Origin of the sequence: Actinomadura sp. RB99 (assembly GCF_014706005.1) — a bacterium.
Taxonomy (GTDB): Bacteria; Actinomycetota; Actinomycetes; order Streptosporangiales; family Streptosporangiaceae; genus Spirillospora.
Genome location: NZ_JABMCA010000002.1, coordinates 54396 through 107998, shown reverse-complemented (window position 1 = coordinate 107998; position 53603 = coordinate 54396). Strand labels below are relative to the sequence as shown.

Genomic DNA, 53603 nt, shown 5'->3' with positions numbered 1-53603 from the left:
TCCTCCGGGTGCGGTCGGGCACCGCCCGGCGGGCCGATCACCTCCGGCCGCCGCTAAACCTGAGAAATGTCGATCATGGGCGAGGCGTCCGTCATCGAAAGTTCACAAGTGATCGACCGCTGATTATCAAGGTCTTGCGGGGAGCGTGAAGGGAGGAGCAATACTAGTCGCCGGGTTCATTCCCGCCCCCCACGGGACTTCACCGCGAAGGGACGTGATACCGCAGGTCAGCCGGTTTCGATAAAGCCGTTTCAGCCATTGCTTCAATGCGTGTCCCCAGCATGCCCGAAGAAAGGGAGAAAACCGTGAACCGTCTCGTCGACCGGATTCTCGACCGGATCGCGCCCAAGGCGACCGCGTCCGCCTGCAGCGGCGGCTACTTCTGCAACGCCGCCGGCCACCCGGGCTACTGGTACCGCTTCTGCTGCCTGGACAGCGGCTGCCAGTGGACCAAGATCCGCAGCTCCTGCTGACCCGACCCAGGGACGGGTCCGGGCGGCGGCGGCGCGCACCGCGGGCCGCCGCCGCCCGGCGCCCGAGGCCCGCCGTCCGGCGCCCGGAAAGAAGGAGCGCGGGACGCGGGCGGGCTCCTGTCCACCCCCTTCGACGAGATCGATCGACCTGTTCGCGAGGAGTTCCCGATGCCCTACCTGGTGGCGGCCGTGGTGTTGCTCGGCGTGGCCTGCCTGCTGAACATGCTGCTCACGATGGGGATCCTGCGGCGGCTGCGGGCCGACGCCGGCCGCCCCGCCGCGGCGGACCTGCCGTTCGAGCTGGGGCCGGGCGCGTCCATCGGGGAGTTCGCCGCCGTGACGACGGACGGCGAGCCGGTGGATCACGACGTCCTCGGCGGCGTCGTCGCGTTCCTGTCCGCCGACTGCCCGGCCTGCCACGACCTGCTGCCCGAGCTCGTCGAGCGGGCCCGCCGGCTCGACCGCGACGACGTGCTGGTGGTGGTCGGCGGGGACGACCCGGAGACCGTGCGGACGCTGAACCCGGTGGCGCGGGTCGTCGCGGCCGAGGCCGACGGCGGGCCGGTGGCGCGGGCGTTCCGCAACACCTGGACCCCGGCGCTGTACCTGGTCGGCGACCGGCGGGTCCTCGCCACGGCGGGACGGGTCGGCGACCTGCCCGACCCGCCGGGGGCGCGGCGGCCGTCCGGGCAGGCCGCCGGCAGGCACTGAGCGGTGGGCGACTCCCCCGCCGGCGGCATGCGCGTCGGCGCCGCCGGCCTGTGGGCCGCCGCCGTGCGGGCCGTCGCGCTCATCCTGCGGTCGGCCAGGGTCGGCGCGCCGCTCTTCGTCGTCCTGACGCTCGCCGCGTCCGCGGCGCCGGTCGCGACCGCGTGGCTGACCAAGACGGTGATCGACCGGCTGACGACCCCGCACGGCGCGGTCGGCGGGCCGGCGCTCGGGCTGGCCGCGACCGGGCTCGCCGCGGCGGCCCTGCCGGTGGCCGTCCACTACCTGAGGGCGCAGATCGGCCGGTCCGCCGGCCTGGCCGGGACCGACCGGCTGTTCGCCGCGGCCGAGCGGCAGGTCGGGCTGCGCAACTTCGAGGACCCCGCCTACCAGGACCGGCTCAGGCTCGCCCAGGAGGGCGTCGGCCGGGTCCCCGAGATCGTGGACGGCATCGGCGGCGGCCTCGGCGGCGCGGCGTCCCTGCTCGGCTTCCTCGGCTCCCTGCTCCTGATCAGCCCGGCCATGACCGCCGTCGTCCTCATCGCCGCGGTCCCCGCGCTCGCCGCCGAGATCCTGCTCACCCGGCGCCGGTCGGCGATGGAGTGGAGCATCGAGCGGTACCACCGCCGCGAGTACTTCTACGGGCAGCTCCTCACCGGGACGGCCGCCGCCACCGAGATCCGCCTCTTCGGCATCGGCGCGTTCCTGCGCGGGCTGATGATGCGGGAGCGGCGGAGCGCCAACGCCGAGAGCCGGCGGATGGACCTGCGCGAGCTCCGGACGCAGGGCGGGCTCACGGTCATGAGCGCGGCGGCCGCCGGGGCCGGGCTGTGGTGGGCGGTCACGGCGGCGCGGCGCGGCGAGATCGGCATCGGGGACGTGTCCATGTTCCTCGCGGCGGTCGTCGGCGTGCAGGGGGCGCTCGGGACGCTCACCGCGGCGATCTCCGGAGGGCAGGCCCGGCTGCTGGCCTTCACCCACTTCATCGCCGTCACCGACGCCGAGCCCGACCTGCCGAAGGCGCTGGACGGGGAGGCGCCGCCGCTGCGAAAGGGCATCGAACTGCAGGACGTCTGGTTCCGCTACAGCGACGACCATCCGTGGGTGCTGCAAGGCGTCGACCTGACGATCCCGCAGGGAAGCGCCGTCGCGCTCGTCGGCCTCAACGGCGCCGGGAAGAGCACCCTCGTCAAGCTGCTCTGCCGGATGTACGACCCGACCAAGGGCCGGATCCTCTGGGACGGCGTCGACCTGCGCGACATCCCGCCCGCGCGGCTGCGCGAGCGCATCAGCGCGGTGTTCCAGGACCACATGAACTACGACATGACGGCCGGTGAGAACATCGCGCTCGGCGACCTCACCGCGCTCGGCGACCAGGACCGCCTCCGGCGGGCGGCCGTCCGGGCGGGCATCGACGGCACGCTCTCCTCGCTGTCGCGCGGCTACGACACCCCGCTCACCCGGATGTTCGTGCTCGGGGCGGACCAGGACGACCCGGTGACCGGCGTCGTGCTGTCCGGCGGGCAGTGGCAGCGGCTCGCGCTGGCCCGCGCGCTGGTGCGGGAGGGCCGGGACCTGATGATCCTCGACGAGCCCAGCTCGGGCCTCGACCCCGAGGCCGAGCAGGAGGTCCACGCCCGCATGCGGGAGCACCGCGAGGGCCGCACCAGCCTGCTGATCTCCCACCGGCTCAGCGCCGTCCGCGACGCCGACCGCATCGCGGTCCTGCGGGACGGGCGGATCGTCGAGCACGGGACGCACGACGCGCTGCTCGCGGCGGACGGCGGCTACGCCCGGCTCTTCCGCATGCAGGCCGCCGGCTACCAGCAGGAGGTGCCGTGACGCTCGCGCGCTCCGCCGCGGGAACGCTGATGGCCGCCGGGCTGCTGGCGCTGGCGGTCCGCCGCGTCCTCATCGTCACGACCGTGGACGGCGCGAGCATGGAACCGGGCCTGCGGTCCGGCGGCCGCGTGCTCGTCCGCAGGACGAGGCGCGCCCGCCGCGGCCAGGTGGTGCTCTTCTGGGCCGCGGACGGGCAGGACGGGACGGACGGGAACGGGCGTCCGGCCGCCCGGCGAGGGACCCTGCTCCTCAAGCGGGTCGTGGCCGTGCAGGGCGACACGCTCCCCGCCGACTGGGCCGACCCGGATGTGGAAGGGATCGCCGGAACCACCGTGCCGCGCGGCTCCCTGGTGGTCCTGGGCGACAACCGTCCGACGAGCTGGGACTCCCGGCACTACGGGTACGTCTCCAGCGACCGGCTCGTAGGCGTCGTGATCCGCGCACTGCCCGCTCCCACCGCCAGGTAGCGGTGGTTGCTCTGGCCGAACACGGCGTCGATGGCGAGCAGCCGCATCAGGCAGTGGCCGACGGGCGGCGGGCGCGGGCGGCCGCCGCCAGCAGCAGCAGGACCGCCCCCGTCCCGAAGACGGCGTTCCCGGTCAGAGCGGTCGCGACGGGGACGCCCATCTCCTCGGCGTGCGTGAAGCCCACCCACACATAGGTGAGCAGCGCGCCGCCCGCCAGCGCCAGACGATGGGACGGGCCCCAGCCGCGGCTCCGCGACCAGCGCGCGCACACCGCGACCGCCGCGCCGAGCACGACGAACCACGCCGCCACCGGCCACCAGACCGAGAGCCCCTCGGGCAGCCGGTCGCGCAGCCAGTAGAGGCTCGTGACGGCGAAGGCCGCGGCGCCGACCGTCCACGGGCTCGGCGCATCCGCGTCCACCTGCGGCTTGGCCGCCGGACGGCGTCCCAGGACGAATCCCGCGACGATCAGCCCGACGATCGCGATGCCCGCGACGGCGAACTGGCGCGGCGAGGCGACGAAGTGCTCCGACCGCGCCTGCGCGACGCCCAGCAGGACCGAAGCGGCCACGAAGAGCAGTCCGGCGGCGAGCAGCCCGGCCCGCCCGAGCCACGGCCGGCGCGGTTCGCGCGTGAACGCCTCGACGAGCGCGATCGGGACGCAGATGCTCCAGATCGTGTGCATCGACACGACGTCCTCCAGCATCTCGACGCTGGTGCCGAGCAGCGGGATGTGCGTGGCCGCGTAAGCCGAGCCCATGTCGAACCCGCCATAGTGCGGGTTCCACAGCATCTGGTCGACCGGGCCCTCCTCGATCAGCGCGTAGGCGACGGCAAGGACGATCATCGTCGGCCGGCCGTGCCCGGTCCGCCGCGCCGTCTCGCGCACCAGCAGCGCGCCGCCGCCGTACAGCGGGGCCAGCATGACCAGGCCGGACAGATCGGTGATCGGCTGGTTGCCGAGCAGGAACTCCCCCACCAGGGGCGCGAGCAGGAACAGCGCCAGGGCGGGCACGAACCTGCGGCGGCGCGCGGAACGGAACATGCTCGCGAGCCTAGGAACGGGCACCCGCACGCCGAATCGGCCAACGGTCGACGCCCGGATGGCCACCTGGCCGTGCCGCTCGCTACCTCGGTCCGCGCTCGTCCGGCTCGTCCGGCTCGTCCGCCGCTCCTCACGGGTCGCGGACACCGATCGCGGCCGCGAGCGCGAACGCGCCGAGGCCGATCAGGGCCGCGGTCGCGGCGACCGCGCCCAGGTCGAAGAGCCGGCCGATGAGCAGGTCGCCCGCGAAGGAGAACAGCCCGGCGGCGGACTGCAGGACGCCGTGCACAGCAGGCCGAGGCGCAGCACACAGGGACGTTCGCCGCGACGGCCGGCGGCCACGAAGGGCTGGGCGGCCGCCGCGACCGCGGCCAGGACGCAGAAGCACAGCGTCGCCGCCGCCGGAGTGAAGTCCAGGAGCGGGACGGCGGTGAGCATGCCGTTGGCCAGCAGCGTCGTCGGCGAGGCCGCCAGCGCGAAGAGGAGGAAGGAGCGGTCGCCGAACACCGTGCGCACGCCCGCGAAGAGCTCCCGACGGCGTCTCACCGCAGGTTGCGGGCTGCGGTGAGGCACGAGGAGGAACAACACGCCGCCGGTCGCCCACAGGGCGGCCGCCGTCGCGGCCAGAGGAGCGAAGCCTCGGCCGACGGAGAGGATCGCAAGGCCCATGACCGGGCCGAACACCGTCGCGACGTGCTGCATCGCGACATGGCCGGCGAACCCGCGCGCCCGGCGGCCGGGGCCGACCCCGGCCAGCAGGCACTGCGCGGCGGGGTTGTAGAGCGCGCCGCCGAGGGCGAGGACGGCGGCCGCGCACAGCAGCGGCCCGACGCCGTCGACCGTCCCGAGCAGGACGAACCCCAGCGCGCGCAGTCCAGAGAGACGGGCGATGCCCCAACACGGGAGGCCCCTCGTCTGTTGACCACCAGCGAACATACGCTTCCGGCTATCGATCGATGATCGATATCGGACTTGGACGCCGCCGGAACGGCCGTGCTGTCATGGCCGCCATGCCCAGCGCGCGACCCTCTTGCGAAGCCGAAGGCGGCCACCACCCGACGCCCTTCGAGCGGTCCGGACCGTCCAGGCGCGCCCTGCTGCTCGGCGCGGCGCTCCTGCCGCTTGCGGGATGCGACGACCAGCACCAGTCGAGCCCAAGGCCGTCAGCTTCGGAGCGCCGCACCACCGCTCCCCCGGACGATGCGCGCTTCGCCGCACTGGAGCGCAAGCACCGCGCCCGCCTTGGCGTCTACGCCGTGGCCACCGGCACCGGCGCCGCGGTGGCCTACCGCGCCGACGAGCGGTTCGCGTTCTGCTCCACTTTCAAAGCGCTCGCCGCGGCGGCGGTGCTGCACGGCAACCCGCTCGGCCATCTCGACAAGCGCGTCACCTATACCAAGGCCGACGTCGACTCCATCTCGCCGATCACCGAGAACCACATCGCGACAGGAATGACCATCGGGCAGCTGTGCGACGCGGCCATCCGGTACAGCGACGGCACCGCGGGCAACCTGCTGATGCGCGACCTCGGCGGCCCCGCCCGGCTGACCGCCTACCTGCGCGGCCTCGGCGACACCGTGGGCCGCATGGACGACTACGAGCCGGAGCTCAACAAGATCGGCCCGGGCGACCCCCGCGACACCACCACGCCCCGCGCCATCGCCGCCGACTACCGCGCGCTCGTCCTCGGGGACGCGCTGCCCGCGGACAAGCGCGCCCTGCTCAAGGGCTGGATGCTGCGCAGCATGACCGGCGCCACCCGCATCCGCGCCGGGCTGCCGAAAGGATGGACGGTCGCCGACAAGACCGGCAACGGCAACTGGGGCCGTGTCAACGACGTCGCCGTCGTGTGGCCGCCGCGGACACCCCCGCTGGTGGTGGCCGTCATGACCGACCGCCGCGGATACGGCGCGCCCTACAAGGACGCCCTGATCGCAGAAGCGGCCGCCCACGTCGCGACCCGGCTCACGACCTGACCGCTCCCGCCGGGGTGAGAGGCCGAGACCGCGAATGGTCGCCGGGGCTTGCCGGAAGGAGAACGGTGAACTGTACTGAAGCGGAGGCGGCCGAGGCCGATCGCCGCCGCCCGCTTCTCCGTTCCGCGTCAGGGATCCGCCGATGAACAGTTCACGGAAGGGCGCCGTCGGCCTGGCGGTCGTCGCGCTGGTCATCTGGGCGGTCTTCATCGTGTGGTGGGCCGAGACCGCCTCCTCGGCCGCGCATCACCTGAGCGCCACCGACTGGCAGGGCAACCACCGGACCAAGGTGCGCCTGCTGTTCAGCGCATGCGTGATCGGCGGGCTTCCTCCGCTGGGCGCCGCCCTCGGCTGGGTGGCGGGGCCGCTGGCGGCGCCTTCCAGACCGGTCGCCCTGGCCACCGCGTGGGGCTTTCTGTCCGGCACGCTGGGCCTGGGAGTGTGCGCCCTCATCGGGTTCGGCATCGCCCTGTCCCGCATCGAGTTCGTCTTCTAGCCCGGCCGGAGAAGCGGCCGCCACCCGGCCGAGCCAGAAGGCGAGGCGTCCGTCTGCGCCGCGTCGCGACCGGTACTGCGGGTGGGCCATGATCGGGACATGGCACTGTCGACGGCGTTCACGGACATGTTCGGAGTGCGGCACCCGATCGCCTTGGCCCCGATGGGCGGGTCGGCCGGCGGTGCGCTGACGGCGGCCGTCTCGCGCGGCGGCGGCCTCGGGCTGCTGGGCAGCGGGACCGGGGACCCGGACTGGCTGGCCCGCGAGCTGCCGGTCCTGGCCGAGGAGGTCGCCGGGAGGCCGTGGGGCATCGGCTTCCAGGCATGGGCGATCGACGACGGGACGATCGCGCGTGCGCTGGAGCACCGCCCGAGCGCGGTGATGCTGTCGTTCGGCGACCCCGGCCCGTTCGCGGAGCGCGTCCGCGGCGCGGGCACGGCGCTGATCCTCCAGGTGACCGACCTGGAGGAGGCCCGCCGGGCGGTCGATCTGGGCGCGGACGTGATCGTCGCGCAGGGCACCGAGGCCGGCGGGCACGGCGCCCGGCACGGGCGGTCCACGCTGCCGTTCGTGCCCGTCGTGGTGGACCTGGCGGCGCCGGTGCCCGTCCTGGCGGCCGGCGGGATCGCCGACGGCCGCGGCGTGGCGGCCGCCCTGGCGCTGGGGGCCGCCGGGGCGCTGCTCGGCACCCGCTTCCAGGCCACCGCCGAGGCCCTCGTCGACCCCGCGACCGCGAAGGCGCTCGTCGAAGCGCGCGCGGAGGACACCGAGCGCAACAGGGTGCTGGACATCGCCCGGGGCTCCCGTTGGCCGGAGCGGTACACCGCGCGCACCCTCGGCCACCCCTTCCTGGACGAATGGCGGGGCCGGGAGGACGAGCTCGCGGCCGACGCCCACGCCGGGCAGGCGTACCGGGACGCCGTGGCGCGAGGCGAGATCCCCGCCCTGCCGCGGTGGGCGGGCGAGGGCGTCGATCTCATCGAGGACCTGCCGTCCGCCGCCGATCTGGTCGGCTCCCTCGCCGCGCAGGCCGAGGAGGCCCTGGCCCGAGCCCTCGGGCGCTGACCGCGACGGCGGGGAAGCGGCGACCACGAATTTCCTACTAGATTAGTGAGAATAGGCATCGGGGCGCCGGGAGGAGCGGAGCATGGCGTTCAGCCATCTTTCCCATCTGGAGTGCGGTTGGTGCGGGACCGAGCGCGACGCCGGCGTCCTGCGGAACCTGTGCCCCGAATGCGGGAGGCCGCTGCTCGCCCGCTACGACCTGCCCGCGGTCCGCGCGGCGGTGCGCCCGGAGGACGTCGCGGGACGACCGCCCGACCTCTGGCGCTACCACGAGCTGCTGCCCGTCGGGAGCCCGGAGGCGGTGGTGAGCCTGGGCGAGGGGATGACGCCGCTGCTGCCGGTCCCCCGGTACGGCGAGCGCATCGGGCTGCCCGGGCTGCTGATGAAGGACGAGGGGCTGCTCCCGTCCGGCTCGTTCAAGGCGCGCGGGGCGGCCGTCGGGGTGTCGCGGGCGGCGGAGCTCGGCGTCGAGCGCCTCGCGATGCCCACCAACGGCAACGCCGGCGCCGCGTGGGCCCTCTACGGCGCCCGCGCCGGCCTGACCGCCACGATCGTGATGCCGGTCGACGCCCCGGAGATCACCCGGCGCGAGTGCGCGGCGGCCGGCGCCGACCTGCACCTGGTCGACGGCCTGATCAGCGACGCCGGTCGGGTCGTCGGCGCGCTGGTCGCGGCGTCCGGGGGCCGGGTCTTCGACGCCTCGACGCTCAAGGAGCCCTACCGCATCGAGGGCAAGAAGACGATGGGCCTGGAGATCGCCGAGCAGCTCGGCTGGACGCCGCCCGACGCGATCCTCTATCCGACGGGCGGCGGCGTGGGGCTGATCGGGATCCACAAGGCCCTGACCGAGCTGCGCGAGCTGGGCTGGATCTCCGGCCCGCTCCCGCGCCTGGTGGCCGTGCAGGCGGAGGGCTGCGCCCCGGTCGTCGAGGCGTTCGAGCGGGGCGAGCGGACGACGCGCCCCTGGGCGAAGGCGAGCACGGTGGCGTTCGGCATCAACGTCCCCAAGCCCTTGGGCGACTTCCTCATCCTCGACGCGCTGGCGGAGACGTCCGGCACGGCGGTCGCCGTGACCGACGACGAGCTGCTGGCCGAGCTGAGGGAGGTGACCGCGCTGGAGGGGGCGTTCGTCTGCCCCGAGGGCGCCGCCGCGTTCGCCGCCGCCCGGAAGCTGCGGGCGTCAGGTTGGCTGGGCGAGGACGAGCGCGTCGTCGTCCTCAACACCGGCGCCGGACTGAAATACCCCGGGACCGTGCCCGTCGCGGCGCCGGTCCTTCCGGCCGACGGCCGCCTCGCGTGAGCGCCGGGCCGGCGGCCGCGCCGTCCGAATGCCGCGAGCCCGCCGGGACGGCGCGCGGACGGGCCGCCGGGCGGCTCGCGGCGGCCGCCCTGCCGGTCGTGTTCGTGCCGATCTGGAGCAGCGGCTACCTCGCCGGGACGCTCGGGGCGCGCAGCGGAGCGTCGCTCGCCCTGGTCGCCTGGCGGTTCCTCGTCGCGTTCACCGTCCTCGGAGCGGTCTCCCTCGCCACCCGTGCGCCGTGGCCGAGGGAGCGGCGCACGTACGCGCACCTGCTCGTGACGGGCGTGCTGCTCCAGACGGTGCAGCTCGGCGGCGTGTTCTTCGGGCTGGCGCACGGCGTGCCGGCGGGGCTGTCGTCGCTGATCCTGAGCGCCTGCCCGCTGATCGTCGCGGCGGTCGCCGTCCCGATGTTCTCCGAGCGGCTGACCGGCCGGCAGTGGGCCGGTCTCGCGCTGGGACTGGCGGGCGTCGTCGTCTGCGTCAGCGGGAACCTGTCGGGCGGAGCGCGGACCGCCGGGTACGCCTACACGGGCCTGGCGCTGGCCGGCCTCGCCGCCGGGACGCTCTACCAGAAGCGGTTCGGAGGCTCGGTGGACCTGCGGACGGGGACCACCGTGCAGCTCCTCGGCGCGACACTCACCACGTTCCCGCTGGCGATGGCGCACGGCGGGCTGCGCATCCCGCTGACCGGGCAGGCGCTCGGCTCGCTGGCGTGGCTGGCGGTCGTCAACTCGATCGGCGCGCTCGTCCTGCTGTTCGTCCTGCTGCGGCGCGGCACGGGCGGCGCGGCGACCAGCCTGCTGTACCTGGTGCCGCCGGTGACGGCCGTGCTCGCGGTGCCGATCCTCGGGCAGGGCATCACCGCGAGCGTGATCGCCGGTATGGCGGTCTCGGGCGCGGGCGTCCTGCTGGTGCTGGCCCGGGCGCCCCGGTAGGCCGCCGGCGCCGGGCGGTCGCGCGGCCGGTGCCGGCTTCTGAGATCGTGTCCTTGACCGGTCCGGCGGCTCGCCGGTCCCCGGCCGACCGGCGCGCGCTCGCCGCGAAGGAGGAAGCCCGATGAGCACCTGCATCGTCGTCGGAGCCGGCCTCGCCGGCGCCGCGGCCGCCTGGCAGCTGGCCCGGCGCGGTCACGAGGTGACCGTGCTGGAACGCTCCACTCCGGCGAACGGCGAGGGCAGCTCGCACGGGTCCGCGCGCATCCTCCGGTACGCCTACCCCGACCCGTTCTACGCCCGGCTCGTCGTCGACGCGCGGCTCGAATGGGACGAGCTGGAGCGCCTCGCCGGGGAGCGCCTCGTCACCCCGACGGGCTCGGTGGACTTCGGGGCCGACCGTGACCCGGCGGCGCTGGCGGCCGTGTTCGAGGAGGTCGGCGTCGACCACGAGCTGCTCACCGTGGCCGAGGCGGCCGCGCGCTGGCCGCAGTTCGACTTCGGCGACAGCGGCGCGGACGTGCTGTGGCACCCGGACGCCGGGGTGATCGACGCGGAGTCCGCCGTCGCGGCCATGCTGCGGCTGGCGCGGGCCGACGGCGCCCGCGTCGAGACGGGGTGGCCGGTGGCCTCGGTCGAGCGCGCGGGCGCCGGCCTCCGGGTGGTCGGAGCGGACGGGCGCGCCGAGGAGGCCGAGAAGGCCGTCGTCACCGCCGGCGGATGGCTCCCCGACCTGCTCGGCGACCTGGCTCTGCCCGAGTCCTTCCTGGCGGCGTTCCCGCCGCTGCGGGTGATGCAGGAGAACGCCTACCACTTCCCCTACCGCGCCGGCTCGGACGGACCGTGGCCGACGTTCATCCACGGGATCCCGTCCATGCTGGTCTACGGGCTGCCGGGCGGGCGCGACGCCGCCCTCCCCGGCGGCCGGACCGGACTGAAGGTCGCCGAGTACAACGGCGGCCGGCCGATCCGCAGCGCGGCGGCGCAGAGCGGGGAGGTCGACCCCGCCAACCGCGCGCGGGTCGCGGCGTACGTCCGCCGGACCCTGCCCGGGCTCGTCCCCGAGCCGTACGCCGAGACGACCTGCCTCTTCACCAACACCCCCACCGAGGACTTCGTGATCGACGGCGTAGGCGGGGTCACCGTCGCCTCGCCCTGCTCGGGGCACGGCGCCAAGTTCGCGCCGCTGCTCGGCCGGATCATCGCCGACGCGGTGTCTGGTGAGCGCGCCGCACCGGCGAAATTTCTAGTTTCCCGACGGGAATAGTGGGTCTCCGGGGCGGGTTGCCGCCGACATGACGATCGGAGTAGCGCTTCATCCAGGCCCGTCCGGCAACGCGGTCGACGAGGCGGTGGCGGCGGCGAAAGAGGCCGAGGCGGCGGGGCTGGGCTCGGTCTGGCTCGGGCAGCGGTTCGACTACGACGCGGTGGGGCTCGCGGGCCTGGTCGGCCGGGAGGCCCCCGGGCTGGCCGTGGGGACGTCGGCCGTGCCGATCTTCGCGAGGCACCCGATCCTGGTCGCGAGCCAGGCGCAGACCTCGCAGGCCGCGACGCGCGGCCGGTTCCACCTGGGCCTCGCGCTCGGGGCCAAGGCGTTCGTCGAGCCCGTGTTCGGCGTGCCCTACGACCGGCCCGTCGCGCGGCTGGCCGAGTTCCTCACCGTGCTGCGCTCCCTGACCGAGACCGGCACCGCGGACTTCCGCGGCGAGACGCTGACCGCCGCGCCGCCGATGCCCGCCGCCGTGCCGGGCGCGGAGCCGGCGGTTCCGCTGCTGGTCGCCGCGATGGGCCCGCAGGCGCTGCGCGTCACCGGCGAGCTCGGCGACGGCACGCTCCCGTTCCTGGCCGGTCCGCGGACGCTGGGCGAGCACATCGTCCCGGCCATCACCGCGGCCGCCGCGCGCGCCGGTCGCCCCGCTCCCCGCGTCGTCGCCCTCGTCCCCGGAGTGGTGACCGGCGACGTCGACGCCGCGCGGACGGCCGCCGCCCAGCAGTTCGCCTTCTACGACCGCGTCCCCTCCTACCAGCGGGTCGTCGCTCTGGAAGGCGCATCGAAGGCGGCGGACCTGCTCGTCGCGGGCGACGAGGAGACCATCGCCGCCGCGGTCCGGCGCTACTTCGACGCCGGCGCGACCGAGGTCGTCCTCACCCAGACCGGCATCACGGGCCCGGCGGACCAGGCCAGGACGTGGCGCGTCCTCGGCGACCTGGCGCGCGGCGCGGCTCCCGCCACGGCCGGCTGACGCGAGGACGTCCCCGGGAAGCCGGCGGCGCCGCTCAGGGGACCCGTTCGACCTGCCGGCGGGGCGAGCGGCCGAGGGCGGCGAGGCGGCCGGCGAGAACGGCGGCCTGGGCCCGGATCTCGGGGATGGCCGTGGTCTCGTAGCGGACGCCGCGCAGGGGCGGCCCCAGGGTGAACAGGTCGCCGTGGGGCCGCCCCGCCGCGTCGCGGACGGCGCCGTCGGGGTCCGCGTCCAGCCCGAGGCCGAGCGGTCCGGGACGGGCGACCCCCGCGGTGACGAGGCTCGACAGGAACGGGTCGGTCGCCGGGCCGCCCGCCGGGCCGGTGCCGTTGATCAGCCAGCCGACCTCCAGCTCCGAGGCCCCGCTCTCGGTCGCGACGCGCACGGTGAGCCCGTGGCCGGCGCCCGCCCGGACGTCCTCGACGCGGCCGCGGTGGACGCGGAGGCGGCCCTCGGCGCGCAGCGCCTCGATCCGGGCGGCGGAGGCCGGCGGGATCCGGTGGCGGTGCACCTCCCAGTGCCGGGCGACCAGGCCGAGGAAGCGCCGCCGGTCGGCGTCCGACAGCCGCCCCCACAGGGCGGGGACGTGCGGCCGGACGGCGTCGACGAAGCCGTGCCACTCCCCGCCGTTGCCGCGGACGGCGAGCCTGGCCCAGCGCAGCAGCTCCCGCAGCGTCATCGGTTCGGGGGGCAGGACGAGTCCGGCTTCCGGCGGGCGCGGCGGCGGATGGTGCGCGCGGGGCAGCAGCCCGTGCCGGGACACGGCGTGGACGACGCGGCCCGGACGCCTCCCGCTCAGGCTGATCGCCAGATCGACCATGGTCAGCCCGGTGCCGACGATGAGGACGGGCGCGTCGTCGTCGATGGCGTCCAGCGCTCCGCGCCGCCACGGGTCGGCGATGTACCGGGGGGCGGGCGGCGCCCAGGGCAGGCGGCCCGGCGCCTGGTTGCCGACGGCCAGCACGACGGCGTCCGCCGCGCGGGACGTGCCGTCGGCGAGGCGGAGCGTCCACCCCTTGGCGGCGGGCCCGGCATCGAGGGAGAGCACGGTGCCGGTCAGCTCGGTCAGGTGGCCGGGCCGTGCCCGGGCCGAGGTGTCGAGGAGGTCGCGCAGGTAGCGGCCGTACAGCGGGCGCGGGAGGAAGTCCTCTCCGGACGCCTCGATCCCCTGGGCGCGCGTCCAGTCCAGGAGGTGGCCGGGGTCGCCCTCGACGCCGCTCATGTTCGCCGCGCGGGCGTTCAGCAGGTGGTTCGGGTCGTCGGTGGAATACGCCTGGCCGCGCCCGTGCAGGCCCCGCCCGTCGATGAGGAGGAGCCGCGGCACCGGGCCGGTGCGGCGCAGGAGATGCGCGGCCACCAGTGTCGCGCTCGCACCGCCGCCGACCACGGCGATCAGTGGCTCGGCTGCGCTGTCAGCGACATGGTCGGCCATGCCTCCGAGAGTAGCTGATATTTCCTACAAGAATTATTCAATTTTGCTCGCGGCGAGCCCGCGGGGCCGACGGCCGGATCTTTGGGTACGACGGTGACGACGCCTAGCGGAGACGATCGCCCCTATGACGATGACGCCCGAATCCGACGAGCGGCTGCGCTTCGAGCACCGCACCCTGCCCCAGCGGGTCCGGTTCGCCCCGGGCGACGCCGCCGCCGCGCTCGCCGAGGAGATCGCCGCGCTCGGAGCGTCCCGCGTGATGGCGATCGCCGCCAAGGGCGGGGCGGAGACCGCCCGGCGGGTCGCGGGCGGCCTGCCGGTCGCGCACTGGCACCACGAGACCGCCATGCACGTGCCGCTGCCGGTCGCCGAACGCGCCCGCGCGGCGGCCCGCGAGCACCGCGCCGACGCGCTCGTCTGCGTCGGCGGCGGGTCCACCACCGGGCTGGCCAAGGCGGTCGCGCTCACCACCGGGCTGCCGATCGTCGCGGTCCCGACGACCTACGCCGGCTCCGAGGCCACCGACGTCTGGGGCCTCACCGAGAACGGCCGCAAGACCACCGGCACCGACGACCGGGTCCTGCCCCGCGCGGTCGTCTACGACGCCTCGCTCACGCTCACCCTCCCGGCCGACCTCAGCGCCGCGTCCGGGCTCAACGCGCTGGCGCACTGCGTGGACGCCATGTGGGGCCCGCGCGCCGACCCGATCGACCGGGCGCTGGCCGGCGAGGGCATCCGGGCGCTGCGGATCGGCCTGCCCCAGGTGATGGCCGACCCCGCCGGGCTGCCGGGCCGCGAGCACGCCTTGTACGGCTCCTATCTCGCCGCGGTCGCGTTCGCGTCGGCGGGGTCCGGGCTGCACCACAAGGTCTGCCACGTGCTGGGCGGGATGTTCGACCTGCCGCACGCGCAGACCCACGCGGTCGTCCTGCCGCACGTGCTCGCCTTCAACGCGCCCGCCGCCCCGGATGCGGAAGCCCGGATCGCCACCGCCTTCGGCGCCGACGGCGCGATCGCCGGGCTGAACCGGCTGCGCGCCCGGCTGCGCGCCCCGACCGCCCTGCGCGACCTGGGCATGCCCGAGGACGGGATCGCGGCCGCCGTCCCGGCCGTCCTCGCCGCCGTCCCCGCGAACAACCCGCGCCCCGTCACCGCCAACGACCTCGCCGCCCTGCTGCGGGCGGCATGGGAAGGGACCGAGCCCCGATGACCCAGGACCGCACGACGCCCGACGAGACCGCCGCCGCCGAGCAGGCCGCCGAGCAGGAGCGGCGCGAAGAGGAGCTCCTCGAACGGGTGCTGCGCTCGTTCGACGGCTGCGCCGACCCCCGGCTCAGGGAGCTGATGCGCGCGCTCGTACGGCACCTGCACGCCTTCCTGCGCGAGGTCCGGCTCACCGAGGACGAATGGTGGAGGGCCATCGGGTTCCTCACCCGGACCGGCCACGTCACCGACGACCGGCGGCAGGAGTTCGTCCTGCTCTCCGACACCCTCGGCGCCTCGATGCAGACGATCACGATCAACAACCGGGCCCACCGCGACGCCACCGAGGCGACCGTGTTCGGGCCGTTCTTCGTCGACGGCGCTCCCCGGATCGAGCTCGGCGGCGACATCGGCGGCGGCGCCTCCGGCGAGCCCTGCTGGGTCGAGGGGACGGTGCGCGACACCGGCGGCGCCCCCGTCCCCGGCGCCCGCGTCGACGTGTGGGAGGCCGACGCCGACGGCCGCTACGACGTCCAGTACGACGACGGCCGCACCGCCGGACGGGCCCACCTGTTCACCGGACCGGACGGGGACTACCGGTTCTGGGCCGTCACGCCCACGCCCTACCCCATCCCGGACGACGGGCCGGTGGGCGCGATGCTCGCCGCCGTCGGCCGCTCTCCCATGCGCGCCTCGCACCTGCACTTCAAGGTGTCCGCCCCCGGCCACCGCACCCTGGTCACCCACATCTTCGTACGCGGCGACGCGCTGCTGGACGCCGACACCGTCTTCGGCGTCAGGGAATCGCTGGTCAAGGACTTCGAGCGGCTGCCGGCCGGCACGCCCACCCCCGACGGCCGCGCCGTCGGCGGCACCTGGTCGAGGACCAGGTTCGACATCGTCCTGGCGCCCGCCGGCGCCTGACCGGCGAGCCGCCGCCCTCTCTTCGGAACCCACCGGCCCCGGACGGCGCCGGGCCGATCGCTCACATCCCGGCCCCGCCGTCTCTTGACGTTCCCACACATGTAGGCGTAAACAAATGGAAACAGACGTGAAACGGCGGTGAACCCACAGTGAGCTGCGAACCGCGCCGAGGCGGCACACGATGATCGTCACGCTGACGCTGAACCCCAGCCTCGACCGCACGATCGACGTCGACCGGCTCGTCAAGGGCACGATGACCCGGGCGAGGTCGGCGCGCATCGACCCCGGCGGCAAGGGCGTGAACGTGTCCCGCGCGCTGCTGGCCAACCGGGTGCCGACGGTCGCGGTGGTCACCTCCGGCGGCGCGGACGGCGAGCAGCTCGTCCGGCTGCTGGAGGGCGACGGCATCGCCGTCCACGCCGTGCCGGTGGCCGGGCGGACCCGCTCGAACGTGACGATCGTGGAGCCCGACGGCGTCGTCACCAAGCTCAACGAGCCCGGCGAGCCGCTGTCGCGCGACGAGCTGGACGCGGTCGCCGACGTCGTGCTCGACGAGGCCGAGGGCGCGAGCTGGGCGGTGACCTGCGGCAGCCTCCCGCCGGGAGTGCCCGCCGACATCTACGCCCGGCTGTGCGAGTTCTTCACCTCCGCCGGGGTGCGGGTCGCCGTCGACGCCAGCGGCCCGGCGCTGCTCGCCGCCGTCGGCGCGGGACCGCACCTGGTCAAGCCGAACCGGGACGAGCTGTCCGAGGCCGTCGGGCGGCCGGTCGCCAGCGTCGGCGACGCGGTCGAGGCGGCCAGGGAACTGCGCGAGCGCGGTGCGGGGACCGTGCTCGCCAGCCTGGGCGCCGACGGCGCCGTCCTCGTCGACGAGGACGGCGTCACGATCGGGACGGCGCCCGTCGCCGAGACGCGGAGCACGGTGGGCGCGGGCGACGCGCTGCTCGCCGGGTTCCTCGCGGCGGGCGCGCGGGGCGCCCCGGCGCTGGCCGAAGGGCTGGCCTGGGGAGCCGCCGCGGTGCGCCTGCCCGCCAGCCGGATGCCGCGCCCGGACGACATCCGGCGCGACATCGTCCGCATCGACGCCCGGCCGGACCTCGGCCGTTCGCTCATCGCCTGATCCTCACGCAGACCCCCGAACCCTGAGGAGGCCGAGATGGCCGCTGCGTACACACCAGCCGTCAGCGGAAGCGGGCTGAAAGCCGGAGTCCAGCGCCTGGGCGGCCATCTGGCCGGGATGGTGATGCCCAACATCGGCGCGTTCATCGCGTGGGGGCTGGTCACCGCGCTGTTCATCCCGACCGGATGGCTCCCGAACAAGCACTTCGGAGAGCTGGTCGACCCGACCATCACCTACCTGCTGCCGATCCTCATCGGCTACACCGGCGGCCGGATGGTGCACGGCCAGCGCGGGGCGGTCGTCGGCGCGGTCGCCACCATGGGCGTCGTGGTGGGATCCAAGATCCCCATGTTCCTCGGCGCGATGATCGTCGGGCCGCTCGCCGCCTACCTGCTCAAGAAGGTGGACGCCTACATCCAGGAGCGGACCCGGACCGGGTTCGAGATGCTGGTCGACAACTTCACCGCCGGGATCGTCGGCGGCGCCGTGGCCGTGTTCGGCGTCTGGGGCGTCGGCCCGATCGTCCGGCAGGTGACCAAGGGCGCGGGCAACGGCGTCGAGTGGCTGATCCACCACCACCTGCTGCCGCTGGCGTCGGTGCTGATCGAACCGGCGAAGGTGCTGTTCCTCAACAACGCGGTGAACCACGGCGTGCTCGCCCCGCTGGGCTTCGCGGAGGCGGCGAAGAACGGCAGGTCGATCCTGTTCATGCTGGAGTCGAACCCGGGGCCGGGGCTGGGCGTGCTGCTGGCCTACCTGATGTTCGGCCCGCGGTCGCTGCGGCCGAGCGTGCCGGCCGCGATCATCATCCACTTCCTCGGCGGCATCCACGAGATCTACTTCCCCTACATCCTGATGAAGCCCCGGCTCATCCTCGCGACCATGGCCGGCGGCGCGGCCGGCATCGCCACCTTCATGGCCACGGACGCGGGCCTGGTCGCCACGCCGTCGCCCGGCAGCATCTTCGCCTACGTCGCCGAGACCCCCAAGCACGGCTGGATCGGCGTCTACCTGGGCGTCCTCGTCGCCGCGGCCGTCTCGTTCGCGGTCGGCGCGGCGCTGCTCGGGTTCGGGAGGTTCGCCGAGAAGAAGCCGGACGGGGACGGAACGGAGGCGTCCGGTGCCGCCGCACCGGCCACCGGCGCGGCGGAGCCCGCCACCGGCGCGGACGAACCCGCCGACGTCCCGCCCGCGAAGACCGCCAGCCCCTCACCCCAGGAGGCGTGACCAGATGAACGGCAAGGACATCCGCAAGATCGTCGTGGCGTGCGACGCCGGCATGGGCAGCAGCGTGATGCTCGCGAGCAGCCTCCGCAAGGAGCTGCGGAAGGCGGGCGTCGCGGTCGAGCACACCCCGGTCAACTCCATCCCCGGCGACGCCGACGTCGTCGTCTGCCACGAGGGCCTCGGCGCCCGCGCGCGGGCCGGCGCGCCGGACAAGCCGCTCGTCACCTTCCAGGTGTTCCTCGGCGACCCGGCGGTGGCCCGCCTGGTGGCGGCCATCAAGGACGGCGGCGAGATCGGTGCCTGACCTGCTGGCCCGCTCCGCCGTCCGGCTCGACGCGGCCGCGGCCGACCGGGACGACGCCGTCCGGCAGTGCGGGCGGGCGCTCGTCTCGGCCGGCGCGGCCGAGCCCGGCTACATCGACGCGATGCTCGCCCGCGAGCGGACGGTCTCGACGTACGTGGGCGAGGGCGTGGCGATCCCGCACGGCACCCTCGCCGGCAAGGAGCTGGTGCACCACGACGCGCTGTGCGTCCTGCGCTTCCCCGGCGGGGTGGACTGGAACGGCGAACGGGTCGCCCTGTGCGTCGGCATCGCCGCCCGGGGCGACGGCCACGTGCGGATCCTGTCCGAGCTCGCGCAGATCCTGCTGGACCCCGGCCGCGCGCGGAGGCTGCGCGAGGCCGCGGACCCCGACGAAGTGATCCGGCTGCTGCGGCCGGACGGAGAGGAGATCGCCCAGTGAAGGTCGCCCGCTTCCACGCCCCCGGGGACATCCGGGTCGAGGACGCCGCCGAGCCCGTCCCCGGCCCCGGCGACGTCGCGATCAGGGTGCGGAACTGCTCCACCTGCGGCACCGACGTCAAGATCTCGAGGTTCGGCCACCACCACATCCGGCCGCCCCGGGTCATGGGGCACGAGATCGCCGGCGAGGCCGTCGCGACCGGCGCGGACGTGACCGGCTGGGCGCCGGGCGACCGGGTGCAGGTGATCGCCGCCATCCCGTGCGGGCGGTGCGAGGAGTGCCGGCGCGGGCACCTGACCGTGTGCCCGAACCAGGAGTCGATGGGGTACCACTACGACGGCGGCTTCGCGGAGTACACCGTCGTGCCCGCCAAGGTGCTCGCCGTCGGCGGCCTCAACCGGATCCCGGACGGGGTCGGGTTCGCCGAGGCGTCCGTGGCCGAGCCGCTCGCCTGCGTGCTCAACGGCCAGGAGCTCGCGCGGGTCGGGGACGGCGACGACGTCGTGGTGATCGGCGCCGGCCCGATCGGCTGCCTGCACGTCCGGCTGGCGCGCTCGCGCGGCGCGGCGCGCGTGTTCCTCGCCGACATCAACGCCGAGCGCCTGGAGATGTCGGCCGAGCGGGTGCGCCCCGACGCCGCGCTCACCGGCCCCGACCTGGTCGACCAGGTGCTGAAGCTGACCGACGGGCGCGGCGCCGACGTCGTCGTGACCGCCGCGGCCTCCGGCGCGGCCCAGGAGCAGGCGCTCGGGATGGCCGCCCGGCAGGGCCGGATCAGCTTCTTCGGCGGGCTGCCGAAGGACGACCCGGTCATCGCCTGCGACTCCAACCTGGTGCACTACCGGGAGCTGACCATCGTGGGCGCCAACGGGTCCAGCCCCGCGCACAACGCCCGCGCCCTGCGGCTGATCGCGAGCGGCGCGGTGCCGGTCGCCGATCTGATCACCCACCGGCTGCCGCTCGCGAGCGTCCTCGACGGCATCGAGACCGTCGCGCGCGGCGCCGCGATCAAGGTCACCATCGAGCCCTGACAGGAGCCGACATGCCCCAGCGAACCGTGACGATCGCCTCCCGCACCGGCCTGCACGCCCGGCCCGCGAACCTGTTCGTGCAGGCCGCCGCCGCGCAGGACGTCCCGGTCCGGATCCGGGCCGGCGGCCGCTCCGCGCCCGCCGACAGCATCCTCGCCGTCCTCGCGCTCGGCGCGGGGCACGGCGCCGAGGTCACGCTGGAGGCCGACGACGGGCCCGGCGCCGACGCGGCGCTGGACGCGCTCGCCGCCCTCCTCGCCCGCGACCTCGACGCGGAGGAGCCGGCCGGCGCCTGAGCCGGAGCCGTTCCCGGAGCCGTTCCCGGCGCGGGGACGGCGCCCGGCGTCCGGGCGGGCTCAGACCCGGACCACCTCGGGGCCGGCCGCGGCCAGTTCCGCGGCCAGCCCCGCGTCCAGGCCGGTGTCGGTGATCAGCACGCTGATGTCGCTCAGGTCGGCGAACCGGGCGAGGTAGTCGTTGCCGATCTTGGTGTGGTCGGTGAGCACCACGCTGCGCCGGGACGCCCGGATCATCGCCGACTTGATCGCGGCCTCGGCCGGGTCGGGCGTCGTCAGCCCCGCCTCCACCGAGCAGCCGTTGGTGGCCATGAACGCCACGTCGACGCGCAGCCGGTCGAGCGGGCGCATCGCCCAGTCGTCGACCGTCGCCAGCGTCCGGCCTCGCACCCGGCCGCCGAGCATGATCACACTGAGATTCGACCGGGTGGCCAGCACCGTGGCCAGCGGCGGCGAGTTGACGATGACGGTCAGCTCCCGGTCGCTCGGCAGCACCTGGACGAGCCGCCCGGTCGTGCTGCCCGCGTCGATGACGACGGACCCGTCGGCGGGCAGCTCGGCGAGGGCGGCCTTGGCGATGCGCTCCTTCTCCGCGGTCATCACCGCGTCGCGGGCCGCGAGCGCCGGCTCGAAGCCGAGCCGCTCGACGGGGATCGCGCCGCCGTGCACGCGGCGCAGCGTCCCCGAGCGCTCCAGGGCCGTCAGGTCGCGGCGGATCGTCTCCATCGTGACGCCGAAGTCCTCGGCGAGGGTCATGACGTCCACCCGCCCGGCCTCGCGCGTGCGGCGGAGGATCTCCTGCTGCCGTTCCTCGGCGTACATGTCGGGTTACCACCGAATCCACGTTGTTTTCTCTGTGAATAGCCCCGGATTTGTGACCGCGTCAAGCCGAGGCGGCACCCGCGGGGCGTTCAGCGGTCCGCTCGGAGGCCGCTCAGGGTGGTGCGGACGAGGCGTTGGACCGCCGCCTCGTCGCGGAGGGCCCCGGCGGCGGCCAGGGCGTGCAGGCAGTAGCCGGCGAGTTCATCGGCGGGCACGTCCCGGCGGACGGCTCCGTCCGCCGCCGCGTCGGCGATCAGTTCCCGGACGAACGCGTGCAGCCGCCGGTGGGCGGCGGCGACGTGCTCGCCGCGATGCAGTTCGGCGGCCGGCTCGGTGTCGTGGTGCGCGCGATGGGACACCGCCGCCGCGTATCCCGCGAGCACGGCCCCCAGCCGCGGCGCGGCCCCTTCAGTGCGGTCCCGGATCTCGTTCAGCCGCTCCAGATGGGCGTCGATCTGGCGCTCATGCCACGCGCGGAGGATCGCGTCGACGTCCGCGAAGTACTTGTAGAGCGTGGCGCGCCCGATGCCGGAGTCCTTGGCGATCTGCGACATCGTCACGCCGGCCGGCCCGTGCGCGGCGACGAGCGCGGCGGCGGCGTCGAGGACGGCCTCGCGCACCGCGTCGCGGTGCGCCGCGACCGTCTCGCTCCAGAGCTTCGGCATGCCGCGATCATACAGCGCGTCCCTATGGAGACATCTGTCTTGACATAGACACTGTGTATCGCAAAAACTGGGGCCGGCCGGGCCGCGACCGACGCGGCGCGCCGTCGACAGGGAGCCGCTCATGTCCGATCTGCCTTCGCACCCCGACACCGACCAGCAGGGCGAGCCCGCGATCGGCGGTGGTTCGCGGCGCGGCAGGCTCGTCGCAATCGCCGCCGCCGTCGCCGTGGTCGTCCTGGTCGTCGTTCTGCACCTGACCGGCGTGATCAGCATGGGCGGGCACTGATGATCGAGGCCCGCGGGCTGGTCAAGCGCTACGGGAGCGTCACGGCGGTGGACGGCCTGTCGTTCACCGCCCCGCCCGGCTCCGTGACCGGGTTCCTCGGTCCGAACGGGTCGGGCAAGTCCACGACGATGCGGATGGTCCTCGGCCTGGACGCGCCCACCGCGGGGACCGTCACGGTCAACGGCCGCCCTTACACCGGATACCGGCGCCCCCTCCGGGAGGTCGGGGCCCTCCTGGACGCCGGAGCCGTGGCCAGCGGACGGTCGGCCCGCGACCACCTGATGTGGCTCGCGCTGAGCAACGGCATCCCGCGCACGCGCGTGGACGAGGTGCTCGAACAGGTCGGCCTCGCGTCGGCCGCCCGGCGGCGCGCCGGCGGGTTCTCGCTCGGCATGGCGCAGCGGCTCGGCATCGCCGCCGCGCTGCTGGGCGACCCGCCGGTCCTGATGTTCGACGAGCCCGTGAACGGCCTCGACCCCGGCGGCGTCGCCTGGGTGCGGACGCTGCTGAGGTCGCTGGCCGGGGAGGGCCGCACCGTGTTCCTGTCCAGCCACCTGATGAGCGAGACGGCGCTGACCGCCGACCGGCTCGTCATCATCGGCCGGGGCCGGCTCCTCGCCGAGACCACCGTCGCCGACCTGCTCGCCGAGGGCGGCGGCGACCGCGTCCGGGTGCGCGCCACCGACCCGGACGAACTCGCGAGGCTGCTCGTCGGGCGCGGAGCCGCCGTCGCCCGCGACCCCGACGGCGCGCTCCGCGTCACCGGCGCCACCGCCGAGGAGATCGGCGACCTCGCCCGCGGCGGCGGCCTCGGCCTGCTGGAGCTGTCACCGCAGATGGTGTCGCTGGAGGAGCGCTACATGGAGCTGACCCGCGACGCCGGCGACCACACCTCCGCTCCCCTCCCCGAACCGGCCGCGAGCTGAAGGGCCCGCCATGACGACCATCACCGCCCCGCCTCGGGGCGACCTCCTCGACGCGGTGCGCGCGGAGTGGTGCAAGCTGCGCACCGTCCGCTCGACGCCGTGGGTCCTGCTGACCGCGTGCGCGTCCAACGTCGGGTTCGCCGTGCTCGCCGCGGCCGTCCTCGCGCCCCGGCTGGGCGCCCATGAGCGCACCCGCGTCGACGCCGTCCAGCTGGCCCTGGCCGGGCTGCACCTGTCGCAGATCGCGTTCGGGGTGCTCGGCGCCCTGGTCATCACCGGCGAGCACGGCAGCGGCATGATCCGCACGACGTTCGCCGCCGTCCCGCGCCGCCGCACCGTCCTCACCGCGAAGGCACTTGTGCTCGCGGGCGTCACGCTGATCGCGTCCACCGCGTCCACGTTCGCCGCCTACCTGGCCTTCCAGGCGGCACTGCCCGCGCACACACTGACCGGGACGGCGCTGTCGGATCCCGGTGTCGCCCGCGCCGTGGCCGGCGGCGGCCTCTACCTCACCGCGCTCGCGCTGCTCGATCTCGGCCTCGGCGCCGCCCTGCGGTCCTCCGCCGGTGCCGTCGCGTCCCTGTTCGGCCTGCTGTTCGTCCCGCCGCTGCTGCTCGACCTGCTCCCGCGGTCCTGGAAGGACGCGGTCGGCCCCTACATCCCGATGCAATCGGGCGATCAGATCTACATCGCCTCCCACCGCGAGGCCGTGGCCCTCGGCCCCTGGACCGGGTTCGGCGTCTTCTGCGCCTACGCGGCCGTCGCCCTCGCGGCCGGTTGCGTCCTCACTCGCCGCCGCGACGCCTGAGCCGGAAGGACGCCGTCATGTACGCATCGAAGGCCGACGTTCCGACCGACCGGGCGGCCCGGTACCTCACTCAACTCTGCAAGCACAGCGACCACGTGAACGGCCTCGCCGGTGGCCACGCGGACCGGAGCGGCCACGGCGGCAACGGAGCAGCGGTCCACCTCCAGCGCGTCGAATGGTCCCATACCGAGGGCGTCATTCGGTTCGCCGAAGGACGCTGCGCGCTGCACGCCACGAACACGCGTCTCCTTCTGGACGCGGAGGCCGACAGCCCCGAGCGGCTCCAGCGGATCCAGGCCGCCATCACCGCCCGCCTCGAACGCATCGGCCGGCGCGACCGGCTGACCGTCGTCTGGAGCCCGGTCGAGCCCGGATCAGCGCCCCGCGCCGGCGGCGCCTCCCCCTGAGGGACCCGCCGAGGTGGCGCCGCGGTCGCGGGCCTGGCGTTCCGTCAGGTCCGGGCGTCGGCGGGCACGAGGCGCTGGGCGCTCCCCCGGCGCCCGGCCGGGGCGGGGACGGTGCACTTGGCGAGCCGGTGGCTCCGCACGGCCTCCTCGACGGGCGGTGCCTCCCGCCGCGCCGCGGGCGAATCGCCGGAGGAGCTCACGACATCGGCGGCCAGGAGCTCTTCCAGAGCCCGCACGTTCCCCTCCTGGGCGGCCTCCAGGAAGGCCGACAGCAGGCGCCGGTGCTCACCGGCTCCGATCGACCCGCGCCGCGGCGCGGCCAGCTGCCGGCGGGCGCGGCTCACCAGCTGGCGGACGTTGGCCGGGCTGAGCCGGATGAGCTCGGCGATCCGCGCGTAGGGATAGTCGAAGGCCTCGCGGAGGATGTAGGCGGCCCGCTGGGCGGGCGTCAGCGTCTCGAGCAGGAGCAGCAGGGCCCGCTCGACGGCCTCGGCCCGCTCGGCGCCGGCGGCGGGGTCGGCGCCGGGGTCGACGGGCTCGGGCGTCCGGGGCCCGATGCCGGTCTCGTGGCGGACGCGGGCGGACCGCGCGGCGTTGATGGACAGCCGCGTCGTGATCAGCGCCAGGAACGCCCCGGGGTTGGCGATGACCGCGTGCTCGGCGTCCTGCCAGCGCAGCCAGGTCTCCTGCACGATGTCCTCGGCCTCCGCCGAGCCGCCGAGCATCCGGTAGGCGATGCCGAAGAGGCGCGAACGCGCGTCGCCGAAGACGGCGGCGGCCTGGTCGAGGGAGGTCGGCCGGTCTCGTTCGTCAAGCTGGATGTTCATGGGAACCTTCGATGAGAAGTTGCCTTCACGACATGGCGGCCGCGAGATTCGCCGTGGCCCCTCCGTCGGTTCGGCGGGCGGGAACGCCTCGCCGACCTCCCTCACTGTCGTCGGGGCCGCGTCCGGGTCGCATCAGTGAGGCACCCTGGCCGGGGTCCCTAGGGAGGCCCGGGCCTCCCTAGGGACCCGATGGGACGGCCGCCGCTCCACCCGGGGGGCGGCTGGCATCCGGACCGTCGGATTCAGCGGGAGCGGCCGGCGTCCAGGCGCTCCCACTCGGCGTCCCAGAGCCGGTCGCGCCGCCGGTCGGCGCGGCGGCGGACCACCAGGTAGGCCACCAGGACCGGTACACCGGCCGTGGTCGCGGCGCCGAGGCCGGCGCCGACGGCCTCACCGACCGTCCGCGCGTGCCGGCGCGGCTCCACGCCCGACACCCCGGCGGGGCCGGCCCACAGCTTGAGGTGCTCGCCCGCGACGGCCCGGTACCAGGTGTCGTACGAGCCGGTCCGCACCCGCCCGCCCGGTTCCCGCCACGTCACGGTGACCCGGTGGCCGGACGCCAGGTCGTCCACTTTCAGCACCGTGGCGTCGACCCGGTGCTGCGTCACGGCCTCGTACCGCTCCGCGCGGACCCCCGAGTCGTACGTGTTCCGGGCGACCTGCCAGCACACGGGCAGGCCGGCGCCCACGAACAGCAGCAGGAGGATCAGGCCGGCCGCCCGCTGCCGCCGGTCCACGTCGCGGCGCAGTTCGTTGCCGTCGAAGCCGATGCGCCGCCGCAGCCGGCCGAGGCCCGCCCGTGCTCCGGTCGGTCTCATGACCTCCTCCTCAGCGTCCGCCACCACGTCGTTCGGCGGGACGGGCTCAGCTCGCCGAGTGACGGGGCGATGCCACGCGCGGGGCCGGGGACCGCCGCTCGACCCTGGCCAGCATCAGCAGGCTGGAGATCTGGCTCCACCCGACCAGGTCCATCAGCTTGGCCAGGTGCGGGGCGACCGAGCGCAGCACGAGCCGCCGGTCCTGGAGCCCGAGTTCGCAGGCCGTCGCGGCCAGCGCCCGGAGCCCGCCGACGTCGATGAAGTCCAGCCGCTCCACGTCCACCCACACGTCGCCGGAGCTGTGCGCGACCACCCTGGCGAGCGCGTCGCCGAACGCGGGGAGCGTGCTCACGTCGATCTCCCCGTCGACGACCAGGTGCGGCGGCTCGAAGGTGCCGTCCAGGCGCAGCAGCGCGCTGCTCACCCGCACGCCCTCGACGGTCCGTTCGGTCATGTCGTCTCCTTGTGCGCCGCGCGGACCGTCATTCCACGAGCTTGCCGTCGGACGAGACGTGCCGCATGAGCGCGGCGATCTCAGCGGGGACCGGCGGGATCTCCTCGCGCTCGACCTTGCCGGGACCCGACCAGACCAGGTTGACCCGCAGGGACTCGTCGAGGTCCGGGTAGTCGGAGCGGTTGTGGCAGCCGCGGGTCTCGCGCCGTTCGAGGGCCGCGTCGAGGGTGGCCCGGGCGGCCAGGACGGTGGACTTCAGGTCGAAGGCGTGCGCGAGGTCCTGGTAGCCGGCGTTGTCGGGGTGGACGCCGAGGGCTCCGATCCGCGCCTCGACGGCGTCCAGTCCGGCCAGCCCGGCGCGGAGGCCGTCCTCGTCGCGGACGACGCCGCAGTGCTCGGTCATGACGTCGCGGGCCGCGCGCTGCAGGACCCGGACGTTCTCCGGCCCGTCGCAGGCCAGCAGCTCCTCGACCTCCCGGCGGGCCATGGCGAGCGCGTCCGCGTCCCGGCGCTGCGCCTCCAGGCCCGCGGAGTAGGCGGCGGCCTCCCGGCCCACGATCCGTCCGTAGACCAGCAGCTCGATGAGGGAGTTGCCGCCCAGCCGGTTCGCCCCGTGCAGGCCGCTGGCGGCCTCGCCGATCGCGTACAGCCCGTCGACGTCCGTGCCGTGGTCCTCGGGCCGCACCCACACGCCGCCCATGGAGTAGTGCGCGGTCGGGGCGATCTCGATCGGTTCCTCGGTGATGTCGAGCATCTGCAGGTCGAGGAGGGTCCGGTGGACGCGCGGCAGCCTCGTCATGATCGTCTCGCGGGGCAGGTGCGACACGTCCAGCCAGACCCCGCCGTTCGGGGTGCCGCGCCCCTGCTTGATCTCGGTGTAGGCGGCCAGCGCGACCCGGTCGCGGGTGGACAGCTCCATCCGGTCGGGGTCGTAGCGGGCCATGAACCGCTCGCCGAGCGCGTTCAGCAGCCGGCCGCCCTCCCCGCGCGCCGCCTCCGAGACGAGCGTCCCGGCCGCGTCCTCGGGCGACAGGAGACCGGACGGGTGGAACTGCACCAGCTCCGGATCGCGGATCCGGGCGCCGGCGAGCACGGCCAGGCGGAACGAGTCGCCGGTGTTCTCGTCCCGGCGCGAGGAGGTCCGCCGCCAGATCCGGGTGTGCCCGCCGGTCGCCAGGATCACCGCGTCGGCGTGGACGACGTAGCGGGTCCCGTCGTTCAGGTCGAACCCGTAGGCGCCGTGGACCGCGTTGTCGCGCACCAGCAGCCGGGTGATGTAGAGGGTGTCCAGGATCGGCACGTCCAGTTCGGTCACCCGGCGTACCAGCGCGCGCTGGATCTCCAGGCCGGTGTAGTCGCCGCTGAACGCGGTGCGGCGCCAGGTATGGGCGCCGAAGAACCGCTGCGAGATCCGCCCGTCGGCCTCCCGCGCGAAGGGCATCCCGTGGCGGACCAGGTCGTCGATGCCGCGCGGCGCGCCTTCGGTCACGATCCGCACCGTGCGCGGATCGGCCAGCAGGTAGCTCTCCTGGAGGGTGTCGGCGGCGTGCTGCCGCCAGGAGTCCTGCGGGTCCATCGTCGCCAGGGCCGCGTTGACGCCTCCCGCCGCGAGCGTGGTGTGGGCGTCGGCCCTGGGGCGCTTGCCCACCGCGAGCACGCCCACCCCCCGCTCGGCGAGCTCGATCGCCGCCCGCAGCCCCGCTCCCCCGGTGCCGATCACCAGGACCGGCGCCGCCAGCCGCCGCTCACAACCGTCCATTAACGCGCTCCTTGCCAGAATGAGATGCGATTCGCGGGACCGGGAGAGAATGACGATTTCACGCCCGTTGCGGATCGAACACCACCACGGTCATGTCCGACTCCCTTGCTCGCGGTATCCCCTGAGAAATGGCGGCTGCCCCTTTTTTCAGGAGCGTCGATCATCGCCCGGTCGACAGCTAAGACAGGCCGAAGCCGCAGCTTGTGACACTTCGGCCGGATCTCCGGGATCACAGCCGGAAAATGGGCAGGATGTGTCACATCCCGCCCCGGTGCGCTGTCTCAGTGGAAGCGGCGGCCGTCGCCCCCGGCGAGGGGCGGCTGGGTCACTCGGCGGCCGGGGCCGTCCTCGCCGCCCACCGGTCGGCCCACGTCTCGAGCCGCATGAGCTCGGCGCAGAGGGTCCGGCCGTCCGGGGTCAGCGTGTAGCCCCGGTCCGCGCGCCGGACGATGGCGGCCTGGTCCAGCTCCGCCAGCCGCTGGGCGAGCACGCTGGAGGAGACGCCGTCGCACCGCTGCTGGAGCTCGCGGAAGGTGGCGGCCGGCTCCTGGGCGAGCTCCCAGATGATACGGAGCGTCCAGCGGCGGCCGAGGAGGTCGAACAGCGCCATGATCGGCCGCCCGGTCGCCGACCCCCGGACAGGCCGGCCCGGCAGCGGCGCGGACGGCGAGGCCCCCGGCCGGTCCGGCTCGTCCGCCATGTCCGTGCTCCCTTCGGGCGCCCGGATGCCCCGGGCCGCATGCTTCTTTTTCCGAAGCGGCGGTGTTAGCGTGGCCGCATGCCTCGATTTTCAAAGCACACGGTAGCGCCGCGCGTCGCCCCCGTCGAGCCGCCTTACGACGCGGAGACGGCCGCGGCGCTGGAGGCGCTGGGGCCGCCGATCGCCCTGTTCAGGGTCTTCGCCCGCCGACCGGACCGGGCGCACGGCGTCCACGGATGGGGGCGGTACTACCTGTCCCGCCGGGCGGCCCTGAGCCTGCGGCACCGCGAGCTGGTGATCGACCGGACCACGCGGCGGTGCGGAGCCGAGTACGAGTGGGGCGTCCACGTCGCGGTCTTCGCCGGCAAGGCCGGGCTCGACGCCGAGCAGATACGCTCCATCGTCGCCGGCGGCCCGGACGACGGCTGCTGGACCGACCCCGCCGACCGGGCCGTGCTCCGCGCGGTGGACGCCCTGTGCTCGGCGAACGACCTGTCCGACGACGAATGGCGGGAGCTGACCGGCGCGGTCGGCGAGGAGGGGGCGGTGGACCTGCTCCTGCTCTGCGGCTGGTACCACGCGATCTCCTTCGCCGCGCGCGTCCTGAGGCTCCGGCCCGAACCCGGCACCCCGGCTTTCGGCGACTACCGGTCGTGAAGGGCGTGCGCACGGCCGCCGGACGGAGGTCTCCCGTCCTCGGCCGCCCGGCTCAGCCTTCGCCCACCGTCTCCTCCAGGTAGGCCATGGCCTTCGCCGGCTCCTCGGCGAAGAAGACCAGCTCGGACAGGGGACGCGGCAGGAACCCCTCGTCCTCCATGCGCCTGAACTGCTCTTTCAGCCCGTCGTAGAAGCCGGCGGTGTTCAGGAGCACCAGCGGCATCGCCGTCTGGCCGTGCTTCTTCAGCTCCAGGATCTCGGTGGCCTCGTCGAGGGTCCCGGTCCCGCCGACCATGATCACCACGGCGTCCGCCTTCTCCAGGAGCAGCCTCTTGCGCTCGCCCAGGTTCTCCGCGATCACCATGTCGTCCACGCCGGGCCGGACCTTGTCCGCCAGGAACCGCACCGAGACGCCCATGAGCCGGCCGCCCGACTCGTGCACGCCGTCGGCCACGACCCGCATGAGGCCCGTGTTGGAGCCGCCCCACACCAGGGTGTGCCCGGCCTTGCCGATGAGCTCGGCGAACTCGCGCGCCGGCCGGGTGTAGGTCGCGGACAGATCGGCCGCGGAGAGGAAAACACAGATCTTCATACGGTCACCGTACGCGCGGCGGCCCGGGCCTTCTCCGTACACGCGGCGGGGCGGCCGGCGCCCTCACCTGGGGCGGAGACGGACGGGCATATGCCGGACGCCGGAATGCTTGTTGCTCCGCGTGTATTCGATCGGGCCGGTCGGTTCCGCCGAGTCCGTCCGGTCGAGAAGGGTGTCGAACACGACGTGCATCTCCACGCGGGCCAGCGCGGCGCCCAGGCAGAAATGGCCGCCGCGGCCGAATGCCAGGTGGGGATTCGGGCTGCGCGCGATGTCGAAGCGGTACGCGTCGGGAAAGACCTCGCCGTCGCGGTTCGCCGACGCCCACCACAGGGTGACCTTGTCTCCCGCGCGGATCGGCTGTCCGCCCAGGGTGACGTTCCGGGTGGCGGTACGGCGGTTGTAGGGCGTCGGTGAGGACCACCTCAGCATCTCCTCGACCGCGCCCGGGAGCAGGCTCCTGTCGTCCCGGATCCGCTCCCACGCCTCCGGGTTCTCCATCAGGGCGTGCATGCCTGTGGCGATGGCGTTCCGCGTGGTCTCGCTGCCCGCCGCGATCAGCAGGTTGAAGAGCATCTGCTGTTCAAGATCCGACAGGGGCTGTCCGTCGATGCGGGCGTGCGCGGCGAGAGAGAGCAGGTCGTCTGCCGGCTCGGCCCGTTTGCGCTCCAGCAAGGCAGACCCGTAGGCGAACATCTCCGCCGCGGCCCGCTGGGTGCGCTCGGTGCTCTCCCCCAGGGCCCGGTCTTCGTGGTCGAGCGTGGCATCGGCCCACAGCAGCAACTGGTGCCGGTCCTCCTGCGGGACGCCGAGAAGCTGCGCCACGGCCTGCAACGGCAGTTCGGCCGCCACGTCCGTCAGGAAGTCGCACTCGCCCTTCGCCAGCGCGGCGTCCACGATCCGCTCGGCACGCCGCCGCAGCTCCGCCTCGATCGCCCGCAGCGCGCGCGGCGCTAGGCTCGGCGTCAGCAGCCGCCGGAACCGCTGGTGCCGGGGGTCGTCCATCATGTTCAGCAGGACGCCTGCGGCGAACCCGCCGGGAAGGTCCTCGATGAGCGTGCCCCCGCCCTCGCGTCCCGGCCCGCCCTCCGAGGAGAACGTCCCGCCGTCGGACGCGGCGGCCACGATGTCGGCGTAGCGGCTGATCACCCAGAAGCCCTCGCCGCCGGGGGTGTTCGCGGTCGCGGGGTGGAACCAGACCGGCGCGTCGCGCCGGAGCGCGTCGAAGACCTCGTACGGGAACCCGTGCGCGAACCGATCCAGGTCGGTCAGATCAAGGCCGTCCATCGTCCAAGGCTGGCACCGCCACCGGGCGGAAACAACCGCTTGGTTGTCCGCTATTCGACGAGGTGGGTCTCGTAGACGACCGCGTCCGGGAGCCGCCCTCCCACGGTGACGAAGACGCCCTTGTTCAGCCAGTCCAGGTCGGGGGCGGCCGTCTCGATCGAGGTGGAGGCGCGGAAGACGTACTCGCTCGGGTCGACGTCCTCCCCGCGGCCCAGCCGGGCGAGGACCTCCGCGCTGCCGTGGCGCACCGAACGCGACCGGACGGAGAGCAGGTCGCCACGGTCGGTCCGCAGGGTGTAGCGGATGTCGCCCAGCGCGGTGCCGTCCGGCAGGACGGTCTGCCAGTCGGCGCCGGCCCCGGGCACGAGGACGCCCCGCAGGCCGGGACCGGTGAAGGTGCCGCCGGTCAGAGGCACGATGCGGCGGCGTCCCGCGGCGACCTCCCCCAGGTCCAGCGGCGGGGCGAGGGCTGCCTCCAGCCGGTACACCAGCGTCAGCCGGGGATCGGGCAGGCGGCCGCCGCCGGCCGCGGCCGGGTCGTTGGGGTGGGCGCCGAGCGGCGTGACGGTGACGCGCATCCAGTCGTACAGCGGCAGGCCGCGGAGCAGGGCGTCGAGCCGGGGACGGTCGTCGGCGCGGTACAACCCGAGGATCAGGCGTTCACCCGATTCGCTCTGCGTCGACCAGATCCTGGTGATGTGGCCCTGCGCCGCCAGGTCGGCCGCGGCGGCCGCCTCCGCGTCCTGCCGCCGCTTCACCTCGTCCTCGGGCGTCCCGTCGGGGACGGTGACCCGGAACTCGACGAGGAACTCCATGACGATCTCCTCCCATCGGGGAGCGCGCCGGTCACGCGCCCGAGGCGAACTGCTGGCCGCCGTCGACGTCGAAGGTCGCGCCGGTCACCGCGGTGTTGGCCATCAGGTGCACCGCCAGCGCCGCGACGTCGTCCGGCTGGACGACGCGCCCGATCGGCAGCGAGCCGCGCAGCTGCTCGCGCCGCTGCTCCAGCTGGTCGCCCAGCAGCCGCGCCGACAGCGCCGTGTCCACGAAACCGGCCGCGATCAGGTTGGCTCGGACGGGCGCCAGCTCCAGCGCCAGCACGGCGACGAGCGCGGGCAGCGCCACCGTCAGCGGCGACGACACCACCAGCCCCAGGCCGGGACGCCGCGCACCGGTCCCGCCCATGAACACCAGCGACCCTCCGGCCGGCATCCGCCCCGCCGCCGCCCGCGCGATCCGGATCGGCAGCCACAGATGCTCCTCGACCTGCCGCTGCGCCTGCGCGAAGTCCACGTCGGCCAGGCGCGTGTAGTAGTTGCTCCCGGCCGTCACCATCACATGGTCGATCCGTCCCGGCACGCCTTCGAAGAACCGCTGGAGGCGTTCGGGGTCCGTCGCGTCGAACGCCTCGGTGCTAGCCGCGCCGACGTCCGCCGCCGCCTCCCGCAGCCGCCCGGGATCGCGCCCCACCAGCACGACATCGGCGCCCTCGGCCCGTGCCAGGCGAGCCGTCTCCCGCCCGATGCCCGAGCTTCCGCCGATCACCACGACCGTCCGCCCCTGCAACCGGGCGTCGCCCTCACGAGGAGCACCGGGTTCCGTCATACCGCTTTCCCCTGGTCACGAGATGTCTCCGTCCATCGGCCCCCTTCCCGCGACACTCCCGATGCCTCCGCCGGAACCTTGATCCTGGAACGCGCAGCGCCCACCCTTGACCGCCCCTTGCCCTCCCCCCCGACACCCGGATCAGCCGACGAGGCGACGCGGCTTCGTCAGGGCGGGCTCCGGTTTCAGGGGGTGTGGAGGTTCCAGTCGAGTTCCCAGCGTCGTAGGGTCCCGTCCGTGCTCGCGGAGAGCGCGAAGCGGGCGTCGGCGCTGATGGCGACGGCGTTCACCGCCCCGGTGTGGCCGTCGAGGACACGCAGGCAGCGTCCGCCGCCGAGGTCCCAGATCCGCACGGCGGCGTCGGATCCGCCGGAGACGGCGAACCGGCCGTCCGGGGTGAACCGGACGCGCTTGGACCGGACCTTCGGCACCGAGTCGACGCCCCGGGGGTTGTCGGGCTCGTCGCCGAAGACGCGCAGGCACTCGCCGGTCGCGGTGTCCCACAGGCGGATCGTGCGGTCGGTGTACCCGCCGGCGGACAGGACGCGGCGGCCGTCCGGGCTCACGCAGGCCGACATCACCCAGTTGGTGTGGCCGTGCAGAACGCGCAGGCACTCGCCGGTCTCGGGGTTCCACAGCCGCACCGTCCCGTCCGCTCCGGCGGACGCGATCAGTTCCGGTGCGGTGTGGAGCGCGGTGATCCTCCCGGTGTGGCCCGGCAGTTCCCGCTCGCACGCGCCGGTGTCGAGGTTCCAGATCCGGATCACGGCGTCCGCGCCGGCCACGACGGCGCGCCGCGCGTCCTGGTCGAACGCGGCGGCGCCGGCGCCCAACGGGCCCAGGCGCTCGATCGTCTCGACGCGCTCGCCGGTCGGCAGCGCCCATGCGGAGACGGTTCCGTCGCGGCTCACGGCCGCGGCCCGCGAGCCGTCGCGGCTCACGGCGACGGCGTTGACGGCGCTCGGGTGCTTCGCGAACGTTCGCAGGCGGGTCCCGTTCTCCACGTCCCAGAGCCGGACGGTGCCGTCCTGCCCTCCGGCGAGGGCGGTCCGGCCGTCCGGGTGCGGGTCCACCGAGACGGGCGCGGCGCCGGACTCGAAGACCCCGGCCGGCCATGCGGAGCGGAGCCCGGTCCTGGTCGCGGAGCGGCCGAGGGCCCGCCACGCATCGAGCAGCCGCGGGTCCCGCTCGTGTCCGGGGACGGACCTGGCCTCGGCGAGCAGGGACAGGGCCGTCCGCGGGTCCGCCTCGCGGGCCCGGTCCATCAGGTCCGTCACCGCGGCGTCGAGCCCGCTCAGCTCGGCGTGCTCCCGCGGCCTGCTCAGCTGGAAGGGCGCGGTGTGCCGCGGGGGCACCGTCCACCAGCGCAGGCCGGACCGCCAGGCCGACAGCAGCACTCCCGTGTCCGGGACGAGATGAGCCGCCCGCACCGGGCCGTCGCCCCGGTAGGTGCGCAGGCACTGCCCTCCGTCGAGCGTCCAGAGCCGGACGGTGTCGTCCGCGCCCACGGAGATCAGGAATCCGTCGGACATCGACAGCGAGCGGACGATCCGGGCGTGCCCGGGCAGGGTCCGGACGTCCCCCGTGCGGAGGTCCCAGAGGCGGATCCTCCCGCCCGCGGCGAGCGCCGCGCGGCTCCCGTCGGCGCTGAGGCAGACCTCGTCGACGGCCTTGAAGCCGTCGCGGACGCGGGCGTCCAGGACGCGGACGCAGCGGCCGGTCGCGACGTCCCAGAGCCGCGCCGTGCCGTCCGCGCGGCCGGCGGTGAGGACGAGCCGCCCTTCGGCGTCGAGCGCCGTGACCGCCCTGCCCTGGTGCCCGTCGATCGCGAGCCGGAGCCCGCCGCCGGGGAAGTCCCATACGAGGACGGTCCCGTCGTAGGCGGCCGACGCGGCGGTCCGCCCGTCGGCGGAGAGGCACACCGACGACGACCACAGGGCCCGGTTCCAGCCGCCCGGTGCGCCGATCGCCCGCAGGCGGCGCCCCCCGGCCAGGTCCCAGAAGTGCACGGCGTCCGGACCGGCCGTGATCGCGGAGCGGCCGTCGCCGCTGATGCCGAGGGTGAACTCGACGCCGGGGGCCGTCAGCTCCGTCAGGCAGCGGCCGTCGCCGACGTCCCACACGCGCAGCACGCCGTCGCAGGCGACGACCGCGCGCCGCCCGTCGCCGGTGAACCGGACGCCCATCGTCGGGGGCTGCCTCGGGATCCGCATGCCGTCGAACGTCTCGACGCGCTCCTGGTAGGAGTACCAGGGGATGCGGCGCGTGCCGTTCGACGGCCGGGACCGGGCGGGCCCGTCGCGGCCGAGCATCGCGTCCGCCCGGTCGTGGTCGCCGCGTTCGCGGTGCACCTGCGCCAGCAGGCGGTGGGCGCCGTCCGGGTCGGTGCCACCGGAGACCGTCGAGTCGAGGGCCGAGACGAGGTCCTCGTCGGTGCACTCGCCGCGCCGCCAGCGGAGCAGGCCGGCGTTGTAGGTGGCGTTCAGGTGCTGCGGGTCGGCGGCCAGCGCCGCGGCGAACGCCTCGCCCGCTTCGGCCGGGCGCCCGAGGTCGAGCAGGGACACGCCGCGGTTGCTGAGCTCGTCGGCCCGCAGGTCCGCGACGACCGGGGCGGGACGCGGGCGGGACGTCCCGGCCGCCCGCCGGTGGATCTCCGCGAGTTCGGCGGCGACCTCGGTCAGGGACGCGGGCCGTTCGGCCGGGTCGGGCTTCAGGCACCCGTCCAGCAGATCGGCCAGCTCCGGCGGCAGTCCGGGGATCCCCGGCGCGGGATCCGCGCGACACGCGGAGAGCGCGGCGCCCGCCGCCGTCCCCGATCTCCAGGCGAGCCCGCCGGTGAACATCTCCAGCACGGACACGGCGAAGCTGTAGATGTCGGTGCGCCGCCCCACGGGCAGCCCCGCCGCCTGCTCCGGCGAGGCATAGGCGGGGGTCAAGCCGCTGGTGGACACCATGATGCTCGCTTCCGGAGGGGTGTCCGAGGCCGTCGGGGCGGCCGCCACCGGTCCGGCCACGGCCCGCGCCTTCGCCAGCCCGAAGTCGGTCACCTTCGCGACGGCCCCGTCCGGGGTGCCGTCCATCAGCACGTTGGCGGGCTTGACGTCCTGGTGCACGACCCCGCGGTCATGGGCGTGCGCCAGTCCCCACGCGAACTGCACCGCCACGTCCAGGATCCGGACGAGCGCCTCGTCCCGGCCGCCGCTGTACAGGCGGCGGTCATCGATCCAATCGCGCAGGCTGCCGCCGGGCACGTACTCGGCGAACACGCGGGGGACGCCGTCCAGGACGCGCACGTAATGGCAGCCGCACACGTTCGGGTGAAGGCCCAGCGACACCCAGATCTCCGCCTCGGCGACGAACCAGTCCCGCTGCGCCTCCCTCGCGAACAGCTCCGCGCGCGGGCACTTCACCGCCAGGTCCGTGGCCCACTCCAGGTGCCGGACCCGGTACACGACGCCCATCGCGCCGCCCTCGTGCACCTGCATGACCTCGTAGCGCCCGTCGACGACCTGGCCGACCCGCCACGCGTCGCCCGCCGCCGCCAGTCCCCGGTCCCCCGGTCGCATCGGGCCCACGGCCGGCGCGCCGGCCGGTCAGCGGGCGGAGCCGGGGCCCGGGGCCGCACGGCCGGGCACGAACTCGGGCAGCGCCGCGAAGCCGGGGTCGACCGTCGCCGTGGCCGTCGCCCAGCGCACCCACGCCCGCACCCGCGACAGCGGATGGTCGGGGAACTGCGCGTCCCATGCCGGGTCGTCGCCGCGGTGGAACGGCAGCGCGCCCTTCACCTCGGGGGCGTAGGGATGCGGGAGCAGCCAGCCGTCCAGCCCGACGCCGAGCGTCGCCATGATCGTCGCCTCGCGCATCCCGGTGACGCCCCTCTCCGCGGCGGAGCAGCCGAACATCACGTAGCGGTCGGCCTTGGCCAGGAAGATGTTCGCCATGAAGACCTGACCGCTGGGCGCGTTCGGGATCGGCGCCTTCACCACCTGGCAGACGCCGCGGACACCGCCGAGGACCACCGGCTCGGCCTCGATGAGGCAGCCCATCTGCGCGTATCCGGCGGCCAGGTTGCGGCGCATGGCGGGGACGTCCTCCAGCCAGGCCGGCTCCCCCAGCTGCGAGTTCGTGACGTTCTGGGTGATCCAGTCGCCGGTCCCCGGATGCACCCAGGTCGTCTCGTCGACGCGCTGCAGGCCGGTCGTGTTGAAGGTGACGACCACGGCTCAGATCTCCTTGTCGGCCGAACCGGCGCCGCCTCGCCGGAATGATCACACCCTACTCACGGGGCGCCGCCTCGCGGGATCTTTCGGTCGACAGCGGAGGAGATCCACAGCCGCGACACTCCACGCCGAACGCGCTCATGCCGGTTATGCATGTATAAGTGCCTCGTGACTGATTCGATCGAACTGGTGATCTTCGACTGCGACGGCGTGCTGGTCGACAGCGAGCCCATCGCGGTGCGCACCCACTCGGCGGTGCTGACCGCGCTGGGCTGGCCGCTGAGCGAGGCGGAGGTGACCGAGCGGTTCGTGGGCCGGTCGACCGCGTCGATCAACGAGCTGATCGAGGCGCGGCTCGGGCCGGAGCTGACCGCCGAGGCGGGCCGCCGGTTCGAGCGGCTGCACCGGGAGGCGGTGGACGCGGAGCTGGCGCCGGTCGACGGCATCGCCGAGGCGCTGGCGGCCATCACCCTGCCGACCTGCGTGGCGTCCAGCGGCAGCCACGAGAAGATGCGCCACACGCTCGGCCGGACCGGCCTGCACGCCCGCTTCGAGGGCCGGATCTTCAGCGCGACGCAGGTCGCGCAGGGCAAGCCCGCCCCCGACCTGTTCCTGTTCGCCGCCCGGGAGATGGGCGTCGACCCCGCCCGCTGCGTCGTGGTGGAGGACAGCCGCTACGGCGTCCAGGCGGCCCGCGCCGCCGGCATGCGCGTCCTCGGGTACGCGGGCGGCCTGACCCCGGCGGAATGGCTCGAAGGGCCGGGCACGGTCGTCTTCGACGACATGCGCGCCCTTCCCCGGCTGCTCGGCCTGGCGGACGGCACCGCCGGCTACGCCGAGGCGGCGGACGCGCTGGCGGAGCAGTACGAGAGCGTGGCGTTCGCCGACGTCCACGAGGAGGCGCTGCCGTTCCTGCCGGCCCCGCCCGCGCGCGTCCTCGACATCGGCGCCGGGACGGGCCGCGACGCCGCCGCGCTCGCCGGCCTCGGGCACCGGGTGGTCGCCGCCGAACCCGTCGCCGAGATGCGGGCGCACGGGCGGCGCCTGCACGCCGGCCGGCCGATCGAGTGGGTGGACGACCGGCTGCCCGACCTGCCCGCGCTGCGCGAGCGCGGCGACGAGTTCGACCTGGTGCTCCTCAGCGCCGTCTGGATGCACCTGGACGCCTCGGAACGCGCGCACGGCGTCAAGCGCCTCGCGGAGCTGCTCGCGCCGGACGCCACGGTCGTGCTGGTGGTCCGGCACGGCCCCGTCCCGCCGGGGCGCCGGATGTTCGACGTTCCGGCGGAGGAGACGATCGCGCTGGCCGAGAGCGTCGGCCTGCGCCTCGTCCACCGGGCGGACCGCCCCGACCTGCACGGCCGCCCCGGCGTCCGGATGACCACCTTCGTCCTGCGCCGCTGAGGGACCGCCGCCCGCCGCTTTGCAGGGAGTTTCCTGACAAGGGCCTTCCGGCCCTTCCGGAGGCTCGGCCGGGTTCCTAACCTGCTGGCAGGGAGAACGGCTGGAGGACGCCATGGGAACCGGCGGTATCGGGGAGCGGCTGAATCGCCTGCGGCGCTGCTGCGGATTCGACCGGAACGAGCTCCGGCGCGACGTGGACCGCGCCCAGTGGCTGATCGGGCTGGTCCTCCTGGCCGGATGCGCGGTGGTCGCCGCCCTGGTCTCGGTCCGCGTCGGCCAGGACGTCTACGGCGCCGGCGTCCGGACCGAGCATCGGGAGGCCGCGACGCTCCGGAGGGTCGAGGCCACCGTCACGGCGGCCGAGGAGCAGGTGTCGGGGCGCCAGGTGACGGTCACCTGGACCGACGCGACCGGGGCGCGGCGCACGGCCGGCTACCTGACCTGGCGGGCCGCCGCCGTGGGCGCGCGCCTGCACGTCTGGGCGGGTCCGCAAGGGGTCAGGGACGACCCGCCCCGGACGCACGCGCGGACCATCAGCGACACCGCCGCCTACGAGCTCGGTGCGCTGTCGGCGGTGGGGCTGACGTTCGGCGGCCTGTACACGCTGGTCCGGCGCCGCTGCGACCGGCTCCGGGACGAGCGCTGGGACGCCGCCTTGGCCGGGCTCGACCGGCACAGCATCGGCCCCTGACCGGCACGGCATCGGCCCCTAGCGGCACGCCATCGGCCGCCGGCCGGACGGGCGGCCCTGGACGTCGAGGGGCCGCCGGTCAGGAGTCCCGCAGCGGGACGCGCCAGACGAGGACGGTGCCGCCGGCCGGCCCGGGCCGGGTACCGAACGAGCCGCCCTGCTTCTCGGCGCGCTCGTGCATGTTGCGCAGGCCGCTGCGGCGGCCGTCCTCGGGGATGCCGACCCCGTCGTCCTCCACCCGCAGGGTCAGCTCGTCGCCGACGTCCACGGCCACGGCGACCTGCCCCGCGCGGGCGTGCCGCGCGACGTTCGACAGGGCCTCCTGCAGCACCGCGAGCAGGTGCTCGCCGGTCTCGTCGTCGACCTCCGTGTCGAGCAGGCCGTCCACCCGCACCGACGGCGCGAACCCGAGGTGCTCGGCGGCGGCGTCGACCACGGCGTGCACGCGGCCGCGCAGCGACTCCTCGTCGCCGGTCGCCTGCAGCGCGAAGATCGACGAGCGGATCTGCCGGATCGTGTCGTCGAGGTCGTCGACGGCGCGCTGGATCCGGGCCCCCACCTCCGGCCGCTGCGTGATCTTGATCGCGGCCATCAGCGTCATCGCGGTGGCGAACAGCCGCTGGATGACGGTGTCGTGCAGGTCCTTGGCGATGCGGTCGCGGTCCTCCAGCAGCGCGAGCCGCTCGGCGTCCCGGCGCCGGTCGGCCAGCTCCAGCGCCACCGCCGCCTGCCCCGCGAACGCCTCCAGCAGCCGCTGCGTCCCCTCGGAGAACACCGGCCCGCCCGGCGGGTTGACCACCGCGAGGACGCCCCGGGCCGACGAGCCCACGCCCAGCGGCACCACCAGCACCGGCCCGACCGGGACCTCGGCCGGCGCGCCCGCCTGCCGGGCCGCCTCCGCGCCGTCGGGCAGCCGCATGGCGACGCCCTCCCGGAACACCGTCCCGGCCACCGGGTGGTCCAGCGGCACGCGCAGCCCGCGCAGGCGGTCGGCGCCGGTGCCGTCGGCGGCCTCCACCATGAACGCGCGGCCGTCGTCCTCGGCCAGCGCCACGTTCGCCAGCCCGGCGTCGGCGATCTGGCGGGCGCGCTCGGCGACCAGCGAGGTGACCTCGTGGGGGTCGATGCCGGACAGCAGCGTCGTGGAGATCTCGGCCGACGCCTCCAGCCACCGCTCGCGGCGCCGCCCCTCCTCGTACAGCCGGGCGTTCTCGATCGCGACGCCGGCGGCCGTGGCCAGCGCGGTCACCACGATCTCGTCCTCCTCCTCGAACTCCCCGCCGCCGGCCTTCTCGGTCAGGTAGAGGTTGCCGAACACCTCGTCGCGGACCCGGATGGGCACGCCGAGGAACGTCCGCATCGGCGGATGGTTCGCCGGGAACCCGTACGACTCGGGGTGGTCGCTCAGGTCCGGCAGCCGCAGCGGGCGCGGCTCCTTGATCAGCAGTCCCAGGATGCCCTTGCCGTCCGGCCAGTGCCCGATCCGGGCGATCTCCTCGTCGCCGACGCCCACGGTGACGAACTGGACGAGCCGCTCCCCCTCCTCGCCGATCACTCCCAGCGCGCCGTAGCGCGCGTCGACCAGCGTGGTCGCGGCGTGGATGATCCGCTGGAGCACCGTCTCCAGGTCCAGCTCGCCGCCGATGGAGACGACGGCCTCCAGCAGGGCGTGCACCCGGTCACGGGTCGACCGCGCCGCCTCCAGCCGCGTCTGAAGTTCCGCCAAGAGATCGTCCAGCTGCAACTGCGGCAGGAGCAGCCGGGCACGGTCCTCGCCCGGCCGGAAATCGTCGCCCACGCCCCCAGTATCCCCGACCCCGCGGCGGCGGGACCCGGTGGCGCCCGGCGGCAGAGCCACATACCCTCCGGCACCGAGCGGGTGCGGGCGGTCGGGGTCGGGCGCGCGGGGGTCAGGCGGCGGACGGGACGATGGCGACCGCGCAGGGGGCGTGCTGGAGCATCGCCGAGCTGGTCGCGCCGAGGAGCAGCGGGCCGAGACCGCCGGCGCCGCGGTCCCCGACCACCAGCAGATCGGCGTCCTCCGCCGCCTCCAGCAGGGCCTCGCGGGGGCGGTCCATGACCACCGAGGCCCGGAGGTCGACCTTCGGGTAGCGGTGCCGCCAGGGCGCGACGGCCCGCTCCAGCGTCACGGCCCTGACCTGGGCGAGCCGCTCCTTGTCGGCGAACAGGGCCAGCTCCGCCTCGTCGACCGCCCACGGCTCCCAGACCCCGAACACGACCCGCAGGCCCCATTCGCGCGACGCGGCCTCCTCCATGGCGAAGCCCAGCGCGGCGTCACCGCCCGCGGACCCGTCCACGCCCGCGACGACGAGGCCGTGGGCACGGCCGTAGTGGCGGACCGCCACCACGGGACGGCGCGCCCGCGCCGGCAGCTGCACCGCGGTCGACCCGACCGGCAGCTGGTGCCGCTCCCGGGAGCCGATCACGATCAGTTCCGCGTCCCCGGCCTCGTGCAGCAGCGCGTCCGCCACCGGCCCGGCCCTCAGCCGCCCGCCGACGGCGCCCGGGGCGCCGAGCTCGGCCGCCCGCGCCTCCCCGCGCTCGAGGAGCTTCTCCCCCGCCCGCTTGATGATCGCTTCGACGTCGTCGTCCACGTGGTCCGCGGCGTACGGCCAGTGCCAGCAATGGCACAGCACCAGGTCCAGCCCGCGCAGGCGCGCCTCGTCGACCGCCCACCGCAGGGCGGCCTCGGTGCCCTCGGTGGCGTCGTAGCCCAGCAGGACGTGCGGTCGTTGGGCCCTGTCCAGTCCGTCCATTCCCAACACATCTCCCCCCTGAGGCGGCTGTAACGGACGGAGCACCCGGACCCTGAGATCATGTCCCGGACGGGCCATGATGGGGTGGGAGCGGCCCCCGCCGCCCAGGGAAAGGCATCCCCATGCGCGTCATCTCCGAGCAGCACCTCGCCCGCGTCCTGGCCGGGCTGCCGGGGCGTCCGAGGATCGTGGCGGGCGGCAACTTCGCCGCGCCGCGGCGCGCTCTGGAGATCGCGGACGCGGCGATGGGCGAGTACCGGCTGTTCATGCTCAACGCGCAGGGCGACCTTCCCGACCGCGAGGGGGTCGACCTCGAGACGCCGTTCGTCGGGGCCGGGATGCGCGGCCGGGCGAACCTGCGGTACTTCCCGTCGCGGCTGTCGCTGGTCCCGAACCTGCTCAAGGAGTCGCTGCCGCCGGAGGTGGTGATCGTGCAGACCTCGACGCCGTCCGCCGGGACCGTCTCCCTGGGCATCGAGGTCAACATCCTCCCGGCGGCCATCGAGGCCGCGCGGGCCCGCGGCGGCCTGGTCATCGCCCAGCTCAACCCGCGGATGCCCTACACCTTCGGCGACGCCGTCCTGGCGGAGGACGAGATCGACTACGCGATCGAGGCCGACGAGCCGCTCGCGACGCCGGTGCCGCGGCCGCCCGGCGAGGCCGCCCACCTGATCGGCGAGCGGGTCGCGCGGCTCGTCCCCGAGCACGCCACGCTGCAGCTCGGCATCGGCGCGGTCCCGGACGCGGTGCTCGCGTCCCTCCTGGACCGCCGGGGCCTCGGCGTCTGGTCGGAGATGTTCAGCGACGGCGTGCTGGCGCTGGAGAAGGCCGGCGCGCTCGACACCGGGACCCCGATCACCGCCTCGTTCGCCTTCGGCGGCCGGGAGCTCTACGACTGGGCCGACCGCAACGACCGGATCCGGATGCTGCGCACCGAGAAGACCAACGACCCGAGCCTCATCGCCCGCAGGCCGCGCATGGTCGCGGTGAACTCCGCGCTCCAGGTGGACCTGTTCGCCCAGGCCAACGCCAGCCGCGTGCGCGGGGCGATCTACTCCGGCTTCGGCGGGCAGACCGACTTCGTCGTCGGGGCGCTGCACTCCCCCGGCGGGCGCGCCGTCATCGCCCTGCCGTCCTGGCATCCCCGCGCGGACGTCTCCACGGTCATCGCGCGGCTGGCCGGGCCGGTGACCTCGTTCCAGCACAGCTACATCGTCAGCGAGCAGGGCACGGCCACCGTCTGGGGCAACGACGCCGCGTCGCAGGCCGAGCAGATCATCGACAACGTCGCGCACCCGTCCGCCCGGGACGGGCTGCGCGAGCAGGGCCGCGAACTCGGCGTCCTGCGCCCCTGACACCCCTGACAGCCCGGAAACCCCAGGGCGGTCAGGCGAGGGTGAGGAAGAGCTTCTCCAGCTGAGCCCGGTCCACCGCGGCCTGGGCCGGGTCGTCGCCCTGGGCGAGGCACTGCTCCAGGCCCGTGGCGATGATCTTGAATCCGGCCCGGTTCAGCGCCCGGGAGACGGCGGCGAGCTGCGTGATCACGTCCTTGCAGTCGCGCTCGTTCTCGATCATCTGGATCACGCCGCCGAGCTGCCCCTGGGCGCGCTTCAACCGCACGATGACGTCGGCCAGTGAATCCCGTTCGAGCTCCATGCGTCCCCCTCCTGGTTACCCCCCAGGGTATCCGCCCCGGCCGCCTCCGGCACCGGGAAAGCCGCCTCCACCTGTGGTCCCACTGTGACCCTCAATACCCCAGGGGGTATTTGCCGGGGGCGCCGACCAGGGGCTAACCTGGGCCGAAAGATACCCCCTGGGGTATCCCGCATCGGAGGAGGGCCACGTTGATCGAGATCGTCTCCATTGACACGCCGACCCTGGGCGACCGCGGCTACCTGGTCACGGACGGGCGGGTCGCGTTCGTCGTGGACCCGCAGCGCGACATCGACCGGGTCCTGGACCTGGCGGGCGAGCGGGGCGTCACCGTCACGGACGTCTTCGAGACCCACATCCACAACGACTACGTGACCGGCGGGCTCGCGCTCGCGCGGGCGACCGGGGCCGCCTACCACGTCAACGCCGAGGACCCCGTCGCGTTCGACCGCCACCCGGTGGGGGACGGCGACGTCGTCGAGATCGGCGAGGACATGCGCGTCCGCGCGATCGCGACGCCCGGCCACACCTTCACCCACCTGTCGTACGTGCTGGAGGCGCCCGGACGCGCCCCCGCCGTCTTCACCGGCGGGTCCCTGCTGTACGGCTCGACCGGCAGGCCCGACCTGCTCGGGCCGGAGCACACCGACGCGCTCGTCCACGCCCAGTACGGGTCCGCCCACCGGCTGGCGGACGAGCTCCCCGAGGACGCGGAGATCTTCCCGACGCACGGGTTCGGCAGCTTCTGCTCCTCCACGCAGTCGCAGGCCACCGCGTCCACCATCGGGCGGGAGAAGGGCGCGAACCCGGTGCTGACCCTGGAGGAGCGCGAGTACGTCGAGACGCTGCTCGCCGGGCTCGACGCCTACCCGGCCTATTACGCCCACATGGACCCGGCGAACACCGCGGGCCCGGACGCCCCGGACCTGTCCGAGCCGCACCGCGCGGACGCCGCGGAGATCCGCGACCGGATCGACGCCGGCGAATGGGTGGTGGACCTGCGCAGCCGCACGGCCTTCGCGGCCGGGCACGCGGCGGGCGCGCTCAACTTCGGGCTCGACGGCGCCTTCGCCACCTACCTCGGCTGGCTGATCCCCTGGGGGACGCCGGTGACCCTGCTGGGCGCGACGGCCGAGGACGTCGCGACCGCGCAGCGGGAGCTGGTCCGCATCGGCATCGACCGGCCCGCCGCGGCCGCCACCGGCGGCCCGGAGGACTGGTCGTCCGGCGCCCCGAGCACGCTGCCGACGGCGACGTTCGCCGATCTGGCGTCCGTCCGCCACCACCGCCCGGTCGTGGTCCTGGACGTCCGCCGCGACCAGGAGTGGTCCGGGTCCCGGATCGACGGCGCGGTGCACGTCCCGCTGCACGACCTGCTCCGGCGCCTGGACGACGTCCCGACGGGCGAGGTCTGGGTGCACTGCCAGAGCGGCTACCGGGCGTCCATCGCCGCGTCGATCCTGGCCGCCGCCGGCCGCCGGGTCGTGGCGATCGACGACGAGTACCGCACCGACTCCCTCACCGGCCTTCCGATCGTCGCGGCCGCCTGACACCGAGGAGAACCTCCGATGCCCCTGTCCCCTGCCCGGCTCGACGCCGCGACGCTCCGCGAGCGCCTGGCCCAGCCCGATCCGCCGCGGCTGCTGGACGTGCGCACGCCCGCCGAGTTCGCGTCCGTGCACATCCCCGGCTCGTACAACGTCCCGCTCGACCTGCTGCGCGAGCACCGGGACGAGCTCGGCCGCCGGCTCGGCGAGACCGTGCTGGTCTGCCGCAGCGGCGCCCGCGCGGCGCAGGCCGAACGCGCCCTGGCCGAGGCCGGGCTGACCGGCGTGCACGTCCTCGACGGCGGCATCACCGCCTGGGAGGCGTCGGGCGCCCCGGTGAACCGCGGCCGCGCCGCCTGGGACCTCGAACGCCAGGTGCGCCTCGTCGCCGGGTCGCTCGTGCTCGTCGGGGTCGTCGGCGGCCTCGCCGTGCCCGCCCTGCGCTGGCTGGCCGCCGCGATCGGCGCGGGGCTGACCGTCGCCGCGCTGACCGACACCTGCGCGATGGGGATGCTGCTGGCGCGCCTGCCGTTCAACCGGGGACCCGCGTGCGGCACCGACGCCATCGAGCGCCTCGTCCGGGACGGGGGTCCCGGATGACCCTCGCCCTCACTCTCGCCGCCGCGGTCGCCGTCGGCCTCACCCTGGGCCTGCTGGGAGGCGGCGGGTCGATTCTGACCGTCCCGGTCCTGGTGTATCTGGCGGGCGCCGCCCCGGAGCGTGCCATCGCCATGTCCCTGTTCGTCGTCGGCGTGACCAGCGCGGTCAGCGTGCTCCCGCACGCGCGCGCGGGACGGGTGCGATGGCGCACCGGCCTGCTGTTCGGCGCCGCGGGCATGGCGGGCGCCTATCTGGGCGGACGGCTGGCGGCGTTCCTCCCCGCGGGGGTGCTGCTGGCGGGCTTCGGCGTGATGATGGCGATGACCGCGTTCGCGATGCTGTGCGGGGGCTCGCGCGCCCGTCCCGGGGCCGCCCCGGGCGACGCCCCGCCTCCCCGGCCGGCGGCCCGGACCCTGCTGAACGGCGCCGTGGTCGGGCTGGTCACCGGCCTGATCGGCGCGGGCGGCGGGTTCCTGATCGTGCCCGCGCTCGTCCTGCTGGGCGGGCTGGCCCTGCCCGCCGCCGTCGGCACCTCGCTGCTGGTCATCTCGGCCAACTCGTTCGCGGGCCTGGCCGGGCACCTGCAGAGCGTCCAGCTCGACTGGCGCCTCACCCTCGCGGTGACCGGCGTCGCGGTGGCCGGCAGCCTCGCCGGTTCGCGGCTCACCGGGCGCGTCGAGCCGGACCGGCTCCGCCGCGTCTTCGGCTGGTTCGTCGTGGCGATGGCCGTGTTCGTGGTCGCCGAGCAGATCCCGGACGGGGCGCGCCACGCGCTGCTCGGCACGCCGCCCGGCTGGGGCGCCTTCGCCGGGACCCTGCTGGCCCTGGCCGCCGGAGCCTCGCTGCTCTGCCGGACGATACGACCCGCCGGTCCCGATCAGGCCTCGCGCTGATCCGCCGGGGCCTCCGCACCGGCCGGAACGCCGATGAGGTCGCGCGCCTCCGGCCGACGGGTCAGCCTCCCGGGCCGAACAGTTCGGTGAGCAGTTCGGCGCCCTCATCGGGGGCGCGTACCTCCAGGTGCAGCACCGGGCCGTCGAGATGCAGCCGGAAGTCGAAGAACGGGCAGCACTTCTGCTCGGCGGCGGCGAGCGCCATGATGCCGGTGGCGCGGTCGGCGGGCACGGTGAGCCGGACCCCGTCCTCGATCCGGCGGCCAGCGCCGTCACCGACCAGCCGCCGCCACTGCTCGGTCCGCTCGCCGAGAGCGTCCCCCTTCAGCGAGCAGGCGACCGGAGCGGTCCGCCACCGTTCGCTCCTATTCCCGGCTGAATCGTCATGGAAGAGCGGTGACGCCGGGGAGACCGGCGAGCCGGCGGGCGGGAACCCGCACTCGTCGTCGCAGGGGCCCGCCCGGTCCGGCAGCTCGTCCAGCCGCTCCAACGCCCGGTGCAGGACGCCGATGAACGCCGCCAGCTCGGCGGCGCGCGCACGGGCCTCGGACGCGTGCCGCGCGATGCGCGGGCGGAGATCGGCCTTCACCTCCGCGCACGCCCCGGACTCCCACACCGGGAGCAGCTCCGACACCTCCTCCAGCCGCAGGCCGAGGTCCTTGGCGGCGCCGATGAACGCCAGGCGCTCCACCGCCTCCTCGCCGTAGAGCCGGTACCCGGCCGCGGACCGATCGGCCCGCAGCAGGCCGGCGGTCTCGTAGAACCGCAGGGTGGTGGCCGGGACGCCGGAGCGCTCGGCGAGCTGGGAGATCCGCATCGTCCGCACACCCGGACGGTAGACCTTCGACCCGGCTCGAAGGTCAAGGGCGCATGCCGCGGCGCGGCCCGTACCGCGCGGGGCGTAGGCCGGGTGCCGCCGCCGGGCCGATGCCCGGCGGACGTCCGGCCTGGATGCTGGCGGTCATCGCCACCGGGCACCCGCCGCGCTCGGGCGGCCCCGGTCCGTCCCGAAGGAGCCGATCATGACCGTGCGTCCGACCCGCGATCGAGGGCAGGAGCCCCGGCACGACCCCGGCGGTACGGCCGAGGAGCTGGCCGCCGTGACCGGCGAGCGGCCTGACCGGCGGACGGCGCGGGCGTGGCGGCTCTCCCGGCGGTGGCGGCGCGCCACGCTGGTCGTCCACCTGCTGTCGGCCGGCGCGTGGTTCGGCATCGACGTGATCGTCGCGGTGCTGGTGCTGACCGGCTGGTTCGCCTCCGACGTGGAGGTGCGGAGCCTGGCGTACCGGGCGCTGGCGGAGTTCGCGGCGGTGCCGATGCTGCTGTCCGGGCTGCTCTGCCTCGTGACGGGCCTGCTGCTCGGCCTGGGCGGCAAGTGGGGGCTGGTGCGCTACTGGTGGGTGGCGGTCAAGCTCACGCTCAACCTGCTCCTCTGCGTCCTCATTCTCGTCGTGCTCCAGCCGGGCATGGACGCGGTCGCGGACTACGGGGAACGGCTCCTGGTCGGGACGCCGTCCAGCGACAAGGTGAAAACGCTCTTCTTCCCGCCGGCGGTGTCGCTCTCCGCGCTCGCGTTCGCCACGGTCCTCGCCGTGTACAAGCCGTGGGGGCGGCTCCGCCGGAAACGCGGCTCCTCGTGAAGGGGGCGCCGGCGCGGCGCCCTTGCTACGCTAACGTACTAGTTCGTCCATAAAGAGGGGGCGTATCGCGCCATGCGCAGGTCAATCGCGACCGTGTCGCTCAGCGGCCCGCTGGCGGACAAGCTCACCGCGATCGGCGGCGCCGGCTTCGACGGCGTGGAGATCTTCGAGAACGACCTGCTCGTCAGCGACCTGAGCCCCGAGGACGTCCGGGACCGCGCGGCGGACCTCGGCCTGGCCGTCGAGCTGTACCAGCCGTTCCGCGACTTCGAGGCGGTGCCTCCGGACCTGCTCGCCATGGGGCTGCGCCGCGCGGAGCACAAGTTCGCGGTGATGGAGCGGCTCGGCGCGCGGCAGATGCTGGTGTGCTCGAACGTCTCGCCGGCCGCGATCGACGACGACGTCCTCGCCGCCGAGCAGCTGCGGCTGCTCGCGGAGCGCGCGGCGGAGCACGGGATCAGGATCGCCTACGAGGCGCTCGCGTGGGGACGGCACGTCAGCGACTACGCGCACGCCTGGCGCATCGTCCGCATGGCCGACCACCCCGCCCTCGGACTGTGCCTGGACAGCTTCCACATCTCGGCCCGGGACGTCGATCCGTACGCCATCCGCGCCATCCCCGGCGACAAGATCTTCTTCCTGCAGCTCGCCGACGCTCCCTCGCTCCCGATGGACGTCCTCTATTGGAGCCGCCATTACCGGTGCTTCCCGGGCCAGGGCGACATGGACGTGGCGGGTCTCGTCGCGCACGTCCTGCGGACGGGCTACGACGGGCCCCTGTCGCTGGAGGTGTTCAACGACATCTTCCGGCAGGCGGCGTCCATGCGGACGGCGCAGGACGCCATGCGCTCCCTCATCGCGCTGGAGGAGCAGGTCGGCCTGCGCGCCGGCGGCCCGGTGGCGGGGCTGACGTCGCCGCCCCGTCCGGTCGTGCCGAGCGGCTTCGCGTTCGCCGAGCTGGCGGCCCCGTCCGCCGCCCCGCTCGGGGACCTGCTGGAGGCCCTCGGGTTCGTCCGCACCGGCGTGCACTCCGGCAAGCCGGTCGAGCTCTGGGAGCAGGGCGCCGCCCGCGTGCTGGTGAACAGCGGGAGCGCGGAGAGCCCGGACGGCCCGGCGCTCGGCGCGATCGGCCTGGAGTCACCGGACCCGGCCGCGTCGGTCAAGCGCGCCGAGGCGCTGCTCTCCCCCGTCCTGCCGCGGATGCGGGGACCGCACGACGCCCCGCTCGACGCCGTCGCCGCACCGGACGGGACCGAGGTGTTCTTCTGCCGGACGGCGCGTCCCGACCATCCGAGCTGGACCGACGACTTCTCCGCCGACCGGCGGAGCCCCGCCGCGGCCACCGGTGGGATCACCCACATCGACCACGTGGCGCTCACCCAGCCCTGGCACCACTTCGACGAGGCGTCGCTGTTCTACCGGAGCGTCCTGGGCCTCCGCCCCCACGAGAGCCTCGAACTGCCGGACCCGTACGGGCTGATGCGCAGCCGGGCGGTGTCCACCGAGGACGGCGCGGTGCGGGTCGCGCTCAACGTCGCGCACGTCGGCGCGCACGACGGGTCGCACGACCTGGCGTGGCAGCACATCGCGTTCGCCAGCGGCGACATCGTCGCGACGGCACGCCGGTTCCGCGCGTCGGGCGGCCCGATGCTCGCGATACCGGAGAACTACTACGACGACCTCGAGGCCCGCCACGACCTCGGCGCGGAAAGGCACCGGCTGCTCCGCGAGCTGGGCCTGCTGTACGACCGGGACGAGCACGGCGAGTTCCTGCACTTCTACACCGAGACGACCGGCCGCGTCTTCTTCGAGATCGTCCAGCGGATCGGCGGCTACCGGGGCTACGGCGCCGTCAACGCGCCCGTCCGGCTCGCCGCGCAGCACGCCCGGCCGCGCCGCCGCGCGGGCTAGCCCCCGGCGGGCACCGCCCCGGGACCACTCGTGGTCAGCGAGCGGGGCGGGCGCCCGCAGCACCATAAGATGTGTCCTCGTCCGCACCCCTCTCCTGGAGTCACATGCCGTCGCACTCCGTCACATCCGCCTCGGGAGAGCGCCAGCGCGACGCCGACCGCACCCGCGCGGAGATCCTGGAGGTCGCGCAGCGGGAGTTCGCGCGGCACGGGTACGCCGGCGCCCGGGTGGACGACATGGCGGCGCTCATGCGCACCACCAAGCGGATGATCTACTACTACTTCGGCGGCAAGGAGAAGCTGTACGTCGCGGTGCTGGAGAAGGCGTACGGCGAGGTGCGCAAGCTGGAGTCGACGATCGACGTCCAGCACCTGGCGCCGGTGGAGGCGATCCGCACGCTGGCCGAGCTGACGTTCGACCACCACGAGGCGCATCCGGACTTCATCAAGCTCGTCAGCATCGAGAACATCCACCAGGCCGAGCACCTGCGCAAGTCGGAGGCGCTGCCGAACCTCAGCGGCCCGGTGGCGGAGCTGATCTCGCAGATCCTCGACGCCGGCCGCGCCTCCGGCGACTTCGTCGCCGAGGCGGACGCCATCGACGTGCACATGATGATCAGCTCGTTCTGCTTCTTCCGGATCGCGAACCAGCACACGTTCGGTGCGCTGTTCGGGCGGGACATGACGGCGCCCGAGCACCGGGAGCGGCACCGCGAGATGATCGGCGAGATGGTCGTGGCCTACCTGACCGGCGCGGGACGCGGCCGACCCGCGCGCGGCGGGCGCTCGCAGAACGGCCCCGGCCGCGGCGGCTCCTAGCGGCGGCCGTTCGCCGGCCGCCGGTAGACGAAGCCCGGCGCGGGGTCTCCGGCGGGCTCGGCGCCGGCCTCCCGCCCGGCGAGGACGGCGCGGTCGCGGACGAGGTGGTGGTCGGGCGACAGGGCGCAGGCCGGGTCCGTGCGGGAGGCGTCGCCGGTCAGGGCGAACGCCTGGCACCGGCATCCGCCGAAGTCGGTCTCGCGGCGCGGGCACTCGCCGCACGGACCGCTCATCCACGCGGTGCCGCGATAGGCGTTGAAGGCGTCGGACCGCCGCCAGATCCACGACAGCGGGCGGTCGCGGACGTTCGGCGGGCGCAGGCCGGTCATCGCGTAGGCGGCGGGGCACGGCAGCGCCGTCCCGTCGGGCGCCACCGTGATGGAACGGGCACCCCAGCCGCCCATGCACGGTTTCGGCACGCCCTCGTGGTAGTCGGGAAGGACCCACACCAGTTCCGGTCGCCGGGACTTCGCCCGGTGGCCGGCCACCGTCCGCTTCGCGCGGTCGAGCTGTTCCGCGGTGGGGAGCAGGACGTCCCTGTTGCGGAGTGCCCAGCCGTAGAACTGCGCGTTGGCCAGTTCGACGCGGTCGGCTCCCCAGCGCTCGCCCATCTCGATGATCTGCGGCAGGCGGTCGAGGTTGTGCCGGTGCAGGACGACGTTGAGCCCGAAGGGGAGCCCGGCCGCTCGGATGACGCCCGCGGCGCGCTCCTTCGCCGCGTAGGAGGCGCGCCCGGCGATGAGGTCGGAGTTCGCCGGGTCCGCGTCCTGGACCGACAGCTGCACGCTGTCGATGCCGGCATCGACCAGCGCGTCCAGCCGCGCGGCGGTGAGGCCGAGGCCGCTGGTGACGAGCTGGGTGTAGACGCCGGCGCGGTGCGCCGCCGCCACGATCCGTTCGAGGTCGGGGCGCAGCAGCGGCTCGCCTCCGGAGATGTGCGCCTGGACGACGCCGAGGTCGGCGGCCTCCGCGAGGACCCGCGCCCACTCGTCCGCCGCCAGTTCGGCGCGCCGCCGGACGAGTTCGAGCGGGTTGGAGCAGTAGGGGCAGTGCAGCGGGCACGCGTGGGTCAGTTCGGCGAGCAGCGCCCACGGCGCGGCGGGCTCGGTCATCGCAGCCACCCTTCGGCGCGGACCCTCTCGATGAACTCGGGCACGTCCCGGTCGAGCGGGGCGTCCGGGTGGTCGGCGGCGAGCGCGGCGATGATGCCGGCGACGGTGCGGTGCCCGTCGCAGAGCCGCAGGATGCGGCCGGCCTCCGGGCTGAGCAGGACGGCCCGCTCGGGCATCAGCAGCAGCTCGGCGCGGCGGACGCGGTCGTAGCGGAGCAGGACGGAGCGGGCGAGCGCGGGCCGCGTCTCGCTCGTGGCCACCGTCGTCATCGAAGCGTGTTCAGCCTGCATCCGCGCTCCCCGTGGCCGTGGCGTGCTCGACGGCGTCCAGTAGCGACCAGAGCACGTCGCATTTGAAGGCGAACGCGGCCAGCACCCGTTCCTGGTCGGCGCGCGTCTCGGCCCACCGGTGCACCAGCGCGAGGGCCTCATCGGCGTCACGGCGGCCCTGCGCCACGCGGACCTGGAAGTAGCGCAGCCCTTCCGGCTCGATCCAGGGGTAGTGCCGCTCCCAGGCCCCGATCCTCGTGACCATCAGGTCCGGCGCGAAGAGCTCGGTGAGCGACGAGGCGACCGCTTCGAGGGGCGAGGCGAGGCGGCAGAAGTTCACATAGCCCTCGACCGCGAACCGCACGCCGGGCAGGACGCCCTCGCCGGAGAGCAGCAGCACCCGGTCCAGGCCGGCGGCCTCGCCGAGGCGCAGCCACCGCTCGATACCGCCCGCGTCCCCGGGACCGCCGTCGTCTCCGTCGCGGCCGTCGCGGCCGTCGTGGTCGTGGATGCGCCGGATCCAGGCCCGGCGCAGCTCCCGGCTGTCGAGCTTGGCGAGGATGAGCGCGTCCTTGATCGGGATGTGCCGCTGGTAGTGGAAGCGGTTCAGCACCCAGCAGCGCAGCTCCTCCGGCGTCAGCAGCCCGTCGTGCATCCGCAGGTTGAACGGGTGCCGGTGGTGGTAGCGCTCGGCGGCGATCCGGCGGAGCCGGTGCTCCACCTCCCCGGGCGTCCAGGGCAGCGTGCGGGCGGGACGGCGCGGGGCGTCCGTCGTCGTGCTCACAGGTCGATCACCTGGCCTTCCGATGCGACCTCGATCCCCATTCCGGCGAGGGCGCGGTGGCCGTCGTGACCGGGGTCGACGAGGGGGTTGGTGTTGTTGAGATGCGTGTAGAGGCGCCGCGCCGCGGGCAGCGCCGCGAGCCGCTCGG

The 53603-nt window shown here is 74.6% G+C and carries 57 protein-coding genes (1 of these 57 only partly in view); 33 read left to right on the top strand and 24 right to left on the bottom strand.

Annotated features, from left to right (window positions below):
- The first annotated feature begins 305 nt into the window (after window positions 1-305).
- From amrb99_RS02495 to amrb99_RS02480, 4 genes are all read left to right on the top strand, one after another.
- A complete protein-coding gene (locus amrb99_RS02495) occupies window positions 306-473 on the top strand; it encodes a hypothetical protein (protein ID WP_190851661.1) in 168 nt (55 codons plus the stop codon).
- Between the two features lie 168 nt (window positions 474-641).
- On the top strand, window positions 642-1184 hold the full coding sequence (locus tag amrb99_RS02490; protein WP_190851659.1) for a TlpA family protein disulfide reductase: 543 nt from the start codon (window positions 642-644) through the stop codon (window positions 1182-1184).
- Window positions 1185-1187: 3 nt separating this feature from the next.
- Complete coding sequence (locus tag amrb99_RS02485) at window positions 1188-3023, top strand: ABC transporter ATP-binding protein (protein WP_347256500.1); 1836 nt, start codon at window positions 1188-1190, stop codon at window positions 3021-3023.
- Window positions 3020-3490, top strand: a complete 471-nt coding sequence (locus amrb99_RS02480; protein WP_206699761.1) for a S26 family signal peptidase — start codon at window positions 3020-3022, stop codon at window positions 3488-3490. The genes amrb99_RS02485 and amrb99_RS02480 overlap by 4 nt, the downstream gene beginning before the upstream one ends.
- 46 nt (window positions 3491-3536) lie before the next feature.
- On the opposite strand, the gene amrb99_RS02475 is transcribed toward amrb99_RS02480, so the two are convergent.
- Window positions 3537-4535, bottom strand: a complete 999-nt coding sequence (locus tag amrb99_RS02475; RefSeq protein ID WP_190851657.1) for a hypothetical protein — start codon at window positions 4533-4535, stop codon at window positions 3537-3539.
- 183 nt (window positions 4536-4718) lie between these two features.
- Complete coding sequence (locus tag amrb99_RS02470; RefSeq protein ID WP_190851655.1) at window positions 4719-5471, bottom strand: hypothetical protein; 753 nt, start codon at window positions 5469-5471, stop codon at window positions 4719-4721.
- Window positions 5472-5545: 74 nt separating this feature from the next.
- Between amrb99_RS02470 and bla the strand changes: the two genes are divergently transcribed.
- The 7 genes from bla to amrb99_RS02435 all read left to right on the top strand — a co-directional run bounded on the left by bla (window position 5546) and on the right by amrb99_RS02435 (window position 12547).
- The gene (bla, locus tag amrb99_RS02465; protein WP_190851652.1) at window positions 5546-6511 is read left to right on the top strand and encodes a class A beta-lactamase; all 966 of its coding nucleotides are present in this window, start codon (window positions 5546-5548) and stop codon (window positions 6509-6511) included.
- Between the two features lie 142 nt (window positions 6512-6653).
- Window positions 6654-7007: a hypothetical protein gene (locus amrb99_RS02460; protein ID WP_190851650.1), complete on the top strand. Its 354-nt coding sequence runs from the start codon at window positions 6654-6656 to the stop codon at window positions 7005-7007.
- Between the two features lie 99 nt (window positions 7008-7106).
- Window positions 7107-8072, top strand: coding sequence for a nitronate monooxygenase (locus amrb99_RS02455; RefSeq protein WP_190851648.1), 966 nt, complete (start codon window positions 7107-7109; stop codon window positions 8070-8072).
- 82 nt (window positions 8073-8154) lie between these two features.
- Window positions 8155-9372, top strand: coding sequence for a threonine synthase (locus amrb99_RS02450; RefSeq protein WP_190851646.1), 1218 nt, complete (start codon window positions 8155-8157; stop codon window positions 9370-9372).
- Entirely contained in the window at window positions 9369-10307 is a 939-nt protein-coding gene (locus amrb99_RS02445) for a DMT family transporter (RefSeq protein ID WP_190851643.1), read from the top strand. The genes amrb99_RS02450 and amrb99_RS02445 overlap by 4 nt, the downstream gene beginning before the upstream one ends.
- Window positions 10308-10428: 121 nt before the next feature.
- On the top strand, window positions 10429-11571 hold the full coding sequence (locus amrb99_RS02440; protein ID WP_190851641.1) for an FAD-dependent oxidoreductase: 1143 nt from the start codon (window positions 10429-10431) through the stop codon (window positions 11569-11571).
- 28 nt (window positions 11572-11599) lie between these two features.
- The gene (locus amrb99_RS02435; protein ID WP_190851639.1) at window positions 11600-12547 is read left to right on the top strand and encodes a TIGR03564 family F420-dependent LLM class oxidoreductase; all 948 of its coding nucleotides are present in this window, start codon (window positions 11600-11602) and stop codon (window positions 12545-12547) included.
- A gap of 34 nt (window positions 12548-12581) precedes the next feature.
- Here amrb99_RS02435 and amrb99_RS02430 read toward each other — a convergent pair whose 3' ends face one another.
- Window positions 12582-13979, bottom strand: coding sequence for an FAD/NAD(P)-binding protein (locus amrb99_RS02430; protein WP_190851637.1), 1398 nt, complete (start codon window positions 13977-13979; stop codon window positions 12582-12584).
- A 124-nt stretch (window positions 13980-14103) separates the two neighbouring features.
- On the opposite strand from amrb99_RS02430, the gene amrb99_RS02425 reads away from it, so the two are divergent.
- The 8 genes from amrb99_RS02425 to amrb99_RS02390 all read left to right on the top strand — a co-directional run bounded on the left by amrb99_RS02425 (window position 14104) and on the right by amrb99_RS02390 (window position 20523).
- On the top strand, window positions 14104-15189 hold the full coding sequence (locus amrb99_RS02425) for a maleylacetate reductase (protein ID WP_206699760.1): 1086 nt from the start codon (window positions 14104-14106) through the stop codon (window positions 15187-15189).
- Window positions 15186-16106 (top strand): dioxygenase, encoded by a 921-nt coding sequence (locus tag amrb99_RS02420; protein ID WP_190851635.1) that lies wholly within the window; start codon window positions 15186-15188, stop codon window positions 16104-16106. The genes amrb99_RS02425 and amrb99_RS02420 overlap by 4 nt, the downstream gene beginning before the upstream one ends.
- A 181-nt stretch (window positions 16107-16287) precedes the next feature.
- Window positions 16288-17226 carry a 1-phosphofructokinase gene (gene pfkB / locus amrb99_RS02415; RefSeq protein WP_190851633.1) on the top strand — a complete coding sequence of 313 codons (939 nt, stop codon included), beginning with the start codon at window positions 16288-16290 and terminating at the stop codon, window positions 17224-17226.
- 36 nt (window positions 17227-17262) lie between these two features.
- On the top strand, window positions 17263-18453 hold the full coding sequence (locus amrb99_RS02410; RefSeq protein ID WP_190851631.1) for a PTS mannitol transporter subunit IICB: 1191 nt from the start codon (window positions 17263-17265) through the stop codon (window positions 18451-18453).
- A gap of 4 nt (window positions 18454-18457) precedes the next feature.
- Window positions 18458-18757, top strand: coding sequence for a PTS lactose transporter subunit IIB (locus amrb99_RS02405; protein WP_190851629.1), 300 nt, complete (start codon window positions 18458-18460; stop codon window positions 18755-18757).
- The gene (locus tag amrb99_RS02400; protein ID WP_190851627.1) at window positions 18750-19196 is read left to right on the top strand and encodes a PTS sugar transporter subunit IIA; all 447 of its coding nucleotides are present in this window, start codon (window positions 18750-18752) and stop codon (window positions 19194-19196) included. The genes amrb99_RS02405 and amrb99_RS02400 overlap by 8 nt, the downstream gene beginning before the upstream one ends.
- The gene (locus amrb99_RS52945) at window positions 19193-20227 is read left to right on the top strand and encodes an alcohol dehydrogenase catalytic domain-containing protein (RefSeq protein ID WP_190851625.1); all 1035 of its coding nucleotides are present in this window, start codon (window positions 19193-19195) and stop codon (window positions 20225-20227) included. Before amrb99_RS02400 ends, amrb99_RS52945 begins: the two co-directional genes overlap by 4 nt.
- An 11-nt stretch (window positions 20228-20238) precedes the next feature.
- Window positions 20239-20523 (top strand): HPr family phosphocarrier protein, encoded by a 285-nt coding sequence (locus amrb99_RS02390; RefSeq protein WP_190851623.1) that lies wholly within the window; start codon window positions 20239-20241, stop codon window positions 20521-20523.
- A 60-nt stretch (window positions 20524-20583) separates the two neighbouring features.
- Here the strand turns inward: amrb99_RS02390 and amrb99_RS02385 are convergent, their stop codons facing one another.
- Window positions 20584-21345 carry a DeoR/GlpR family DNA-binding transcription regulator gene (locus tag amrb99_RS02385; protein WP_190851621.1) on the bottom strand — a complete coding sequence of 254 codons (762 nt, stop codon included), beginning with the start codon at window positions 21343-21345 and terminating at the stop codon, window positions 20584-20586.
- Between the two features lie 89 nt (window positions 21346-21434).
- On the bottom strand, window positions 21435-22010 hold the full coding sequence (locus amrb99_RS02380; protein WP_190851619.1) for a TetR/AcrR family transcriptional regulator: 576 nt from the start codon (window positions 22008-22010) through the stop codon (window positions 21435-21437).
- A 121-nt stretch (window positions 22011-22131) separates the two neighbouring features.
- On the opposite strand from amrb99_RS02380, the gene amrb99_RS02375 reads away from it, so the two are divergent.
- The 4 genes from amrb99_RS02375 to amrb99_RS02360 are packed head-to-tail and all read left to right on the top strand — an operon-like array spanning window position 22132 to window position 24437.
- The gene (locus tag amrb99_RS02375) at window positions 22132-22296 is read left to right on the top strand and encodes a hypothetical protein (protein ID WP_190851616.1); all 165 of its coding nucleotides are present in this window, start codon (window positions 22132-22134) and stop codon (window positions 22294-22296) included.
- Window positions 22296-23222: an ATP-binding cassette domain-containing protein gene (locus amrb99_RS02370; protein WP_190851614.1), complete on the top strand. Its 927-nt coding sequence runs from the start codon at window positions 22296-22298 to the stop codon at window positions 23220-23222. The genes amrb99_RS02375 and amrb99_RS02370 overlap by 1 nt, the downstream gene beginning before the upstream one ends.
- A 10-nt stretch (window positions 23223-23232) precedes the next feature.
- A complete protein-coding gene (locus tag amrb99_RS02365; RefSeq protein ID WP_190851605.1) occupies window positions 23233-24030 on the top strand; it encodes an ABC transporter permease in 798 nt (265 codons plus the stop codon).
- A gap of 17 nt (window positions 24031-24047) precedes the next feature.
- Window positions 24048-24437, top strand: coding sequence for a DUF2218 domain-containing protein (locus tag amrb99_RS02360; RefSeq protein ID WP_190851601.1), 390 nt, complete (start codon window positions 24048-24050; stop codon window positions 24435-24437).
- A gap of 44 nt (window positions 24438-24481) precedes the next feature.
- On the opposite strand, the gene amrb99_RS02355 is transcribed toward amrb99_RS02360, so the two are convergent.
- The 5 genes from amrb99_RS02355 to amrb99_RS02335 all read right to left on the bottom strand — a co-directional run bounded on the left by amrb99_RS02355 (window position 24482) and on the right by amrb99_RS02335 (window position 28995).
- Entirely contained in the window at window positions 24482-25264 is a 783-nt protein-coding gene (locus amrb99_RS02355) for a sigma-70 family RNA polymerase sigma factor (RefSeq protein ID WP_190851598.1), read from the bottom strand.
- Between the two features lie 242 nt (window positions 25265-25506).
- On the bottom strand, window positions 25507-26082 hold the full coding sequence (locus amrb99_RS02350) for a hypothetical protein (protein ID WP_190851595.1): 576 nt from the start codon (window positions 26080-26082) through the stop codon (window positions 25507-25509).
- A gap of 46 nt (window positions 26083-26128) precedes the next feature.
- Window positions 26129-26536 (bottom strand): STAS domain-containing protein, encoded by a 408-nt coding sequence (locus tag amrb99_RS02345; RefSeq protein WP_190851593.1) that lies wholly within the window; start codon window positions 26534-26536, stop codon window positions 26129-26131.
- Between the two features lie 28 nt (window positions 26537-26564).
- Window positions 26565-28295 (bottom strand): FAD-binding protein, encoded by a 1731-nt coding sequence (locus amrb99_RS02340; RefSeq protein ID WP_190851590.1) that lies wholly within the window; start codon window positions 28293-28295, stop codon window positions 26565-26567.
- Between the two features lie 325 nt (window positions 28296-28620).
- Window positions 28621-28995 carry a helix-turn-helix domain-containing protein gene (locus tag amrb99_RS02335; RefSeq protein ID WP_190851580.1) on the bottom strand — a complete coding sequence of 125 codons (375 nt, stop codon included), beginning with the start codon at window positions 28993-28995 and terminating at the stop codon, window positions 28621-28623.
- Window positions 28996-29073: 78 nt separating this feature from the next.
- Between amrb99_RS02335 and amrb99_RS02330 the strand changes: the two genes are divergently transcribed.
- Complete coding sequence (locus tag amrb99_RS02330; protein ID WP_190851577.1) at window positions 29074-29652, top strand: carboxymuconolactone decarboxylase family protein; 579 nt, start codon at window positions 29074-29076, stop codon at window positions 29650-29652.
- A 52-nt stretch (window positions 29653-29704) separates the two neighbouring features.
- Here amrb99_RS02330 and amrb99_RS02325 read toward each other — a convergent pair whose 3' ends face one another.
- From amrb99_RS02325 to amrb99_RS02300, 6 genes are all read right to left on the bottom strand, one after another.
- Complete coding sequence (locus amrb99_RS02325; RefSeq protein ID WP_190851575.1) at window positions 29705-30244, bottom strand: TIGR00730 family Rossman fold protein; 540 nt, start codon at window positions 30242-30244, stop codon at window positions 29705-29707.
- A gap of 63 nt (window positions 30245-30307) precedes the next feature.
- Window positions 30308-31531 carry a cytochrome P450 gene (locus tag amrb99_RS02320; protein WP_190851573.1) on the bottom strand — a complete coding sequence of 408 codons (1224 nt, stop codon included), beginning with the start codon at window positions 31529-31531 and terminating at the stop codon, window positions 30308-30310.
- Window positions 31532-31581: 50 nt separating this feature from the next.
- The gene (locus amrb99_RS02315) at window positions 31582-32346 is read right to left on the bottom strand and encodes a muconolactone Delta-isomerase family protein (protein ID WP_241755169.1); all 765 of its coding nucleotides are present in this window, start codon (window positions 32344-32346) and stop codon (window positions 31582-31584) included.
- A gap of 31 nt (window positions 32347-32377) precedes the next feature.
- Window positions 32378-33136, bottom strand: coding sequence for an SDR family oxidoreductase (locus amrb99_RS02310; RefSeq protein ID WP_190851571.1), 759 nt, complete (start codon window positions 33134-33136; stop codon window positions 32378-32380).
- A gap of 185 nt (window positions 33137-33321) precedes the next feature.
- The gene (locus amrb99_RS02305) at window positions 33322-36702 is read right to left on the bottom strand and encodes a serine/threonine-protein kinase (protein WP_190851568.1); all 3381 of its coding nucleotides are present in this window, start codon (window positions 36700-36702) and stop codon (window positions 33322-33324) included.
- A 27-nt stretch (window positions 36703-36729) separates the two neighbouring features.
- On the bottom strand, window positions 36730-37356 hold the full coding sequence (locus tag amrb99_RS02300; protein ID WP_190851565.1) for a hypothetical protein: 627 nt from the start codon (window positions 37354-37356) through the stop codon (window positions 36730-36732).
- Between the two features lie 168 nt (window positions 37357-37524).
- Between amrb99_RS02300 and amrb99_RS02295 the strand changes: the two genes are divergently transcribed.
- Window positions 37525-38760 (top strand): HAD-IA family hydrolase, encoded by a 1236-nt coding sequence (locus amrb99_RS02295; RefSeq protein ID WP_190851563.1) that lies wholly within the window; start codon window positions 37525-37527, stop codon window positions 38758-38760.
- Window positions 38761-38872: 112 nt separating this feature from the next.
- Window positions 38873-39451, top strand: coding sequence for a hypothetical protein (locus amrb99_RS02290; RefSeq protein ID WP_190851561.1), 579 nt, complete (start codon window positions 38873-38875; stop codon window positions 39449-39451).
- Between the two features lie 79 nt (window positions 39452-39530).
- Here amrb99_RS02290 and amrb99_RS02285 read toward each other — a convergent pair whose 3' ends face one another.
- Complete coding sequence (locus tag amrb99_RS02285; protein WP_190851558.1) at window positions 39531-41249, bottom strand: GAF domain-containing protein; 1719 nt, start codon at window positions 41247-41249, stop codon at window positions 39531-39533.
- Between the two features lie 112 nt (window positions 41250-41361).
- Complete coding sequence (locus amrb99_RS02280; protein ID WP_190851555.1) at window positions 41362-42228, bottom strand: universal stress protein; 867 nt, start codon at window positions 42226-42228, stop codon at window positions 41362-41364.
- A 122-nt stretch (window positions 42229-42350) separates the two neighbouring features.
- On the opposite strand from amrb99_RS02280, the gene amrb99_RS02275 reads away from it, so the two are divergent.
- Window positions 42351-43583: an acetyl-CoA hydrolase/transferase C-terminal domain-containing protein gene (locus amrb99_RS02275; RefSeq protein ID WP_190851552.1), complete on the top strand. Its 1233-nt coding sequence runs from the start codon at window positions 42351-42353 to the stop codon at window positions 43581-43583.
- A 31-nt stretch (window positions 43584-43614) separates the two neighbouring features.
- Here the strand turns inward: amrb99_RS02275 and amrb99_RS02270 are convergent, their stop codons facing one another.
- A complete protein-coding gene (locus tag amrb99_RS02270; protein ID WP_190851549.1) occupies window positions 43615-43884 on the bottom strand; it encodes a metal-sensitive transcriptional regulator in 270 nt (89 codons plus the stop codon).
- 188 nt (window positions 43885-44072) lie between these two features.
- On the opposite strand from amrb99_RS02270, the gene amrb99_RS02265 reads away from it, so the two are divergent.
- From amrb99_RS02265 to amrb99_RS02255, 3 genes are read left to right on the top strand one after another with little or no spacing between them, the layout of a single operon-like run.
- Window positions 44073-45431 (top strand): MBL fold metallo-hydrolase, encoded by a 1359-nt coding sequence (locus amrb99_RS02265; protein WP_190851546.1) that lies wholly within the window; start codon window positions 44073-44075, stop codon window positions 45429-45431.
- Window positions 45432-45449: 18 nt separating this feature from the next.
- A complete protein-coding gene (locus tag amrb99_RS02260) occupies window positions 45450-46028 on the top strand; it encodes a rhodanese-like domain-containing protein (protein WP_190851543.1) in 579 nt (192 codons plus the stop codon).
- Window positions 46025-46921, top strand: a complete 897-nt coding sequence (locus tag amrb99_RS02255; protein WP_190851540.1) for a sulfite exporter TauE/SafE family protein — start codon at window positions 46025-46027, stop codon at window positions 46919-46921. Before amrb99_RS02260 ends, amrb99_RS02255 begins: the two co-directional genes overlap by 4 nt.
- A 61-nt stretch (window positions 46922-46982) precedes the next feature.
- On the opposite strand, the gene amrb99_RS02250 is transcribed toward amrb99_RS02255, so the two are convergent.
- Window positions 46983-47738 carry a MerR family transcriptional regulator gene (locus amrb99_RS02250; RefSeq protein ID WP_190852151.1) on the bottom strand — a complete coding sequence of 252 codons (756 nt, stop codon included), beginning with the start codon at window positions 47736-47738 and terminating at the stop codon, window positions 46983-46985.
- Between the two features lie 205 nt (window positions 47739-47943).
- Between amrb99_RS02250 and amrb99_RS02245 the strand changes: the two genes are divergently transcribed.
- From amrb99_RS02245 to amrb99_RS02235, 3 genes are all read left to right on the top strand, one after another.
- Window positions 47944-48561 (top strand): hypothetical protein, encoded by a 618-nt coding sequence (locus amrb99_RS02245; RefSeq protein ID WP_206699759.1) that lies wholly within the window; start codon window positions 47944-47946, stop codon window positions 48559-48561.
- A 72-nt stretch (window positions 48562-48633) separates the two neighbouring features.
- Window positions 48634-50472 (top strand): sugar phosphate isomerase/epimerase and 4-hydroxyphenylpyruvate domain-containing protein, encoded by a 1839-nt coding sequence (locus amrb99_RS02240; RefSeq protein ID WP_190851537.1) that lies wholly within the window; start codon window positions 48634-48636, stop codon window positions 50470-50472.
- A 104-nt stretch (window positions 50473-50576) separates the two neighbouring features.
- Window positions 50577-51290, top strand: coding sequence for a TetR family transcriptional regulator (locus amrb99_RS02235; RefSeq protein ID WP_190851535.1), 714 nt, complete (start codon window positions 50577-50579; stop codon window positions 51288-51290).
- Here the strand turns inward: amrb99_RS02235 and pqqE are convergent.
- The 4 genes in view from pqqE to pqqB are tightly spaced (each overlapping or abutting the next) and all read right to left on the bottom strand, a layout consistent with a single transcriptional unit that may run on beyond the window.
- Window positions 51287-52402, bottom strand: coding sequence for a pyrroloquinoline quinone biosynthesis protein PqqE (pqqE, locus tag amrb99_RS02230; RefSeq protein WP_190851532.1), 1116 nt, complete (start codon window positions 52400-52402; stop codon window positions 51287-51289). The two genes, amrb99_RS02235 and pqqE, sit on opposite strands and share 4 nt — an antisense overlap.
- Window positions 52399-52692, bottom strand: a complete 294-nt coding sequence (pqqD, locus tag amrb99_RS02225) for a pyrroloquinoline quinone biosynthesis peptide chaperone PqqD (protein WP_206699758.1) — start codon at window positions 52690-52692, stop codon at window positions 52399-52401. The genes pqqE and pqqD overlap by 4 nt, the downstream gene beginning before the upstream one ends.
- Complete coding sequence (gene pqqC / locus amrb99_RS02220) at window positions 52682-53455, bottom strand: pyrroloquinoline-quinone synthase PqqC (RefSeq protein WP_190851530.1); 774 nt, start codon at window positions 53453-53455, stop codon at window positions 52682-52684. Before pqqC ends, pqqD begins: the two co-directional genes overlap by 11 nt.
- A protein-coding gene (gene pqqB, locus amrb99_RS02215; RefSeq protein ID WP_190851528.1) for a pyrroloquinoline quinone biosynthesis protein PqqB crosses the window boundary here: on the bottom strand, window positions 53452-53603 show its final stretch. Its footprint extends 751 nt past the window's final position; 152 of the gene's 903 nt are visible here — the last part of the coding sequence; the start codon falls outside the window, past its right edge; its stop codon occupies window positions 53452-53454. Before pqqB ends, pqqC begins: the two co-directional genes overlap by 4 nt.

What these genes read in the sequence shown, in the direction of transcription:
- amrb99_RS02375 (WP_190851616.1), top strand. Translation starts at nt 22,132, where the DNA reads ATGTCCGATCTGCCTTCGCACCCCGACACCGACCAGCAGGGCGAGCCC.
- amrb99_RS02245 (WP_206699759.1), top strand. Translation starts at nt 47,944, where the DNA reads ATGACCGTGCGTCCGACCCGCGATCGAGGGCAGGAGCCCCGGCACGAC.
- amrb99_RS02460 (WP_190851650.1), top strand. Translation starts at nt 6,654, where the DNA reads ATGAACAGTTCACGGAAGGGCGCCGTCGGCCTGGCGGTCGTCGCGCTG.
- amrb99_RS02315 (WP_241755169.1), bottom strand. Translation starts at nt 32,346, where the DNA reads ATGGAGTTCCTCGTCGAGTTCCGGGTCACCGTCCCCGACGGGACGCCC.
- amrb99_RS02305 (WP_190851568.1), bottom strand. Translation starts at nt 36,702, where the DNA reads ATGCGACCGGGGGACCGGGGACTGGCGGCGGCGGGCGACGCGTGGCGG.
- amrb99_RS02430 (WP_190851637.1), bottom strand. Translation starts at nt 13,979, where the DNA reads ATGGCCGACCATGTCGCTGACAGCGCAGCCGAGCCACTGATCGCCGTG.
- pqqD (WP_206699758.1), bottom strand. Translation starts at nt 52,692, where the DNA reads ATGCAGGCTGAACACGCTTCGATGACGACGGTGGCCACGAGCGAGACG.
- amrb99_RS02345 (WP_190851593.1), bottom strand. Translation starts at nt 26,536, where the DNA reads ATGACCGAACGGACCGTCGAGGGCGTGCGGGTGAGCAGCGCGCTGCTG.
- amrb99_RS02440 (WP_190851641.1), top strand. Translation starts at nt 10,429, where the DNA reads ATGAGCACCTGCATCGTCGTCGGAGCCGGCCTCGCCGGCGCCGCGGCC.
- amrb99_RS02410 (WP_190851631.1), top strand. Translation starts at nt 17,263, where the DNA reads ATGGCCGCTGCGTACACACCAGCCGTCAGCGGAAGCGGGCTGAAAGCC.
- amrb99_RS02255 (WP_190851540.1), top strand. Translation starts at nt 46,025, where the DNA reads ATGACCCTCGCCCTCACTCTCGCCGCCGCGGTCGCCGTCGGCCTCACC.
- amrb99_RS02250 (WP_190852151.1), bottom strand. Translation starts at nt 47,738, where the DNA reads ATGCGGATCTCCCAGCTCGCCGAGCGCTCCGGCGTCCCGGCCACCACC.
- amrb99_RS02365 (WP_190851605.1), top strand. Translation starts at nt 23,233, where the DNA reads ATGACGACCATCACCGCCCCGCCTCGGGGCGACCTCCTCGACGCGGTG.
- amrb99_RS02405 (WP_190851629.1), top strand. Translation starts at nt 18,458, where the DNA reads ATGAACGGCAAGGACATCCGCAAGATCGTCGTGGCGTGCGACGCCGGC.
- amrb99_RS02380 (WP_190851619.1), bottom strand. Translation starts at nt 22,010, where the DNA reads ATGCCGAAGCTCTGGAGCGAGACGGTCGCGGCGCACCGCGACGCGGTG.
- amrb99_RS02385 (WP_190851621.1), bottom strand. Translation starts at nt 21,345, where the DNA reads ATGTACGCCGAGGAACGGCAGCAGGAGATCCTCCGCCGCACGCGCGAG.
- pqqE (WP_190851532.1), bottom strand. Translation starts at nt 52,402, where the DNA reads ATGACCGAGCCCGCCGCGCCGTGGGCGCTGCTCGCCGAACTGACCCAC.
- pfkB (WP_190851633.1), top strand. Translation starts at nt 16,288, where the DNA reads ATGATCGTCACGCTGACGCTGAACCCCAGCCTCGACCGCACGATCGAC.
- amrb99_RS02320 (WP_190851573.1), bottom strand. Translation starts at nt 31,531, where the DNA reads ATGGACGGCCTTGATCTGACCGACCTGGATCGGTTCGCGCACGGGTTC.
- amrb99_RS02270 (WP_190851549.1), bottom strand. Translation starts at nt 43,884, where the DNA reads ATGGAGCTCGAACGGGATTCACTGGCCGACGTCATCGTGCGGTTGAAG.
- amrb99_RS02370 (WP_190851614.1), top strand. Translation starts at nt 22,296, where the DNA reads ATGATCGAGGCCCGCGGGCTGGTCAAGCGCTACGGGAGCGTCACGGCG.
- amrb99_RS02425 (WP_206699760.1), top strand. Translation starts at nt 14,104, where the DNA reads ATGACGATGACGCCCGAATCCGACGAGCGGCTGCGCTTCGAGCACCGC.
- amrb99_RS02435 (WP_190851639.1), top strand. Translation starts at nt 11,600, where the DNA reads ATGACGATCGGAGTAGCGCTTCATCCAGGCCCGTCCGGCAACGCGGTC.
- amrb99_RS02455 (WP_190851648.1), top strand. Translation starts at nt 7,107, where the DNA reads ATGGCACTGTCGACGGCGTTCACGGACATGTTCGGAGTGCGGCACCCG.
- amrb99_RS02310 (WP_190851571.1), bottom strand. Translation starts at nt 33,136, where the DNA reads ATGACGGAACCCGGTGCTCCTCGTGAGGGCGACGCCCGGTTGCAGGGG.
- amrb99_RS02325 (WP_190851575.1), bottom strand. Translation starts at nt 30,244, where the DNA reads ATGAAGATCTGTGTTTTCCTCTCCGCGGCCGATCTGTCCGCGACCTAC.
- amrb99_RS02350 (WP_190851595.1), bottom strand. Translation starts at nt 26,082, where the DNA reads ATGAGACCGACCGGAGCACGGGCGGGCCTCGGCCGGCTGCGGCGGCGC.
- amrb99_RS02470 (WP_190851655.1), bottom strand. Translation starts at nt 5,471, where the DNA reads ATGTTCGCTGGTGGTCAACAGACGAGGGGCCTCCCGTGTTGGGGCATC.
- amrb99_RS02290 (WP_190851561.1), top strand. Translation starts at nt 38,873, where the DNA reads ATGGGAACCGGCGGTATCGGGGAGCGGCTGAATCGCCTGCGGCGCTGC.
- amrb99_RS02260 (WP_190851543.1), top strand. Translation starts at nt 45,450, where the DNA reads ATGCCCCTGTCCCCTGCCCGGCTCGACGCCGCGACGCTCCGCGAGCGC.
- amrb99_RS02355 (WP_190851598.1), bottom strand. Translation starts at nt 25,264, where the DNA reads ATGAACATCCAGCTTGACGAACGAGACCGGCCGACCTCCCTCGACCAG.
- amrb99_RS02335 (WP_190851580.1), bottom strand. Translation starts at nt 28,995, where the DNA reads ATGGCGGACGAGCCGGACCGGCCGGGGGCCTCGCCGTCCGCGCCGCTG.
- amrb99_RS02235 (WP_190851535.1), top strand. Translation starts at nt 50,577, where the DNA reads ATGCCGTCGCACTCCGTCACATCCGCCTCGGGAGAGCGCCAGCGCGAC.
- amrb99_RS02475 (WP_190851657.1), bottom strand. Translation starts at nt 4,535, where the DNA reads ATGTTCCGTTCCGCGCGCCGCCGCAGGTTCGTGCCCGCCCTGGCGCTG.
- amrb99_RS02450 (WP_190851646.1), top strand. Translation starts at nt 8,155, where the DNA reads ATGGCGTTCAGCCATCTTTCCCATCTGGAGTGCGGTTGGTGCGGGACC.
- amrb99_RS02280 (WP_190851555.1), bottom strand. Translation starts at nt 42,228, where the DNA reads ATGGACGGACTGGACAGGGCCCAACGACCGCACGTCCTGCTGGGCTAC.
- amrb99_RS02360 (WP_190851601.1), top strand. Translation starts at nt 24,048, where the DNA reads ATGTACGCATCGAAGGCCGACGTTCCGACCGACCGGGCGGCCCGGTAC.
- bla (WP_190851652.1), top strand. Translation starts at nt 5,546, where the DNA reads ATGCCCAGCGCGCGACCCTCTTGCGAAGCCGAAGGCGGCCACCACCCG.
- amrb99_RS02240 (WP_190851537.1), top strand. Translation starts at nt 48,634, where the DNA reads ATGCGCAGGTCAATCGCGACCGTGTCGCTCAGCGGCCCGCTGGCGGAC.
- amrb99_RS02390 (WP_190851623.1), top strand. Translation starts at nt 20,239, where the DNA reads ATGCCCCAGCGAACCGTGACGATCGCCTCCCGCACCGGCCTGCACGCC.
- amrb99_RS02340 (WP_190851590.1), bottom strand. Translation starts at nt 28,295, where the DNA reads ATGGACGGTTGTGAGCGGCGGCTGGCGGCGCCGGTCCTGGTGATCGGC.
- amrb99_RS02490 (WP_190851659.1), top strand. Translation starts at nt 642, where the DNA reads ATGCCCTACCTGGTGGCGGCCGTGGTGTTGCTCGGCGTGGCCTGCCTG.
- amrb99_RS02420 (WP_190851635.1), top strand. Translation starts at nt 15,186, where the DNA reads ATGACCCAGGACCGCACGACGCCCGACGAGACCGCCGCCGCCGAGCAG.
- amrb99_RS02330 (WP_190851577.1), top strand. Translation starts at nt 29,074, where the DNA reads ATGCCTCGATTTTCAAAGCACACGGTAGCGCCGCGCGTCGCCCCCGTC.
- amrb99_RS02275 (WP_190851552.1), top strand. Translation starts at nt 42,351, where the DNA reads ATGCGCGTCATCTCCGAGCAGCACCTCGCCCGCGTCCTGGCCGGGCTG.